General features: G+C 67.8%; 50 protein-coding genes, 2 tRNA genes, 1 other RNA gene and 1 pseudogene (1 of these 54 running past the window's edge). 29 read left to right on the forward strand and 25 right to left on the reverse strand.

What is annotated here, in order from left to right:
• A partial coding sequence (locus C1Y63_RS13270) for a transposase (protein ID WP_158256059.1) occupies nucleotides 1-194 on the reverse strand: 194 nt, incomplete at its 3' end.
• A gap of 143 nt (nucleotides 195-337) precedes the next feature.
• Nucleotides 338-425: transfer RNA gene (locus tag C1Y63_RS02045), tRNA-Ser, on the reverse strand.
• Nucleotides 426-649: 224 nt separating this feature from the next.
• On the opposite strand from C1Y63_RS02045, the gene ffs reads away from it, so the two are divergent.
• From ffs to cobF, 4 genes are all read left to right on the forward strand, one after another.
• An RNA gene (ffs, locus tag C1Y63_RS02050) (signal recognition particle sRNA small type) lies at nucleotides 650-746 on the forward strand.
• 165 nt (nucleotides 747-911) lie between these two features.
• On the forward strand, nucleotides 912-2,165 hold the full coding sequence (locus C1Y63_RS02055; RefSeq protein ID WP_106014807.1) for an aminotransferase class I/II-fold pyridoxal phosphate-dependent enzyme: 1,254 nt from the start codon (nucleotides 912-914) through the stop codon (nucleotides 2,163-2,165).
• Nucleotides 2,166-2,321: 156 nt separating this feature from the next.
• Complete coding sequence (locus C1Y63_RS02060; RefSeq protein WP_106014808.1) at nucleotides 2,322-2,936, forward strand: hypothetical protein; 615 nt, start codon at nucleotides 2,322-2,324, stop codon at nucleotides 2,934-2,936.
• Between the two features lie 8 nt (nucleotides 2,937-2,944).
• Complete coding sequence (gene cobF, locus C1Y63_RS02065; protein WP_106014809.1) at nucleotides 2,945-3,721, forward strand: precorrin-6A synthase (deacetylating); 777 nt, start codon at nucleotides 2,945-2,947, stop codon at nucleotides 3,719-3,721.
• Between the two features lie 134 nt (nucleotides 3,722-3,855).
• Here the strand turns inward: cobF and C1Y63_RS02070 are convergent, their stop codons facing one another.
• Entirely contained in the window at nucleotides 3,856-4,287 is a 432-nt protein-coding gene (locus tag C1Y63_RS02070; protein WP_106014810.1) for a hypothetical protein, read from the reverse strand.
• Nucleotides 4,284-4,589, reverse strand: a complete 306-nt coding sequence (locus C1Y63_RS02075) for a hypothetical protein (protein WP_106014811.1) — start codon at nucleotides 4,587-4,589, stop codon at nucleotides 4,284-4,286. The genes C1Y63_RS02070 and C1Y63_RS02075 overlap by 4 nt, the downstream gene beginning before the upstream one ends.
• Nucleotides 4,590-4,813: 224 nt before the next feature.
• On the opposite strand from C1Y63_RS02075, the pseudogene C1Y63_RS12950 reads away from it, so the two are divergent.
• The 3 genes and pseudogenes from C1Y63_RS12950 to C1Y63_RS02090 all read left to right on the forward strand — a co-directional run.
• Nucleotides 4,814-6,658, forward strand: a pseudogene (locus tag C1Y63_RS12950) (DNA polymerase III subunit gamma and tau); the annotation flags it as partial.
• A 2,198-nt stretch (nucleotides 6,659-8,856) separates the two neighbouring features.
• A complete protein-coding gene (locus tag C1Y63_RS02085; protein ID WP_106014812.1) occupies nucleotides 8,857-9,180 on the forward strand; it encodes a YbaB/EbfC family nucleoid-associated protein in 324 nt (107 codons plus the stop codon).
• Between the two features lie 220 nt (nucleotides 9,181-9,400).
• Nucleotides 9,401-10,057 (forward strand): recombination mediator RecR, encoded by a 657-nt coding sequence (locus C1Y63_RS02090; protein WP_106014813.1) that lies wholly within the window; start codon nucleotides 9,401-9,403, stop codon nucleotides 10,055-10,057.
• Here the strand turns inward: C1Y63_RS02090 and C1Y63_RS02095 are convergent.
• From C1Y63_RS02095 to leuA, 6 genes are all read right to left on the reverse strand, one after another.
• On the reverse strand, nucleotides 10,017-11,249 hold the full coding sequence (locus tag C1Y63_RS02095) for an MFS transporter (RefSeq protein ID WP_106014814.1): 1,233 nt from the start codon (nucleotides 11,247-11,249) through the stop codon (nucleotides 10,017-10,019). The two genes, C1Y63_RS02090 and C1Y63_RS02095, sit on opposite strands and share 41 nt — an antisense overlap.
• Nucleotides 11,250-11,447: 198 nt before the next feature.
• Entirely contained in the window at nucleotides 11,448-12,155 is a 708-nt protein-coding gene (locus C1Y63_RS02100; protein WP_106014815.1) for a type 1 glutamine amidotransferase, read from the reverse strand.
• Nucleotides 12,152-13,423 (reverse strand): MurT ligase domain-containing protein, encoded by a 1,272-nt coding sequence (locus C1Y63_RS02105; RefSeq protein ID WP_106014816.1) that lies wholly within the window; start codon nucleotides 13,421-13,423, stop codon nucleotides 12,152-12,154. Before C1Y63_RS02105 ends, C1Y63_RS02100 begins: the two co-directional genes overlap by 4 nt.
• Before the next feature lie 3 nt (nucleotides 13,424-13,426).
• Nucleotides 13,427-14,527: a DNA polymerase III subunit epsilon gene (locus C1Y63_RS02110; protein ID WP_106014817.1), complete on the reverse strand. Its 1,101-nt coding sequence runs from the start codon at nucleotides 14,525-14,527 to the stop codon at nucleotides 13,427-13,429.
• A gap of 5 nt (nucleotides 14,528-14,532) precedes the next feature.
• Complete coding sequence (locus C1Y63_RS12640) at nucleotides 14,533-15,258, reverse strand: hypothetical protein (RefSeq protein WP_158256060.1); 726 nt, start codon at nucleotides 15,256-15,258, stop codon at nucleotides 14,533-14,535.
• A 352-nt stretch (nucleotides 15,259-15,610) separates the two neighbouring features.
• Nucleotides 15,611-17,428, reverse strand: a complete 1,818-nt coding sequence (leuA, locus tag C1Y63_RS02120) for a 2-isopropylmalate synthase (protein WP_106014819.1) — start codon at nucleotides 17,426-17,428, stop codon at nucleotides 15,611-15,613.
• A 362-nt stretch (nucleotides 17,429-17,790) separates the two neighbouring features.
• On the opposite strand from leuA, the gene C1Y63_RS02125 reads away from it, so the two are divergent.
• Entirely contained in the window at nucleotides 17,791-19,044 is a 1,254-nt protein-coding gene (locus tag C1Y63_RS02125) for a hypothetical protein (protein ID WP_106014820.1), read from the forward strand.
• 184 nt (nucleotides 19,045-19,228) lie between these two features.
• On the opposite strand, the gene C1Y63_RS02130 is transcribed toward C1Y63_RS02125, so the two are convergent.
• Nucleotides 19,229-20,071 carry a DMT family transporter gene (locus C1Y63_RS02130; protein ID WP_106014821.1) on the reverse strand — a complete coding sequence of 281 codons (843 nt, stop codon included), beginning with the start codon at nucleotides 20,069-20,071 and terminating at the stop codon, nucleotides 19,229-19,231.
• A 102-nt stretch (nucleotides 20,072-20,173) separates the two neighbouring features.
• Between C1Y63_RS02130 and C1Y63_RS02135 the strand changes: the two genes are divergently transcribed.
• From C1Y63_RS02135 to C1Y63_RS02165, 7 genes are all read left to right on the forward strand, one after another.
• Complete coding sequence (locus C1Y63_RS02135) at nucleotides 20,174-21,439, forward strand: aspartate kinase (protein WP_106014822.1); 1,266 nt, start codon at nucleotides 20,174-20,176, stop codon at nucleotides 21,437-21,439.
• Nucleotides 21,440-21,719: 280 nt separating this feature from the next.
• Nucleotides 21,720-22,631 (forward strand): ABC transporter ATP-binding protein, encoded by a 912-nt coding sequence (locus C1Y63_RS02140; protein WP_233195535.1) that lies wholly within the window; start codon nucleotides 21,720-21,722, stop codon nucleotides 22,629-22,631.
• Nucleotides 22,628-23,416, forward strand: a complete 789-nt coding sequence (locus C1Y63_RS02145) for an ABC transporter permease (RefSeq protein WP_106014823.1) — start codon at nucleotides 22,628-22,630, stop codon at nucleotides 23,414-23,416. Before C1Y63_RS02140 ends, C1Y63_RS02145 begins: the two co-directional genes overlap by 4 nt.
• Nucleotides 23,413-24,585 (forward strand): sensor histidine kinase, encoded by a 1,173-nt coding sequence (locus C1Y63_RS02150; protein ID WP_106014824.1) that lies wholly within the window; start codon nucleotides 23,413-23,415, stop codon nucleotides 24,583-24,585. The genes C1Y63_RS02145 and C1Y63_RS02150 overlap by 4 nt, the downstream gene beginning before the upstream one ends.
• Nucleotides 24,582-25,193 (forward strand): response regulator transcription factor, encoded by a 612-nt coding sequence (locus C1Y63_RS02155; protein WP_106014825.1) that lies wholly within the window; start codon nucleotides 24,582-24,584, stop codon nucleotides 25,191-25,193. Before C1Y63_RS02150 ends, C1Y63_RS02155 begins: the two co-directional genes overlap by 4 nt.
• Before the next feature lie 108 nt (nucleotides 25,194-25,301).
• A complete protein-coding gene (locus C1Y63_RS02160) occupies nucleotides 25,302-26,336 on the forward strand; it encodes an aspartate-semialdehyde dehydrogenase (RefSeq protein WP_106014826.1) in 1,035 nt (344 codons plus the stop codon).
• A 971-nt stretch (nucleotides 26,337-27,307) separates the two neighbouring features.
• Nucleotides 27,308-32,752 carry a VWA domain-containing protein gene (locus tag C1Y63_RS02165; RefSeq protein ID WP_106014827.1) on the forward strand — a complete coding sequence of 1,815 codons (5,445 nt, stop codon included), beginning with the start codon at nucleotides 27,308-27,310 and terminating at the stop codon, nucleotides 32,750-32,752.
• A gap of 691 nt (nucleotides 32,753-33,443) precedes the next feature.
• Here C1Y63_RS02165 and C1Y63_RS02170 read toward each other — a convergent pair.
• Nucleotides 33,444-34,001 carry an RNA polymerase sigma factor gene (locus C1Y63_RS02170; RefSeq protein ID WP_106014828.1) on the reverse strand — a complete coding sequence of 186 codons (558 nt, stop codon included), beginning with the start codon at nucleotides 33,999-34,001 and terminating at the stop codon, nucleotides 33,444-33,446.
• Nucleotides 34,002-34,175: 174 nt separating this feature from the next.
• Here C1Y63_RS02170 and C1Y63_RS02175 point away from each other — a divergent pair, with 174 nt between their 5' ends.
• The 3 genes from C1Y63_RS02175 (at nucleotide 34,176) to C1Y63_RS02185 (ending at nucleotide 37,655) form a co-directional block, all read left to right on the forward strand.
• Nucleotides 34,176-35,663, forward strand: coding sequence for a catalase (locus C1Y63_RS02175; RefSeq protein ID WP_233195536.1), 1,488 nt, complete (start codon nucleotides 34,176-34,178; stop codon nucleotides 35,661-35,663).
• A gap of 66 nt (nucleotides 35,664-35,729) precedes the next feature.
• The gene (locus C1Y63_RS02180; protein WP_146128833.1) at nucleotides 35,730-37,226 is read left to right on the forward strand and encodes a hypothetical protein; all 1,497 of its coding nucleotides are present in this window, start codon (nucleotides 35,730-35,732) and stop codon (nucleotides 37,224-37,226) included.
• A 12-nt stretch (nucleotides 37,227-37,238) separates the two neighbouring features.
• On the forward strand, nucleotides 37,239-37,655 hold the full coding sequence (locus C1Y63_RS02185; RefSeq protein WP_106014831.1) for an Ohr family peroxiredoxin: 417 nt from the start codon (nucleotides 37,239-37,241) through the stop codon (nucleotides 37,653-37,655).
• A 145-nt stretch (nucleotides 37,656-37,800) separates the two neighbouring features.
• Here the strand turns inward: C1Y63_RS02185 and C1Y63_RS02190 are convergent, their stop codons facing one another.
• The 6 genes from C1Y63_RS02190 to C1Y63_RS02215 are packed head-to-tail and all read right to left on the reverse strand — an operon-like array spanning nucleotide 37,801 to nucleotide 43,543.
• Complete coding sequence (locus tag C1Y63_RS02190; RefSeq protein WP_106014832.1) at nucleotides 37,801-38,124, reverse strand: Na+/H+ antiporter subunit G; 324 nt, start codon at nucleotides 38,122-38,124, stop codon at nucleotides 37,801-37,803.
• A gap of 22 nt (nucleotides 38,125-38,146) precedes the next feature.
• Nucleotides 38,147-38,395: a cation:proton antiporter gene (locus C1Y63_RS02195; RefSeq protein ID WP_233195537.1), complete on the reverse strand. Its 249-nt coding sequence runs from the start codon at nucleotides 38,393-38,395 to the stop codon at nucleotides 38,147-38,149.
• Nucleotides 38,392-38,721 (reverse strand): monovalent cation/H+ antiporter subunit E, encoded by a 330-nt coding sequence (locus tag C1Y63_RS02200; RefSeq protein ID WP_233195538.1) that lies wholly within the window; start codon nucleotides 38,719-38,721, stop codon nucleotides 38,392-38,394. The genes C1Y63_RS02195 and C1Y63_RS02200 overlap by 4 nt, the downstream gene beginning before the upstream one ends.
• A 14-nt stretch (nucleotides 38,722-38,735) precedes the next feature.
• Complete coding sequence (locus C1Y63_RS02205) at nucleotides 38,736-40,208, reverse strand: monovalent cation/H+ antiporter subunit D family protein (protein WP_106014834.1); 1,473 nt, start codon at nucleotides 40,206-40,208, stop codon at nucleotides 38,736-38,738.
• On the reverse strand, nucleotides 40,208-40,618 hold the full coding sequence (locus C1Y63_RS02210) for a cation:proton antiporter subunit C (protein ID WP_106014835.1): 411 nt from the start codon (nucleotides 40,616-40,618) through the stop codon (nucleotides 40,208-40,210). Before C1Y63_RS02210 ends, C1Y63_RS02205 begins: the two co-directional genes overlap by 1 nt.
• Before the next feature lie 3 nt (nucleotides 40,619-40,621).
• Nucleotides 40,622-43,543 (reverse strand): DUF4040 family protein, encoded by a 2,922-nt coding sequence (locus tag C1Y63_RS02215; protein ID WP_106014836.1) that lies wholly within the window; start codon nucleotides 43,541-43,543, stop codon nucleotides 40,622-40,624.
• Between the two features lie 120 nt (nucleotides 43,544-43,663).
• On the opposite strand from C1Y63_RS02215, the gene C1Y63_RS02220 reads away from it, so the two are divergent.
• Nucleotides 43,664-45,058 carry a hypothetical protein gene (locus C1Y63_RS02220; RefSeq protein WP_106014837.1) on the forward strand — a complete coding sequence of 465 codons (1,395 nt, stop codon included), beginning with the start codon at nucleotides 43,664-43,666 and terminating at the stop codon, nucleotides 45,056-45,058.
• Nucleotides 45,059-45,151: 93 nt separating this feature from the next.
• Here C1Y63_RS02220 and C1Y63_RS02225 read toward each other — a convergent pair.
• Together C1Y63_RS02225 and C1Y63_RS02230 are read right to left on the reverse strand one after the other, a co-directional pair.
• A tRNA-Pro gene (locus C1Y63_RS02225) sits at nucleotides 45,152-45,228 on the reverse strand.
• Between the two features lie 49 nt (nucleotides 45,229-45,277).
• A complete protein-coding gene (locus C1Y63_RS02230) occupies nucleotides 45,278-46,174 on the reverse strand; it encodes a metallophosphoesterase (RefSeq protein WP_369831008.1) in 897 nt (298 codons plus the stop codon).
• On the opposite strand from C1Y63_RS02230, the gene C1Y63_RS02235 reads away from it, so the two are divergent.
• Nucleotides 46,173-46,631: a GatB/YqeY domain-containing protein gene (locus C1Y63_RS02235; RefSeq protein WP_106014839.1), complete on the forward strand. Its 459-nt coding sequence runs from the start codon at nucleotides 46,173-46,175 to the stop codon at nucleotides 46,629-46,631. The genes C1Y63_RS02230 and C1Y63_RS02235 overlap by 2 nt on opposite strands.
• Nucleotides 46,632-46,719: 88 nt before the next feature.
• Here the strand turns inward: C1Y63_RS02235 and C1Y63_RS02240 are convergent, their stop codons facing one another.
• Nucleotides 46,720-49,104: a transglycosylase domain-containing protein gene (locus C1Y63_RS02240; protein ID WP_233195540.1), complete on the reverse strand. Its 2,385-nt coding sequence runs from the start codon at nucleotides 49,102-49,104 to the stop codon at nucleotides 46,720-46,722.
• A 646-nt stretch (nucleotides 49,105-49,750) separates the two neighbouring features.
• On the opposite strand from C1Y63_RS02240, the gene C1Y63_RS02245 reads away from it, so the two are divergent.
• Genes C1Y63_RS02245 through C1Y63_RS02255 form a run of 4 tightly spaced genes read left to right on the forward strand, consistent with a single transcriptional unit; the run spans nucleotide 49,751 to nucleotide 51,585 of the window.
• Nucleotides 49,751-50,113, forward strand: coding sequence for a WhiB family transcriptional regulator (locus tag C1Y63_RS02245; RefSeq protein ID WP_106014840.1), 363 nt, complete (start codon nucleotides 49,751-49,753; stop codon nucleotides 50,111-50,113).
• A 15-nt stretch (nucleotides 50,114-50,128) separates the two neighbouring features.
• Nucleotides 50,129-50,284 (forward strand): DUF4177 domain-containing protein, encoded by a 156-nt coding sequence (locus C1Y63_RS12470; RefSeq protein WP_146128834.1) that lies wholly within the window; start codon nucleotides 50,129-50,131, stop codon nucleotides 50,282-50,284.
• Nucleotides 50,281-50,739, forward strand: coding sequence for a RidA family protein (locus C1Y63_RS02250; protein WP_106014841.1), 459 nt, complete (start codon nucleotides 50,281-50,283; stop codon nucleotides 50,737-50,739). Before C1Y63_RS12470 ends, C1Y63_RS02250 begins: the two co-directional genes overlap by 4 nt.
• Nucleotides 50,740-50,769: 30 nt before the next feature.
• Nucleotides 50,770-51,585 (forward strand): MBL fold metallo-hydrolase, encoded by an 816-nt coding sequence (locus tag C1Y63_RS02255; protein WP_106014842.1) that lies wholly within the window; start codon nucleotides 50,770-50,772, stop codon nucleotides 51,583-51,585.
• A 213-nt stretch (nucleotides 51,586-51,798) separates the two neighbouring features.
• Here the strand turns inward: C1Y63_RS02255 and glxR are convergent, their stop codons facing one another.
• Both glxR and C1Y63_RS13150 read right to left on the reverse strand, forming a co-directional pair.
• Nucleotides 51,799-52,482: a CRP-like cAMP-activated global transcriptional regulator GlxR gene (gene glxR / locus C1Y63_RS02260; protein WP_106014843.1), complete on the reverse strand. Its 684-nt coding sequence runs from the start codon at nucleotides 52,480-52,482 to the stop codon at nucleotides 51,799-51,801.
• A gap of 122 nt (nucleotides 52,483-52,604) precedes the next feature.
• Nucleotides 52,605-52,727, reverse strand: a complete 123-nt coding sequence (locus C1Y63_RS13150) for a hypothetical protein (protein ID WP_255414024.1) — start codon at nucleotides 52,725-52,727, stop codon at nucleotides 52,605-52,607.
• A gap of 47 nt (nucleotides 52,728-52,774) precedes the next feature.
• Here C1Y63_RS13150 and nth point away from each other — a divergent pair, with 47 nt between their 5' ends.
• From nth to C1Y63_RS02280, 4 genes are read left to right on the forward strand one after another with little or no spacing between them, the layout of a single operon-like run.
• Entirely contained in the window at nucleotides 52,775-53,404 is a 630-nt protein-coding gene (gene nth / locus C1Y63_RS02265; protein ID WP_106014844.1) for an endonuclease III, read from the forward strand.
• A complete protein-coding gene (locus tag C1Y63_RS02270) occupies nucleotides 53,397-54,008 on the forward strand; it encodes a TlpA disulfide reductase family protein (protein ID WP_106014845.1) in 612 nt (203 codons plus the stop codon). The genes nth and C1Y63_RS02270 overlap by 8 nt, the downstream gene beginning before the upstream one ends.
• Complete coding sequence (locus C1Y63_RS02275) at nucleotides 54,005-54,769, forward strand: CoA pyrophosphatase (protein ID WP_146128835.1); 765 nt, start codon at nucleotides 54,005-54,007, stop codon at nucleotides 54,767-54,769. Before C1Y63_RS02270 ends, C1Y63_RS02275 begins: the two co-directional genes overlap by 4 nt.
• Before the next feature lie 50 nt (nucleotides 54,770-54,819).
• On the forward strand, nucleotides 54,820-56,046 hold the full coding sequence (locus tag C1Y63_RS02280) for a MarP family serine protease (RefSeq protein ID WP_106014847.1): 1,227 nt from the start codon (nucleotides 54,820-54,822) through the stop codon (nucleotides 56,044-56,046).
• A 62-nt stretch (nucleotides 56,047-56,108) separates the two neighbouring features.
• Here the strand turns inward: C1Y63_RS02280 and C1Y63_RS02285 are convergent, their stop codons facing one another.
• Nucleotides 56,109-56,846 carry an alpha/beta fold hydrolase gene (locus tag C1Y63_RS02285; RefSeq protein WP_158256061.1) on the reverse strand — a complete coding sequence of 246 codons (738 nt, stop codon included), beginning with the start codon at nucleotides 56,844-56,846 and terminating at the stop codon, nucleotides 56,109-56,111.
• A 180-nt stretch (nucleotides 56,847-57,026) separates the two neighbouring features.
• Nucleotides 57,027-57,533 (reverse strand): phage holin family protein, encoded by a 507-nt coding sequence (locus tag C1Y63_RS02290; RefSeq protein ID WP_106014849.1) that lies wholly within the window; start codon nucleotides 57,531-57,533, stop codon nucleotides 57,027-57,029.
• Between the two features lie 85 nt (nucleotides 57,534-57,618).
• Between C1Y63_RS02290 and C1Y63_RS02295 the strand changes: the two genes are divergently transcribed.
• On the forward strand, nucleotides 57,619-57,671 hold the beginning of the coding sequence (locus C1Y63_RS02295) for a hypothetical protein (RefSeq protein WP_106014850.1). The gene runs 529 nt beyond the window's last position; 53 of the gene's 582 nt are visible here — the first part of the coding sequence; its start codon is at nucleotides 57,619-57,621; the stop codon falls past the right edge of the window.

The raw sequence follows: 57,671 nt of genomic DNA on the forward strand, positions 1-57,671 counted from the left end.
CAGGGGCATCCAGTGCGGGTGCGGTAGAAGATGCCGTCAACGAGGTCACGTATGGGGTGTTTTCTGGGCCTGCCTAGGTGCGAAGGTGCAGGTAGGCAGGTTTCGAGGGCTTCCCATTGGGGGTCTGTTAGGTCGTGTCGGCGGTATGCCGGTAGGGTGGTTGCTGCAGGTTTTTGTTTCTGGTTTTGTTTCACACCTCTACTTGTAAACAGAAACCTGCTTTTTGTGTCTTAGGACACGCCGGGGGACTTTCCTAACACGGCCTAGTACCCCGCGGTGGCTGCCGTCTTGGCGGCAACGAAACAACCCCCGATGGTGAACCATCGGGGGTTGTTAGTGGCGGAGGATAGGGGATTTGAACCCCTGAGGGATTGCTCCCAACACGCGTTCCAGGCGTGCGACATAGGCCGCTAGTCGAATCCTCCAAGCAAACAACAGCGCAGGGCTGCGTTCGGACTACGAGAATACACACACTGTGTGGGTGTATGCAAACGACCTGCCCGTGCGGGGTTTCTTTCCTGCCCACGGTGGGGTGTCGGGGTGGTGGGGGAGCTGGTGGTGCTTCGACCGGTGGTGGGTTCTTTGTGGGTGCTGCTGACAGCACTGTGGCGGGGACTGGTGGCGGCGGTGTGGGTGCGCTATAGTTGCCAACCAGACCCCGCGCGGCGTTTATCTTGTGAACTCCCCCAGGGCAGGAATGCAGCAAGGGTCAGCGAGCTCTGACGGGTGCGCGGGGTCCCACTATTCCTTGTTTTCTTGACTGTTCTCGTGCGGGGTGGCGCGGGGATCCCCGGCGGCTGTGGGTGGCCCGGGGAAATTTTTTTGCCGTCACCCCTGGTGTGCCTGCCCATGGTGGGACTAGAGTGGGCCTAGCACACGTCAAAGACGACCAGGTAAGGCGGAAAACCACCGTGAGTGAAGCACGCGCCCGTTTCGAGCAGCTGCAGGCCAAGTACGACGAGCTCAAGGGCAAGAACTTGAAGCTCGACCTGACTCGCGGTAAGCCGAGTTCCGCGCAGCTGGACCTGTCGAACGAACTGTTGTCCCTGCCGGGTGGGGAGTTCCTTACCGCCGATGGGGTGGATACCCGCAACTATGGTGGGCTGAGCGGCATCCGCGACATTCGCGCGATCTACGCCGACTTGCTGGGGGTGGATGAGGCGCTGGTGTACGCCGGGGACTCCTCGTCGTTGAACATTGAGTTTGACTGCATCAGCTTCGCCTACATCTTCGGCACCCAGGATTCGCCGCGCCCGTGGGCGGTGGAGGAGAACCTCAAGTGGCTGTGCCCGGTGCCCGGCTACGACCGCCACCACACGATCACTGAGCACTTCGGTTTCGAGATGATTCCGGTGCCGATGCTCGCCGACGGCCCGGACATGGATGTGGTGCGCGAGCTGGTGAAGGACCCGGCGGTCAAGGGCATGTGGAACGTGCCGGTGTTCGGCAACCCGACGGGTGTCACCTACTCGGAGAAGGTGTGCCGCGAGCTCGCGGAGATGGAGACCGCCGCCCCGGACTTCCGGATGCTGTGGGATAACGCCTACGCCGTCCACACCCTCACCGACGAGTTCCCCGTCATCCACGACGTGATCGGCATGGCGGCTGCGGCCGGCCACCCGAACCGTTTCTGGGTGTTCACCTCGACGTCGAAGATCACGTTCGCCGGTGCCGGTGTCGCGATCTTTGCGTCCTCGGCCTCCAACCTGGAGTGGTACGCCTCCCACGCTAACGTCCGTGGCATCGGGCCGAACAAGGTCAACCAGTTGGCGCACGCGAAGTTCTTCGGCGACGCCGACGGTGTGCGCGCCCACATGCGCAAGCATGCGGCGTCGTTGGCCCCGAAGTTCAGCCGCGTGCTGGAGATCCTCGATGCCCGCCTCGGTGGGGAGGATGTGGCGACCTGGACGACGCCGAAGGGTGGCTACTTCATTTCCCTCGACGTGGTGCCGGGCACGGCCCGCCGCGTGGTGGAACTCGCGAAGGAGGCGGGCATTGTGCTCACCGCCGCCGGCTCCACGTTCCCGCTCATGCAGGACCCGGAGGACCGGAACCTGCGCCTGGCGCCCTCCCTGCCGCCGATTGAGGAGCTGGAGGTCGCCATGGATGGTGTGTGCACCTGCGTGCTGCTCGCCGCCGCGGAGAAGGACCTCGCCACGGCGTAACCCCGGCACGGCGCCCACCCACCCCTGCAGGGCACCGCTGGCAGGAGACACGTGCAGGTGCGGGCGGTGCGACCGCCCGCGCTGCGCGGGCGCGTCACCTGCGCAGGGTGCGCCTGGCCGCAGGGGAGAAGAACAAGAAAAGGTGTGAAGTCTCGCGTGAACATCGCAGAAACCAGCCACTGGCTTGACCTGCTGCTGCCCGCCCCCGACTCCGAGGACGGGCTGCCGGGCGCGGTGTACCGCACCTACGGTGACCTGACGTGCCGGGTCCACAACTTAGGCGCGCAGCTCGCGTACGCCACCTGCAACTATTCCCGCGGTGGTACCGGGATGCGCACCACCGCCGCAGCGCTGGGGCTGGAGGGGGATCCGGAGCGCGAATTCGACTGCGCCGTCGAAATCATCACCGTCGCCCACACCAGCGGTGCCGATGTTCTCGACGCGGTGTGCGCCGCACTCGCCACCCCCCGGGAGGAGATGCCCCAGCCGGGCGTCGTCTACGACGACCTGGCTGACGGCCTCCACGGGCTGTTCATCATGCCCTATCTGTGGGAACAGGGCGCGCCGCGCATTGTGCAAGAAGCCGCAGAACTCGGCCGTGCGGACGGCCAGCCCGGGCTCGTGACGCTGCTTGTGCAGCTGCTGCTCCTCACCGGGGAGGAACGCGAGATTCTTTCCACGCGCGGCATGGACGCCCTTCAGGAAGAACTCCTCGCGCGCGGCACAGACCTGAATGATGTCCACCGGGAGTCCCACTCCCCCAACGCATGAGGAGAGCCTTGATGCGCATCAACGTCATCGGTATGGGTGCGGGCAGCCCCCGCCACATCACCTTGGAAGCCATCGACGCCCTCCAGGCCAGTGACGTCGTCGTCGCCCTCGACAAGGGGGACGCGAAGCACGACCTGCTGGCCGCCCGCCAGCTCCTCATCGACACCCACGCCCCCGGCACCCCCCTCATCGCCGTCGCCGACCCCGAACGCGACCGCAACCCCGCCGACTACCGCAGCGAAGTCGCCCGCTGGCACGCCGCCCGGGCAGAAGCCCTCGCGGACACCCTCCGCGCCCACGCCACCGGCGGCACCGCCGCCTTCCTCGTCTGGGGCGACCCGAGCCTCTACGACTCCACGCTGCGCATCATTGAGCGCATGCAACGCGACTGCGGCTTGGACTGCGAGGTCCACACCATCCCCGGCGTGACCGCAGTGCAGGCACTCACCGCAGCCCACAACATCCTCATCAACCGGGTGGGGGAAGCCATCCACATCACCACCGGCCGCAACCTGCCGCACACCCGCCCCGCCGACCGGCGTAACTGTGTGGTCATGCTCGACGGCGGTGCCGCCTGGATGGACGTCGCCACCGTCGACACCTACATGTACTGGGGTGCGTACCTGGGCACCGACAACGAAGTGTTGCGCGCCGGGTGGGTGACCGACATTGGCACCGATGTTGCGGCACTCAAGGCCCGCCTTCGGCAGGAGCATGGCTGGATCATGGACACGTACCTGCTGCGGGAGATGCCCGACCACCAGCCGCCGAGCACCATCGCGTAACCACGCCATCCCTCGGCCACACCTCCCGGCACGCACACAAGCGCCGCGCCCCGGAAAGGACATGCATCATCCTTCCGGGGCGCGGCTGCTGGAGTATCTCGCCGTCGCTGACGGCAACGAGGGGCGCCGAGGAGTTAGCTCACCAGCGCGCGGAGAACATACCCCGCCCAGCGCGACTCACTATTGTCCCACTTAAGGAAGAACGCGCCTTTGCTCTCGCGGGAGTGCGAGTAGGCGGTGACCAGGATTGACGGGTCGTAGTGGGCGGCTGCCAGGGCCTCATCGACGTCCGCGGCGGTGATCTCCCCATGCGGGCAGCGCCACGGGTCGGGCGTGTAGGCCACCTTGCCCTGATCGTAGAAGTTAATGCACTCCTCAGCCTGGGCGGCGGTGACTTCGCCGAACGTGAGCACTTCGACGGCGCGGGCCCGGGGCATGGTGGTCTCGGTGGGGGTGGAGCTGCCGCTGCTGAGGCTGTCGGAGCTCAGCGCCAGGGCGGGGGTGGTTGCCCCGGCCGTGAGTAGGCAGGCTGCTGCGGCTGCGGCGGTGGTGATGCGGCGGATCATTCGTAACCTCCAACAGTGGAACCAATGAGGCCGTAGATGAAAGGCACCCATTGGCCGGCGAAAAGAGTAACTGACAGGGCAACGCCCTGGTCAATGAGCTGGTTGTTGCACGTGGGAACAGAGCTGCCGCCCAGCTGCTTGCATCCGGATTGGGTCAACTCGTCGTCAGTGCCGAACATCGTCTGGCTCACTGCCCACGAGGCAAGGGTGCGCGGCCCATCCGAGGACAGTGCGTGTGCTGACGGGGCGCACAGAGCGCCGATGTCGATGGCGCTGGCAGCGATCGTGAGGTGTCGCTTCATAGTGGGGACTCCTGGGGGGAGGAAACGAGGCTGGCGGTTGGGATCGCCCCGCGCGGAGCGGCCGCTGAGATTGACATTGCTTCTTTCCGTCATGCTATCGGCAGAGACCTAGCTCATCAATAGACCTCATTGTGACATGGCACATGCTGTGGTGGTGGGGGTGGAACCCCTGGGCGCTGACCTGCGGTGAACAAAAGTCCCGCCGCTGTCGGTAGAGTTCCAGTGTGGCTCTCTATCGCAAGTACCGTCCCGCAACGTTCGCCGACGTCGTCGGCCAGGATCATGTGACGAAGCCGCTGTCGACTGCGCTCGACAGTGGGCGGATTAATCACGCGTACTTGTTCTCCGGGCCCCGGGGCTGCGGAAAAACCTCCTCGGCCCGCATCATGGCGCGGTCGTTGAATTGTGTGCACGGGCCGACGAGCACCCCCTGCGGCGAGTGCCCTTCCTGTGTGTCGCTCGCGCCGGGTGGCCCCGGCAATCTGGATGTCACTGAGCTTGATGCGGCCTCCCACAATGGTGTGGAGGATATGCGTGAGCTGAGGGACCGGGCGTTCTACGCGCCGGCGGAGTCCCGTTACCGGGTGTTCATCATCGATGAGGCCCACATGATTACGAATGCGGGCTCGAACGCGCTGCTGAAGATTGTGGAGGAGCCCCCGGAGCACCTCATCTTTATCTTCGCGACGACCGAGCCGGAAAAAGTGATCGGCACGATCCGGTCCCGTACCCACCACTATCCTTTCCGGCTGCTCACCCCGACGGACATGCGTGGCCTCCTGGAGCGCACCACCGCCGCGGAGGGCATCCCGGTGGAGGATTCGGTGTACCCGCTCGTGATCCGGGCGGGCGGCGGGTCGCCGCGTGACTCCTTGTCGATCATGGACCAACTCCTCGCCGGCGCGGGGCCCGACGGGTTGACCTACGACATGGCGGTGCCGCTGCTCGGGGTCACGGACTCCACCCTCATTGATGGGGCGATCAATGCCCTGGCGGGCGGCGACGCCGCCGGCCTGTACACCACCATCAACGGTGTCATTGAGGCCGGTCACGACCCCCGCCGCTTCACTAGCGACCTGTTGGACCGCTTGCGGGACCTCATGATCCTGCAGACGGTACCCACCGCGTTTGAGCAGGGGCTCATCGATGTGCCCGTCGACTATCAGGCGGTGCTCAGCAGCCAGGCCGAGGCGTTCCCGCCGGGCCACCTCGCGCGCCTGGCGACGCTCGTGAATGAGGGCCTGGCCGACATGCGGGGTGCGACGAGTCCCCGCCTGCTGCTGGAAATCCTCGCGGCCAAGATGCTGCTCCCGCAGCAGCCTGCCGCCGCGCTGGCGGCGGTGGCAGCGCCGCAGCCCGCGCCGACCCAGCTGAAGCCGGGCGCCTACGAGCGCCCCAGCCAGCGGGCTGCCCGGGAGGCTGCAGAAAAAGCAGCGCGCGAAGCACACCAGGCCCAGCAGGTGCAGCAGCCGGCCCCGGTGGCCCAGCCTGCACCTACCCCGACCCCACAGCAGCCCGCACAGCCCGCCACCCCGGTGGCACAGCCGACGCCCCCGCAGCAGCAGTCCCCGCAGCCGCGGCAGCAGCCTGTGGCACCCGCCGTCGAACCTGCCGCGGAACCTGCCGTACCTTCCATGCCGACGCAGGACGAACGACCGGCTCCCCACCAGCAGGTGCAGGCTCAGCCGGTGCAGCAGCCTGTTCAGCAGCCAGTGCAGGACCAGCCGGCGCCTGCTGCAGTGCACCAGCCGGCCCCCGCGCCGCAGCCCGCCCAGGCAAGCCAACCGGCACCGCAGCAATCCCAGGCTGCTCCCACCACGCCGCCGGCTGCGCAGCCGCAGCCAGCAGCGCAGCAGCAGGAGGCGCCGTCCGCAGGGGCGACGACGCCTGAGGAACTCGCTGCCATGATCCGGGGCCGATGGGCCGAAATCCGCCGCATGGTCTCCAAGAAGAACCCCGTGGCAGGAGTCATGCTCACCGAAGCACGTGTTCTTGGCGTGCGCGACAACGTCGTTGTGCTGGGGCACAACACAGGTGCGTTGGCTGCCCGCCTCAACGCGGATAACAATCACGCCACCCTGGTGGAGGTGTTCGCCCAAGTCTGTGGGCAACCCTTCGGGCAGCCCCTTGGGGTGCATTGCGAGGTGGGCCTAAACCCTAAGAAAGCGGGGTTCGCACCGGCCGCGAATCCCGCTACCTCCTCCCAGCCGGAGACCCCCGCCGCAGTCCCCACCGCCCAGGGGGGAGATGACGCTGTCGCTGATGTGCCCCCCGTGGCCGCCCAGCCGCCGGTGGTGACCGAGCATGCCTCCGGTGACGCTGGCACCGGCACCCCCGCCACCAGCCAGCCCGCCCACAACGACAGTGAAGCATCCGCAGATGGGTGTGTTCGTGGGGTCCCCTCCGCTGGCGTGGATGCTGCAGCGGTGCAGGAATCTACCCAGGATCCTGCAGCAGTAGTCGACCCCGCAGCAGCAGGCGACTCTGCGGTGGTGTCCGGGCCGGACGCGCACGCGGAGGCACTCGCACCCGCGGTTGCGCCCGCGCCGGCTGCGGTCCAGGTGAATCCCGCCGCCGAGCCTGCCCCCGAGCCTGCCGTGCAGCCCGACGCCGAGTCGGGTGTTGCTGTGGACCCCGCCCCGGAGCAGCCCGCCCCGCACGATGTCGTGGCAGGCGCCGTCGAGACCCACAGTATTCCCCCGGGTGCGGCGGCCTTCACGACGGATGAAGCGCAAGCAGTGCCGGGCTTCGTGCACGCCATGCGCACCCCGGTGGAGGTCGCCGGCACCGATGCCCCCGCTGTATCGGATGCGCTGGTACAGCAGCCAGTGGAACCAGTGGAGCCAGTGGAGCAGGCAGGCGCCCAGGAGGAGACCGCGCCTGTCCAGGCGCCTGCCGTCGCCGCCGCCGATGGCCCTGCGGACACGGTCGTCGACGCCGGTGCGGATGATCCTGCTGTGGAAGTGCTGCAGCCGCTGGGCAGTGCTGCTGACCCTGGTCCCGCTGCAGATACCGCTGCCGATACCTCTGTGGTGACACAGGTACCAGAGCAGGCCCAGGCGCACGAGGTGCCGCCGACGCCTGACCCCACAGTGGCACATCAGATGGAGACGCTTTCCGAGGAGTCGGCCCCCAGCGGTGACGCTGCCGCGGAGGACGAACCCGCCGTCGAAGTGCTGGAACCCCTTGGTGGGGAGTCTGCCACTGAGGCTGCGCCTACCCCCGGCCCCGCCGTGGAGGTCCTGCAACCGGCTGCCCCGGCAGCGCACGTGCCGCAGCAACCCACGCAGGACCTGCCCACCCCGGCGACGCCGGAGCAGCCGCAGCAGCCTGTGCAGGCACCGGCGCCTGCGCCGGCTGACCCGCAGGACGCTCAGGACGCACAGCCTGAGGCTGCGCCCGCGACCTCCGGGTGGGCGGAGCCCCGCCCCCTGGGGGCGGCTCCCCTGGCCGATGATGCGCAGCAGCCCACCAACGCCTCGCCTGGTGCTGCGACGGAATCCTCCGCGTCCTCCACGTCCTCCGGGTGGGGTGCCCCGCGCCCCCTGGGCGGCGGACAGCCCGGCCCCGCCGAGGCTAGTGCCACAGCTGCGGCGCAGGACTCTGCTGCCACCGCGGCACCTGCGGCCACTGCGGCGCCTGCTGTGGCGAGTGCGGCTGCGGTCCAGTCCTCTGGTGCTGCGGGTGGTGGCGAGTCGGATGTGCCGACGACCGCGCCCGATGGGCGGCCCTTGGCCCGCTGGGAAATCGCGGCCGCCCGCGGGCGTAAAGCACTCGCGGAACGGCCCGAATTCTCCGACGGGGTGCCGCTGCCGCCGGAACCCGACCTGCCCGACTACGACGCGCCCCCGCCCCCGCCGGAGGACGCGGCCCCCGCGCCCGTGCAGATGGAGCCCCAGCCGGCCCGGCAGCCGGACGGCATGGGGCGCGCCATGGCGGCCGCCGCGAAAGCCGGCCCGCCCGTCGTGCACGAGCAGCCCGCGCCGCGCACCCGGGAAGAGGAGGAAGAGGAAATGCTCGCCGCCGCCCGCGCGGAGCGCGGCAGCGCCGACCACCGGGACGCCACCACCGTCGCGATGGATCTCCTCGCCGAGCACCTGGGGGCCCGCCCCATTTAACGGGCGCGCCTGCCCGAGAACCGCTACAGTGGATGGGCATGCGCGCACCGCGCGGCGAGCGTGTTTCTCACGCGCGCGACGTCATTGACGACAATCAAGGTAGAAGGCACCCGGCAGATGGTGCCGCGATCGAAGAGGCAGTAGAGACTATGACTCAGCCCGATATGAACCAGATTCTGGCCCAGGCGCAGGAGATGCAGGCCAAGTTCCAGGAAGCTCAGGCCGCGATCCTCGCTGCCTCCATGGTGGGTGAGGCCGGCAACGGTCTCGTCAAGGTCACCATGCAGGGCAACGGTTCCGTGACCAACGTGGAGATCGATCCGCAGGCCGTGGATCCCTCCGACGTGGAGACCCTGCAGGACCTCATCATGGGCGCGTTTGCTGACGCCCACAAGAAGATCGGCGAGTTCGCCGAGTCCACCATGGGCCCGCTGTCCGCTGGCCTGAACGACCCGCTGGGTCAGCTGTTCTAGCAGCCACCTCCAGCAGGGTTGCCTGCCGGTGCCGTCCCCGGGTCCGACACCGGGGGCGGCATTTTTTCCGCCCCGCCCGCCCCACACCCCTCCATGGCGAGGAGACTGCCGGGGACGCGCGGGCGTGGGCTGCGGTGGCGTGTGCTTGTTTGGGGTGTGGGTGTGTTGGGCGCGGCCGCGCCACAAGTGGGGCTGCGTGTGTTGTGTGAGGGAGAGTGTTGTGTTCGAAGGGCCTGTTCAGGACCTCATTGATGAGTTTTCCCGCCTGCCGGGCGTGGGGCCGAAGTCGGCCCAGCGGATCGCTTTCCACCTGCTGCAGGTGGAGGATGATGACATTGAGCGTCTCATGGCCGCCCTGGGGGCGGTGAAGGGCGGGGTGGCGTTCTGCCGTATTTGCTGCAACATCTCCCGGGATGCGGTGTGCCGCATCTGTGCCGATGGGGGGCGCGATCGGGCGACGATCTGTGTGGTGGAGGAACCGAAAGACATCCAGGTCATTGAGCGCACCGGCGAGTACAACGGCCGCTACCACGTCCTCGGTGGGGCGCTGGACCCGCTGAATGGGGTGGGGCCGAAGAACTTGACGATCGCCACCCTCCTGCAGCGCATCGGTGGGGTGCTGCCCGACAGGGAGCTGGCGGACTCCACCGCCGAGGAGCCGCTGTTCGATACCGCCCCGGAGATCACCGAGGTGATCCTCGCGACGGATCCGAACACGGAAGGGGAGGCTACCGCCTCCTACCTGTCGCGCCTGCTCAAGGACTTCCCCGGGTTGACGGTCTCCCGCCTGGCGTCGGGGATGCCGCTGGGTGGGGACTTGGAGTTCGTTGATGAGCTCACCCTGTCGCGGGCGTTGGCGGGCCGGCTGACGCTGTAGCGCGCCGCAGTGCCCGCGCCCCTACCCCCATGGCCAGGTGCAGGGCCGCCACCCCCACGAGTGCCGCCTGGGTGCTGGTGGCGTCCGTGATGCTGGCCCACCCGTGGTAGCTGGCGGCGCCCACGGCGCCGACGACGGCGCTGAATAGGCCCATCGCTTGGGCGACGCGGTCGCCGGGGACGGCGGCGAGGAACAGGGCCTGAAAGTTCGGGGAGAGTGCCCCCTGCGCCATGCCGCGGAGTGCTGTGGCCACCACCAGCAGGGGCAGCTGGGGCCATAGGGCACTGGCCGCGAGGCACACCGCCACCACCAGGTTCGTCGCCCCCACCAGCGGGGCAAAAGACACCCATGCGCCCGCCCGCGGGGCGAGCAGCAGGCCTGCGGCGTAGCCGCCCATGAGCACCAGCCCGAGCAGCCCGAACCACGCGGCCCCGAAGCGGTCGGTGATGAACAGCACCCACACCACCGCCACGCCGCTGGCGCTCAGGGCCTCCCCGAGACCGAAGGGCAGCAGCGCCCGGTAGGCGGGCACCGCCGCCACCAGCCGCACCCCGTCGCGCCACTGCGCCCACCAGGAGGCGCTGCGGGTGTGGTGCGCCACCACAATGCGCGGCAGGCACACACTCGCCGCGAGGAAGCAGGCACCACAGCCGACAAGGACTGCCGCCCACCGGCCGCGGGCCGCGCCCACACCCGCCACGGCGGGCCCAATCATGCCGCCGATCAGGGCGGTGGTTTGCAGCCACCCCAACCAGCGCACCCGCCGCAACCCCCGGGTTGCAGCCGCGGTGCAGCTACTCGCCGCCGGCACATCGACCGCATCACACACTGCCAGCACGACCGTCAGCGCTACCACGGGCCACAGGGTGCCGCCGGCCGAGTCCTGGGGGTGGGTGAGGACCCACAGCAGGCCGCCGCAGGCCACAGCCCGGCCGAGGTACGCCACCTGCAGGGCACGCACCGGGGACGAACGGTCAATGGCCGCGCCGGCGAAGACGCCCGCGATGAGGGTGGTGACAGCACCCGCCGACAGGATCGTCGCCAACTGTGAGGCCGCCCCCGTCGTGTGGGCCACCACCCACAGGCTGATCGTGGAACGCACCAGCGCGTCACCAGTGTTTGCGAGCAGCTGGCTGCAGCCCAGCCGGGCCACCGTGCGCGTGGTGGGGTGCGCGCGTCGCGCAGCGCTCATGGGGCAACACCTCCTCGGCAGCCAAGTCAGGGGGCAGACAGTGCCCCCAAACTACCGGCACCCGGCGGGTGCGCGCAGGCGCCCGGGCTTGCCCGCCCCCGGAAAAGACCACCGCCACCGACGCGGCAGGCGACGGTGGCGGGGGAGGAGAAAGATCAGGCAGATCAGGCAGATCCGGCAGGGAAATTCTGGTGCTGCTTAGCCGCGGAGGCGTTCGCGGCGGAGGAGCTCGACTTCCTCCAGGGGCAGCGGATCCAGGGGGGTGCCCGTGGCTTTCTCCAGGAGCAGGTCCGCGAGCTGCGGGTTGCGGGCCAGCACCGGGCCGTGCATGTAGGTGGCGATGATGCTGCCCTGCACGGCGCCCTCCCCGGTGGTCTCCTCGTTGTTGCCAACGCCGCGGGTCACCGTCCCGAGGGGCCGGGCGTCCGGCCCGAGGATCGTGGAGCCCATGTGGTTTTCGAACCCCGTCAGCGGCTCGGTGAGTGCGCCCGCCCAATCCTCGGCCACCACCGGGGTGGTGGCGACTTCGCCGATGGCGCGGCGGGACAGCCCGCCGGTGGTGGCGTCGAGCAACCCCAGGCCGTCAATGGTGCGGCCGCCGGCGCGGAAGGTGTGGCCGAGGACCTGCAGGCCGGCACAGATCGCCAGGATGGGGCGGCCGGCCGCGGCGGCGCGCTGCAGGCCACCGTCGGCGCGGAGGTGGCTGGCCGCGAGGATCTGGGCGGTGTCCTCACCGCCGCCCAGGGTGTAGACGTCCAAATCGTCCGGGATGGGTTGCCCGTAGGTGATGCGGACAATCTCGGCGTCGATCCCCCGCCAGCGGGCCCGCTGCCGCAGGACGAGGGCATTGCCATCGTCGCCGTACGTGCCCAGCACGTCGGGGAGCACCAAACCGATGCGGATCACTTCTGCTTCTCCTTCGTCGCTGCCGCCAGTGCCTTCTTCAGGTCGCGGAAGGCGGTGTAGTTCGCCAACACTTCCACCCGCCCGGGCGGGCAGGCCGCAATCGCGGCGAGGGTGTCGTGTACCAGGGTGTGGTCAATGTCGGCGTAGGTGAGCCGGACGGCGAGGTCGGTGCCGCGTTCGCCGGCGGCGACGACCGCCAAGCGGTCGAAGTCTTCGAAGCGGACATCCCACAGCCAGGACAGGTCTTCACCGTCGGCGACCTGCCCGTTGACGGCGATGACGAGGCCGTCGGCGCTGCGATCCACCATCGACAGGGCTTCCTGCCAGCCGGCCGGGTTCTTCGCCAACAGCAGGTGCACGTCGCGCCCCTGGTAGGTGACGGTCGAGTAGCGGCCCGCCACCGAATCCACCTGGGACACTTCCCGCAGGGCGACGTCGGCGTCCACCCCGGCCTCCACGGCGGCGGCGACGGCCTGGGCGGCGTTGCCCATGTTCGCCCGGCCCGGCAGCTGCAACTCCAGCGGCCAGCTGCGCCCATCGGCGTGGCGGACGAGGTTCCCGCCCGTGACACTCCAGTCGGGGGTGGGGCGGCGGAAACTCCGGCCGTCCGGCAGCGGCTTTGTCGCATACCAGTCGTCGCCATCGCGGACGATGTGGCTTTCGGTGCGGGGGCAGGACGTCGAATCGCCCGTCCAGCCCGCGCCGGCGGCCACCCACACCACCCGCGGGTGGTCGAATGCCACGGAGGTCACCATGACGTCGTCGCAGTTCGCGATGACCATCATGTCGGGGCGGGCCTCCACGGCGGCGCGCAGGCGCCGCTCAATGAGGTTGATTTCGCCCACCCGGTCCAACTGGTCACGGCTCAGGTTGAGCAGCACCAGCATGTTCGCGTCGAGTTTCTCCGCCGCGTTCGGCACGTGCAGCTCATCGACCTCCAGCACCACGTGGGAGGCGCCCCGGTCGGCGAGCAGCGCACTGATGATGCCGGCGTCCATGTTGTCGCCGCCGGAGTTCGTGCACACCGAAAACTCGGCACTCACAGCGGCCGCCACCATGCGGGTGGTGGTGGACTTGCCGTTCGTGCCCGTCACGATCGTCACCGGCCGGCCGCCGGCCAGGTTCTCCATGAGGGAGGGGTCGATCGCGCCGGCCACCAGGCCGCCAATCATGCCGCCGGCACCCCGGCCGGTTTTCTGTGATGCGAAGGTAGCCACGCGGGCCGCCGCCACCGCCAGCTGGTAGCGGGCCTGAGCAAAAGTGAACATTCCTTAGAGTGTAGTGGGCGGTGCCGCCACCCCGGGGGCGACGTCACGCACCAGGCGCAGAAACTCCACATCACTGACCCGCGGGATGCCCTTGCGGGCGCCGTGCATCGCCTTGCCCTGCAGGGGGCGGGAAGGATCCGACTCGTCCTCGTTGCACACCACCACCGAGGTCGCCCGGGAGAGTTTCTCCGAGTAGGCCAGCCCGGTGCCGGCCATGGCCTCCAGGAGGTCGTTGGGGTCGGCCTGGATCTCCGGGGCGATGACCACCTCCATGCCCTGCACCAGCCGATCCTCCAGCACGCCCGGGTTGACGTACGGGCGGCGGGCGGAGGCCGCCTGCACTCGGGCCACCGTGCGCTGCAGGCCGAAACGATCCCGCGCCAACTCCTCCGGGCGGCGCACCGACAACACACCCGGTCCCGCCAGCACCGGCCGTCCGCCGTGTACTGCCACCGAGGCCGGAGTCTTCGGCACCGGCACCCACGACGGTGCCGGCACCAAGGCGGCACCCGCCGCCGGGCGGGCCGGATCAATCCCACCGAGCTCCCGCTGGTACAGCCACCACACCAACTGCGTGTCCCGGCGGGCACGCTCCGCGGCGGACAATTCGCTGCGCGCGACGCTCGCGACCGGCGACACATCCAATCCGAGAGTCCGGGCACAGCCCGCCACCCGGGTATCCGACAAATACACCCCCTGGCGCCGCAAGGACGCCAACGTGTCCACGATGGTCTCCGGCTTGAGCCGGCGCACCCCCGGCTTCTTCCGGCGGCGCTGACGGCGGGCCGCCTCCACCGCGCGGTGCGTTTCCGTGCAGAGAAAACCCCACGTGCGGGGGCCGTTGTGCACAATGAGGGTGGAGCCATCCACCAAGGGCTCCAACTTTTTCGACACGGACGCAAACCGGGGCGCGCGACCCATGTCCTCCGCGCGAAAACTATGCGCATGCACCGGGCCGATATCCTCCCCCGGGTTTACCGGGGAGAACAACTCCGCCACCTGGGTGCCGGCATCATCAAACTGCACCGCATCCACGCCGACGATGCGGCTGGTCGACGGATGGATGCCCGTCGTGAGCAAAGTCAGCACTGTATACACGGTCACTCAGCCTACTCGAGGCTCAACTGCACCGCCTGCGCGTTCGCCCGGGCGGGAAGCTCGTTGCCCGCAATCGTCACTGAGCGCGCCGGGGCGAACACCGTTGTCACTGTCACCGGGGCCGCCACGAAACCCTCTGGTGCGGGGCGACGCTCCCCGGGGGCGTTCGTCGGATGCGCCGGGTCGGCCCCCTCGACGAGGTACACCACCTCCGCGGTGTGCGGATCCTTGCGGGTCACGCTCACCACCCCGGGCAGCAGCACCGGGTGCGGGTCGTCGACCGGCACCCCACGCCGGAACCACACCACCCCCTCCCGGGTGCGGCCCTCCACGGACGCGCGAACCACCGCCCACCCCAGGGGCGCGCACTCGGTGCCATCAGCTCCAGTACCAGCACCACCAGCAGAATCAGCACCAGCAGCATCCTGGTCAGTATCGCGGGCGACGATATCAACCTCCACCGTGGAGCCAGCCAGCCGTGACGGCGCCAATACTTTGACCCGGCGGCTGTCCAGTTCCCGCGCCGCACAGTCCACGGCATCGGACTCGCCGCCGGCAGCAGAAGTGGATGCCGCAGACGATGCCGCCGCCTCCACACGCTCAGCAGAACCCGACTCAGCGCCGTGCATCGCACCAGCCTGCACCCCAGAGGAGGGTGCCTGCGAGGAATCCTCCGCGGGCTGACTACAACCAGCAAGCAGCAACACTGCTACGACCAGGGGCAACGGGCGTTTCATACTTGCCCACTCTACCGCTCACCCGCCACGAGGATGTCGTGTGCAGCGTGGGGGAGGAGTGGGGCGGCGAGTTCGCCACCGTCCGGTAGGGTGGGGCCCCATAGAGCCCCGGTCAGGCCTCTCGTCCCGCAAGGGACGACGCACAAATGACCGGGGCCATATTTTCTGGGGCGGTGCTGTCGCCGTGCGTTGTGGCGCCGCGCTCCGGGGTTGCCTCCTGACGCACGACGCCGCGCCGCCGGGAGGGGTGTTCCGGCGGCGCGGCGGGTGGGCATTGCGCGTGTGCGCAGTGTGGGCCTTGTGTGGCCCATCTGGTGCGGCCCAGGTGGTGGCTGGGCCTGTGTTGGTGTTGTTAGGACAGTGCGCGGTTGACGGCGCTCGTCACGGCCTTCAGGGAGGCGTACGTGATCGAGCCCGCGATGCCGGCACCCCAGGACTTCGTGCCGTTGACGTCCGCCAGGATGTAGGCGGCCGCCTCAGCGTCATCGCCGGCGGTGCGGGCGTGCTGGATGTACTCCTGGATTTCCACATCGATGCCCAGGGACTCCAGGGCGTTCGCGTAGGCCGCCAGGGGGCCATTGCCGCGGCCGGTGACCTGCTTTTCCTCACCGTTGACGATGAGGGTGGCGGTGACGGTGGCGGCGTCGCCCTCGGTGGCGGCGGAGTCGACGCGGATGGAGATCTGCTCCACGGGGGTGGTGCGGTTCAGGTACTCCAGGGCGAAGATGTCCCACATCTGCTTCGATTCGACCTCGCCGCCCTCGGCGTCGGTGACGGCCTGCACGACGGAGGAGAACTCCACCTGCATGGGGCGCGGCAGGTTCAGACCGTGGTCGGTCTTCATGATGTAGGCGACACCGCCCTTGCCGGACTGGGAGTTGACGCGAATGACGGCCTCGTAGGAGCGGCCCACGTCCTTCGGGTCGATCGGCAGGTAGGGCACCTCCCACTGCTCCCCGCGCAGGGCTGCCGGCGGCAGGGAGGCGTGGGTGGCTCCGGGTTCGATCTTGGCGGCCATGGCGTCCAGGCCCTTGTTGACCGCGTCCTGGTGCGACCCGGAGAACGCGGTGAACACCAGGTCGCCGCCGTAGGGGTGGCGCTCCGGGACGCGCAGCTGGTTGCAGTACTCCACCGTGCGGCGAATGTAGTCAATGTCGCTGAAGTCGATCTGGGGGTCCACGCCCTGGGTCAGCATATTCAGGCCCAAGGTCACCAGGCACACGTTGCCGGTGCGCTCACCGTTACCGAACAGGCAGCCCTCGATACGGTCCGCGCCGGCCAGGTAGCCCAGCTCCGCGGCGGCAACGCCGGTGCCCCGGTCGTTGTGGGGGTGCAGCGACAGGATGATGGAGTCCCGCCGGTTCAGGTTGCGGCTCATCCACTCAATGGAGTCGGCGTACACGTTCGGGGTGATCATCTCCACGGTGGACGGCAGGTTGATGATGATCGGGTTGTCGGGGGTGGGGTCCATGACCTCCACGACGGCGTCGCAGACTTCCTTCGCGTACTCCAGCTCGGTGCCCGTGTAGGACTCGGGCGAGTACTCCCACCGCCAGTTGGTGTCCGGGTAGTCCTTTGCGATGGACTTGATCAGCTCGGCGGCATCCGTCGCCAGCTTCTTCACCGCCTCCTTGTCCTTCCGGAACACGACCTTGCGCTGCAGGATGGAGGTCGAATTGTAGAAGTGCACGATGACGTTCTTCGCGCCCTCGCACGCTTCAAAGGTGCGGCGGATCAGGTGCTCGCGGGCCTGCACCAGCACCTGGATGGTCACATCGTCAGGGATGCGGTTTTCTTCGATGATGTGGCGGACGAAGTCGAAGTCCGTCTGCGACGCGGAGGGGAAACCCACCTCGATTTCCTTGTAGCCCATGGCGACCAGCAGGTCGAACATGCGGCGCTTCCGCTCCGGGGACATCGGATCGATCAGGGCCTGGTTGCCGTCGCGCAGGTCGACCGCGCACCACTGGGGTGCGGTGGTGATGGTCTTGTTCGGCCAGGTGCGGTCCGGCAGGGAGATCTCTTCGACCTCGGTGAAGAACGGCTGGTAGCGGTCGACCGGCATCTGGGAGTTGCGCTGCTTGTTCCAGGCGGGCTGGTGGGCGCCGCGGGGACCATCAGGGGTGGTGATGGAGGCCGGGGCGGAAAAGAACGTATCGGGAGAAGTCATGGTGGAAACAATCCTTGAATATGCTGCGAGAAAAGCGGGTGAGTGCGGCCGGCGTGACAGTGGTGAACCTCCGCGGCGGGGCCGGCACGCAAATGGTGGTTAGGCTGGGGTCCCGCCGCGGCGAAGAAGCTGCCGTCGCATGCTGTGGAGGATGTTCATGGGGTGAGAGTCTACCCCACAATGTCCACCTGGTGGAATGACCTTCCCAAAAATGGGGGTAGGTGGCGGTGCCCCCGCCGACCCCCGGCCGGCCCCGAACTGACCTCCGAACCGGCCCCCGGCAGGACCCTCGACCCGGCCGCACCACCCGGGTGTAGCACCCGGCTGGGTCCCGGATCGGCCCCGCCGATTACAGTGTCCCCATGCCCGCACCCGCCCACGAGTTCACCACCCGCAGCCTCTGGCTCTCCGCAGCGCTGCTCACCGCCGCCACGACAACCGTCACCCTCGGCGTGCTGGCCCTGCTCGGCACGCAGACAGGACACTCCCTGACCTGGGCGCTGTCCCGCTGGGACGCCCAGTACTACATGGGTATCGCCGAAGGTGGCTACTTTGACCCCACCTCACCCGTCATCGACGGCCCACCCTGGGAACGCACACTCGCCTTCTTCCCCGCACTCCCCGCCATCCTGCGGGTGTTCCACCTCGCTGGCATCAGCACCCTGGCCGCCGGCGTGGTGGTCAGCCAACTGTTCGCCGTGGTGGCCTGCGCCGGCATGATGCGCCTGGCGGACAAGCTCAACCTCAACCCGTTCCTTGCGGGCACCCTGCTGCTGGGCGCACCCCTGGCGGTCACCCTCACGATGCCCTACTCGGAGGCACTGTTTCTAGCCCTCGCGCTGTGGGCTGTGGTGTTTATCCTGGAGGACAAATTCTTCGCCGCAGGCCTGCTCTGCCTCGTCGCGGGCCTCGTACGGCTCACCGCCGTCGACCTCATCGCCGTGCTCGTCCTCGTCGTCACAACCCGGCTGCTCATCCTGCCGCGCCTGCGCGCCGGGCGGGAGATGCGTGCGACGGAGCCCGCGGCAGGGGAGAACACCCCCAGCGACGCCACCACCCCCGCCGCCGCGACGCCCGTCACCACCCGCGGGGCGCGGCTGCGGGCGTGGGCGGCCACGCCGCTCGCGAGCTGGCTGGGGGTCCTCCTCGCACCACTGGGGCTGGCCGGCTACCTGCTCTACGCCAACCGGCAGCTGGTCGATGCGGGCGGCTACTTCGGAATCCAGAAAGACGGCTGGCACTCCGCCTTCGACTTCGGGCAGGCGACTGTGCGCTTCCTCCACCGGGTCACCACCGACCCGGAGGCCGACATCGGCTACTTCCTTTCCGCAGCCATCATGATCCTCATCGTGGTCGCCGTCATCGCCTCCTGGCGGCGGCTGCCGTGGCCGGTGTGGCTGTTCGGCGCCGCCATTGCCGCCAACGTGCTGCTCTCCGACGGGATCATGCACTCCCGCCCCCGGCTACTGTTGCCGGCCTACGTGCTGCTGCTGCCGCTGGTCGGTGTCATGCAGCGCGCGACGGGGCGCACCCAGCTCGCTGTGGCCTGTGGCTACCTCGTGTGTGGGGCGTGGATCTCGGCGTACTTCCTCATGGTGTTCCCCTGGGCAATCTAGACGATCGAGCTCGACGAGCGAGACGATCGAGGGGTGCTGGGCTGACGCGAGGGGGCAGGGGGTTTCCGCGAGGGGCACGCGTTCACGAGGTCGACTGCGTGGGGGCTTGCGGTGGTGGCGTGACCTGACGGTGGAGTGACCCGGTGCCGGCGCGTGCGGGCGCTGTGTGCTGCGCGGGCGGGGACTACCCGACGCCCTTGCGGGACAGCACCACCGTCGCGACGATCATCGCCACCAGGGCTGCGCCCATCGCGAACCAGGCGGGGCCCTGCACCTGGAACTTCTCGCCCAACACCACATAGCCCAGCGCGAATGCCGTGATCGGCTCACCGATCGTCATCGCCGGCAGGCAGTTACGCAACGCCCCCGCATTGAAGGCGTACTGCTGGATGACGGTGCCGAGGATCGCACTCGCCGCGAGTGTGACCGGCTCCCAGTTCGTCACCAAACCCATCCAGCCCTGGTGCACAAACACATCCACCGTCGCCTTCGACAGGACAGCCACATAGCCCATGAGCACGCCCGTGGCGATACCCAAGTAGAGGGACTTCTCCCGGGGAATCTGGTGGCTGGCGAACTTGAGCAACGCCACGAGCACGACGACGCCGACGGCGAGGGAGGGAATCCAGCGGGCCAGGGGCGGCTGCGCCATGCCGGGGGCCGGCTTGCCGAGCATCACCAACACGCCGACGGCGACGGTGAGCACCCCCGCCCACGTCATCTCCAGGGTGGAGATCTTCCGGCCGTCCCACTTGGCGCTCATCGGCAGGGTGAGCATCAGCTTGAGCACGAGGATCGGCTGCACCACCAGCAGGGTGCCGAACCCGAGGGCGATCATCTGCAAACCGTAGGCGACCAGCGCCGTTGAGGTGCCCGCCCACCACAGGGGGCGGCGGATGGCGGCGAGGAAAGCTTGGTGCCCGTCGTCGGGTGCTTCCTCCGCGATACGGTGGCGCACCACGGTGCCCCACGCGATCGTCAGCGCGGAGGCGAAAGTGAAGAGGGCGGCCAGCAGGTTGGAGTGCACGCCGAACACCCTATAACGAACCCGCCCATCTGCAGGACAACGACCGCGCCGTCGGCTACGATGTTCCACGGCAATCGAAACGTTGTGAAAGAAGGCTTGGACGTGGCCCTAGTTGTGCAGAAATACGGTGGCTCCTCCCTGGAGAGCCCCGAACGTATTCGTCGCGTGGCAGAACGCATCGTGGCCACGAAGAAGCAGGGCCACGACGTGGTGGTGGTGTGCTCCGCGATGGGGGATACCACTGATGAGCTTCTCGACCTGGCGGCCGCCGTCAACCCGGTGCCGCCCGCCCGCGAGATGGACATGCTGCTCACCGCCGGTGAGCGGATCTCCAACGCGCTGGTCGCGATGGCGATCGAATCCTACGGCGCGAAAGCCCAGTCCTTCACCGGCTCCCAGGCCGGTGTCATCACCACCGAACGGCACGGCAATGCCCGCATCGTCGACGTCACCCCGGAGCGTGTGCGCGAAGCCCTCGACGAGGGCAAAATCTGCCTCGTCGCCGGCTTCCAGGGCGTCAACCGCGAAAGCCGCGATGTGACCACCCTGGGCCGCGGCGGCTCCGATACGACGGCGGTGGCGCTCGCCGCGGCACTCAAGGCCGATGTGTGCGAGATCTACTCCGACGTCGACGGGGTGTACACCGCCGACCCCCGCATCGTGCCCAACGCGAAGAAGCTCGAACAGCTCTGCTTCGAGGAAATGCTCGAGCTCGCCGCCGTCGGCTCCAAGATCCTGGTGCTCCGCAGCGTGGAGTACGCCCGCGCGTTCAACGTTCCGATTCGCGTCCGCTCGTCCTACAGCAACGACCCCGGCACCCTGGTTGCCGGCTCAATGGAGGAAATCCCCATGGAAGAAGCAACCCTGACCGGTGTCGCCACCGACACCTCTGAGGCCAAGGTCACCGTCCTCGGCATCCCCGACACCCCGGGCGAAGCGGCCGCCATTTTCCGCGTCCTCGCCGACAACGAAATCAACATTGACATGGTGATCCAGAACGTGTCCTCCCTCGAGGACAACCGCACCGACATCACCTTCACCTGCCCCCGGGCTGACGGCCCCCGCGCCATGGAGCAGCTCAAGCGCCTGCAGCAGCAGGGCGGCTGCGAAAACATCCTCTACGACGACCAGATCGGCAAGGTCTCCCTCGTCGGCGCCGGCATGAAGTCCCACCCTGGTGTCACCGCAGTGTTCTGTGAGGCGCTGCGCGACGCCGGCGTCAACATCGAACTCATCTCCACCTCCGAGATCCGCATCAGTGTCCTGCTGCGCGAAGCAGACGTCAAGATCGCCGCGAAGGCCATCCATGACGCCTTCGAACTCGGTGGCGAGGAAGAAGCCGTCGTCTACGCCGGTACCGGCCGCTAAACCCCAAAGCCACCCGCGTGACGCGGGTGGTGCCACAACCCCATCCGAATGCAGTTCGGGTGGGGTTTTAGCGTCTGCACGCACGGCGGATTCATGTGATGGTCGCGTCACCTCCGCGCGAAAGAATCCGACGGATGGATTTTTTCTCACGCACACCCCGCGTCGATGACATCTGTCATGCCACAGTCATGACGAACGGCCTACACACAGACCCGGAGGCCGGCGTGTACTGGGAGCCATGACACCCAGTACACGTCCACCCGCACTCCAGGTTGCGTCGGTGAGTAAAACTTTTCATCCACGCCATGGCGAATCCATCCATGCGCTGCGCGAGGTCACCTTCGACGTCGACCGCGGCACCATCGTCGGGCTCCTCGGCGCCAATGGAGCCGGCAAATCCACCATGATTGACCTCATCCTGGGGCTCACCACCCCCACCAGCGGCAGTATTCGTGTCGACGGGATGAGCCCCACCCAGGCCGTCCGGCACGGCACGATCAGTGCCGTCCTCCAGGATGGCGGGCTGCTGCCCGGTGTGCGGGTCGGGCAACTGCTGCGGCTTGTCGCCGCGGCCCATCCCTACCCCCGTGACATCGACGACGTCATGCGCGTGGCTGGCATTGAGGACATCGCGGGCCGCAAAGTCAGTACCTGCTCCGGTGGGCAACAGCAACGCCTTCGCTACGCGCTCGCGCTGCTGTCCCGCCCGGATATCCTGCTGTTGGATGAGCCGACGGTGGGGATGGATGCGCGCGCCCGCACCGAGTTTTGGGAACAGATGCGCGCCCAGGCGGCGGCCGGTACCACTATCCTGTTCGCCACCCACTACCTCAAGGAAGTTCACGACTTCGCCTCCCACATCATCGTGCTCGACAAGGGTGAGGTCCTCACCCACACCCGCACCGAGGAATTTCTCAGTGCAGCAGCCGACGCCACGGTGCGAGCCACCATGCCCCCGGACGAGGCGAAGCGCACCCCACCACAGCTCTACACGAGCATGCGCACCACGGCCGGGGCCTGCACCTTCCGCACCGGCGCCTCCGACGCGTTAGCTAGGTGGCTGTTGACCCACACGGCTGCCCACGACCTGACCATCGACACTGCCTCCATCGAGGACGCCTTCCTCGCGTGGACCGGCATGACGCAACAACAACTCCATGCTCCGGACCCATCCGAAGGACGCACCCTGTGACCACCTCTTACTCCACCACCCCGCCGACACTGCCCTACGTGCTCAGGGAGGTCGGCCGGCTCAGAAACGATGTGTCCAGCATCTTCTTCTCCATCGTGCTGCCTGTCGTCTTCTACGTACTTTTCGGGTCCCTGCAGAACTTCGCTGACGAACCCGTCGGCGACGGAAACATCAACGCCTACGTCATGATCGGCATGGCCCTCTACGCAGGCATGGTTGGGGCCGTGTCTGCTACCGCAGCACACGCCGTGGAACTGGCGTCCGGGTGGCGACGACAACTCGCCCTCACCCCGCTGAGCACCACCCAACTCCTTGTCGGGCAGATCGCCTCACTCGCCGTACGCACCGTTCTGCCCGTAGCGGCTGTGTTTATCACCGGCGCGGTCGCCGGCGCGCAGATGCCTACGCAGGCGTGGGCGGCAAGTTTCCTCATCACCACCGCCGTCGCCCTCCCCTTCGGCTTTTACGGGCTGATTGTCACCCACCTCATCACAGGCCACGCCGGCGTCACCGTGGCTGCCACATCTCTCATTGTGCTGTGCTTCGCCGCGAACATCATGGCACCCCTGACCGAGCCCCTCCTGCGCATCGCCCGCTTCACACCGGCGTACGGGGCAGCAGGGCTCGCCCGCTACCCGCTGGCTGAGGGCACCCAAGCGCTGAGCAGCGCCCCTTTCGTTGCCCACGATGAGCTGGCGGGGTTGCTGATAAACTTCAGTGCCTGGACACTCGCATTGTTGACCCTGTACTTCTTGCTTGCCCAGGGTGAAAAAGGCCGCCGATGAAACCCCACCCCCCGCGTACCCACCCAGCCGCGTCAGACACCCGACGGGGCACGCCCCCGCGCGGCAGATGGCGGGGCCACCCAGCACCAACGGATCGTTTCGACTCCGTCACCTCCGGGTGGGGATCCATCTGGCTCAGTCTCCTGGCTGTCCAGCTCGTACTGTATGCCCGCAGCGGTGCCAGCCTGCGCGACTGTCTCGTCGCCACCGTCGCGGTCGTCGTCTTCTCTGCCTGCTACTCCTACGGACTGGGTGCGGTGCGCTACTTCCCCCGCCTTCTTCCCGCCCAGTACCGGGCGCCCGCATTCGTCGGCGTGCTGCTGCTCATCACCGTCCTCACGGCATTAGTGACGGGGTCGTTTGCGCTGATCTTCGTACCTTTTCTCGTCGCGTTCGTGCTGTTCGGTTTCCCCACCACCCAGCGATCGCTTGCGCGCGTGCTGGTGGCCGGCACCGTCGTCATCTTGCTGGGCGCCTTCCTTGTCCAGGTCAACACGTTGCCCATCATCATCTCGATTCTGTTCATCATCATCTTCGGGATCATGACCAGCTACGAGCAGCGTCGCAAGAGCCTCGAGACGGAGCTGGTGCTGTCACAGGACCGGGAACTCATCGCCGCAGATATTCACGACCTGTTAGGGCACACCCTCACCGTCATTAACCTCAAGGCGGAGGTGGCGCGCCGGGCGATGAGCATCAATCCCGAGGCCGCGGCAGAGGAACTGGCAAGTATCGCGGAGCTGTCCCGGCAGGCGTTGAACGAGGTGCGCTCCACAGTGACGCGTATCGCGGCCCCCAGTTTCGCCGATACCCTCACCCAATGCCGTGCCGCGTGCGTTGCCGCCGGGGTTGCTGTCACGTTCCCCACCCCGGGCGCGGTGGCGCAACCCACCGGGGAGACCGCCACCCTGTTCGCGTGGGGGTTGAAGGAGCTCACCACGAACGCGCTGCGGCACGCCCGCGCCACCCAGATCACTGTCACCTACGACGACAGCACCTTAACGGTCGCGGACAATGGGTGTGGTGTGCCGGAGGGGGCCGCGTGTGGGGGTTTGCGGGGGCTGCGCCGCCGCGCCGAGGCCCTCGGCGGGAGCCTCACGATCATGAGCCGCGACCAGCAGGGCACCACGGTCACTCTGCAGCGACCCCGCGCGCGGGGGGACGCATGATCCGCGTCCTTATCGCCGATGACCAAGCTCTTGTCCGTGGGGCGCTTGCCGCGCTACTGCAGCTGGAGGACGATATCGACGTCGTCGCCCAGTGCGCCGACGGCCGCGACGTGGTCGACGCCATCATCGCCAACGACGTTGACGTGGCACTGTTGGATGTGGACATGCCGCACACCAACGGCATTGATGCCACTGCTCAGATTCGGGATGCCCGAGTTCGCTGCAGAGTGCTCATGGTGACGACGTTTGGTCGGCCGGGATATGTGCGCAAAGCACTCGACGCAGGCGCCCACGGCTTCGTGGTGAAAGACACCCCGCCCGATGAGCTCGCCGGCGCCATCCGGAAGCTCCATTGCGGGCTGCGATACATCGACCCCGAGCTGGCGCAAGAGGCGTGTCTGCACCCGGGGCCGCAGCTGACATCACGGGAAGAAGACATCTGCCGCCTCGTCCTCCGTGGCCACGATGCGAAAGAGATTGCCGCGCAGCTGTACTTGAGCCACGGCACCGTCCGCAACCACATCTCCGCCATCATCGCCAAGACTGGTGCGAGCAACCGTTTTGCGGCGGCCCGCATCGCCCGCGATCTCGGGTGGCTGCTCGACTAGGGCGCGTGGCGTCAGCACCCGCGGGCAGATGGGGTCGGCAAAGTGCACGGCGCCTAAAGGTTAGAATCGAAACAATCTGGACTGCTTGACTGAAAGGCACCCCACCCCATGACCACTATCGCCGTCGTTGGCGCCACCGGCCAGGTTGGCCGCGTTATGCGCGACATCCTCGAAGAGCGCAACTTTCCCGCCGACACCGTCCGTTTCTTTGCCTCTCCCCGCTCCGCGGGCACGACCTTGAGCTTCCGTGGTGAAGACATCACCGTCGAAGACGTCACCCAGCAGACCGAGGACTCCCTGCGAGGCATCGACATTGCCGTGTTCTCCGCGGGCGGTGCCGCCTCCCGCGAATACGCGCCCCTGTTCGCCGCTGCCGGTGCCACCGTCGTGGATAACTCCTCTGCGTGGCGCAAGGACGACGAGGTGCCGCTGGTGGTCAGCGAAGTCAACCCCGAGGCCCTCAACGACATTCCGAAGGGCATTGTCGCCAACCCGAACTGCACCACCATGGCCGCGATGCCGGTGCTCAAGCCGCTGCACGACGCCGCCGGGCTGGTGCGGCTCCACGTGTCCTCCTACCAGGCGGTGTCTGGCTCCGGGCTGGCGGGTGTGGAAACCCTGGCGAAGCAGATCGCCCACGTCGGCGACCGCAACGTCGAACTCGCGCACACGGGTGGCGCGCTCGACGGGGTCGACCTCGGCCCCTACGTTGCCCCCATCGCCTACAACGCCCTGCCGATGGCCGGCAGCATCGTCGACGACGGCTCCCTGGAGACTGACGAGGAGCAGAAGCTCCGCAACGAGTCCCGCAAGATCCTCGGCGTCCCGGGCCTGAAGGTCGCCGGCACCTGTGTGCGCGTGCCCGTGTTCACCGGCCACACCCTCACCATCCACGCCGAGTTTGAGCGCCCCATCACCGTCGAGCAGGCCACCGCCCTCCTCGAGGCCGCCCCCGGCGTCACCGTCGTCGACGTGCCCACCCCCCTCGACGCGGTCGGCACCGACCCGTCGCTCGTGGGCCGTATCCGTCAGGACCAGTCCATCGACGACGGCAAGGGTCTCGTGCTCGTCGTCTCCGGCGATAACCTGCGCAAGGGTGCCGCGCTCAACACCATCCAGATCGCGGAACTCCTCGTCGGCTAACCCCGACCAGCACGCACTGCGCCGCGTAGCGTGCGGCGCGCACGCCCGGCTCACCCACACCCGTGGGGGCCGGGCTTTTCGCATCCCTGGGGCGGCTGCGTGCCCCGTGGGTGGTGCCGGGGGTGCACGGGGCGGGGGCCGTCCGACAGGAATGCGGTGGGTGGGGTCGCGCAGGGGCGGTGCTGGGGGCCTCTGCTCGCCCGTGTGTGTTGCCTAAGGGGGTGGGGTGTGTGGGCGTGCGGGGTGTGGCCGGGTGCGGGGATCTGGGCCGTCCGGGCGGGGGAGGTCCCAACGGGTGAAACGCAGAAGTGCTGCACGATATGGGCCTGATGTGGGTACCCATGCGGGGGTGTGGGGCGGGAAATATACGCAGAACTGCTGGTTATTCAGCGTCTGTATATTTTCTGCATAGTATTCGGGTTCATTTCAGGGGTGACTGGGGAGTGGGGTGTGGTGTGGTTGCGGGGGCCGAAGATGTGCTTTCGCCGGGTAGCACACGTGCCGCGTGCCCGCCTGTGAGGAACCTTAAATGGTGGCTGATCTCTCAGCTTTTCTTATTGCTAGTTATTGGGTTCTAGAATGACATGCGTGTAGTTTGCGGCCCGCCGCGGTCCTGGTGCGCGCTCTCATGACGTGCGTGGATGGTGTGACCAATGGCGAACGGGCGATGTCTCCCGGCGGGTGTCGGTCCGCTGTGCGGAGCCTGTGAAAGCTGAGAGCGGCCTTTAGCTTTCGATAGGCGTCACGCCTGCTACTCACCCCCGGATGGGGGTGGTGTTTCCTGTGTCACTCTCGTGCCAGCAGGGAAAATATTGGGCTAATGAAACTGCACCTGCGTGTTGGTTGTCGGGGTGCTGCAATTCCCCTACCCTGAATAAAAGCTAGAAATCTAACCAGAGCTTTGAGGGTCTTCCACACTGTCGTGGGAGGGGAGAAACGTGAAACACACCCGTAATCGTGCGCTACGTCACGTGGCACGTGCGTCTGCCGCCGTGCTGTCTGTTGCTGCGCTCTTCGGCGCCACCGGCACCGTCGCCGCGCAGGAGGACTACACCGACGCGATCGTCGTTGTTGACGACTCTGATGCTGAGGTGTCGGCCGCGGAGGATGTGGCGGCTGAACCCGCCGCCGCGGAGGATGCCTCTATCTATGGTGGCGCGGAGGTGCTCGCACCGTCCGAGGACGACGAGGTCTTCGACGCTGCCGCCATGATGGCGGAAGAGGGCGAAGAGGACATGATGTTTGGCACCATGTCCGTCGACTCGACGCGCTCCCACCCGCTGCCGCCGATCGCCCCGAACCCGCCGCTGCCGAAGCAGTGTGGTTTGAGCATCGCGCTGGTCTTCGACCTCTCTGCCTCCTTGGACGCCAACGAGCAGCGGCAGGCCCGCACCGCGGCGAAGTCGCTCGTGTCCTCCCTGCAGGGCACCGACTCCCACGTCGGTCTGTTCGGCTTCGCCACCGACGCGGAGAAGATCACCGTCGGCGGTCGCCAGATCCTCGACGCTCCCATCGATAGCCCCGAGGGTGTCGCGGCCGTGAACAACGCCATTGAGCGTGTGCGCCGCAACTACTCCAACCAGAACTTCAAGGGCGGCACCAACTGGCAGGCCGGCATGCAGGAGATCCTCGACGCCAAGGCCAAGGGTGTGACCTACGACGTCGTCTTCTTCATCACCGACGGTCGCCCCACCGGCGTGAACCCCGAGTCCGCCGCGAACCCGCCGTACCGTTTCAACGGCCCCACCGAGTGGATGCCGGGCCGCCCGGCAAACGCCAACACTGACATCGCCGGTGGTCTGGACGCTAACTACACCGACGTGCTGCGCTCCGTGGAGGCGGCGAACGCGGTGAAGGAGACCGGCGCCCGCATCGTGCCGATCGGTGTCGGCATGCCCGCCTCCATCGAGCTGCTGGAGGACGGCTACGGCACCGCGCTGCAGCTGCCCGAAGGTCGCTACTACAAGTACTCCAACTGGTCCGCCACCCGTCTCGTGGGTCGCGCGACCGCGGTCTACGACACCGTCAGCGCCCGCGACACCCTGGAGTCCATCTCCTCCTATGACGCGCCGCTGACCATTAACAACTACCAGGAGCTGGAAAAGGCCCTGGTGGAGGCAGCCTCCGAGACCTGTAACCCCTCGATCTCTGTCCGTAAGCTCATCGTCGACCCCACCGGCAAGACCCTCTCCCGCGGTGAGGGCTGGACCTTCACCCCCTCCGGCCCCGGCGTCGTCGCGACCGACAGTGACGCCAAGGTCACCCCGGAGTCCGGCATCGTCGCCTGGACCACCGAGAAGGGCCGCTCCATCACCTTCACCGAGACCCTGAAGGATGGCTTCTCCATCTACCAGCGCTCCGGGAAGAACGCCGAGTGTACCCAGAACGTCACCGACGCCTACGGCCACGTGACCCAGCGCGCCATCCCGGTGCGCAACACGCCCAACGGCTTTGAGCTCACCACCGCCGCGGAAGACGACGGCGCGATCTCCTGTGTGATCCGCAACTACGAGGCCCCCTCGGGGACCTTCTCTGTCACGAAGCGCGTCACCGGTACCGGTAAAGACCTGCCCGACGTCGCCGCCCTCGAGTACCAGATGCAGTACGCCTGCTGGGATGAGGGCCACACCCCCGGTGTGGATGATCCCGACTACCAGGGTGGCATGCCCGGCTACCGCGACGGCGTGACCAAGCAGCCCGACGCCCAGATCCCCGTCGGCTCCCTGTGCTGGGTGTACGAGAACCAGGGCGACATCGATCGCCTGGACGTGCCCAACGTGGAGCACTCCGTCACCTACACCGGCACCGGTGTGCGTGAGCGCGCCCTGACCTCCCCGATCAACGGCGTCCGCAAGGTTGCCGAGTTCACCGTGCCCGCCGAGGGTGAGCAGAAGGTCAACGTCGAGGTCGTCAACAACTTCGAGGCCGGCACCTTCTACGTGCAGAAGTTCGCCTACGAGGATCCCGAGAAGGCTGTCGACGAGGGCGTGAGCAACCCCCACGTCGGCCCGGAGCAGACCATCAACCCCGATGGAACCGTCAACGTGACGTATTACGTCCGCGTGCGTAACCGCTCCTCCCAGCCCGGTACGACCGGTGCATTGAGCGATACCTTCAAGGTTCCCGCCGGTCTCGTGTGGAACGGCTCCGAGAAGGCCACCATTGAGGCCCTCCCCGGCGCCAACACCCCGCGCCCCGCCGACATCAAGAACTTGAAGAACACCGCCACCGAGGCGGAGCTCGCCGCTGGGCTCACCATCACCCCCGGCATCGAGAACTTCCCCGGCCGTGGTGAGCAGGTCTTCAAGATCACCATCCCGCTGAAGATCGACCAGGCGAAGAACCCCCGCGGCGAGGGCACCAAGTTCGATGCCGCCCGCGATTCCCTGGCCGTCTGTGACGAGTCCACCTGGAACGGTAAGCCCTACACCCACCTCCGCCGCGGCGTGTACAACGTCACCGCCCTGGTCAACGAGGATGAAACCTCCACCGTGTACCCCATCCGCGACAACCGCGCCTGTGTGCCGGTGAAGGTCACCGAGGACTGGGAGATCGCCAAGCAGGCCCGCAAGGGCACCGACCAGTGGGCCGACTACGGCACCACCGGTAGCGCCGTCACCGTGGGCGCCGACGGTACTGTCACCGCCGACTACCGCATCAAGGTGACCAACAAGTCCCTGGTGGGCGCGCCGAACATCACCTTCCTCGAGGAGTTCGCGCTGCCGAAGGGCTTCACCCTGACCAAGGCTGGCCTGTACTTCACCGACAAGGACAACGAGAACCCCGCCGATGGCGAGTTCTACAACGTCAACCTTGAGCGCTACGGCACGAAGGACGGCGACGTCACCACGGGCCTGAAGATGCGCATCGCCGACAACCAGGACGAGTGCCGCAACCTCTCCCGCGCCGCGTCTGACGCGCCGGTGTGGTGCCGCTACTCCTGGGAGGACGACATCACCCCCGCCGGTGAGAGCTTCTACTACCACCTGCGGATCGAAGCGCACACCACCCCCAGCCTGAGCGACGAGGACAAGGTCCGCGCCGGCGAGTGCAAGACCGACGGTGACGGCACCGCGGGCTACGGCCTGTTCAACAACGTCCGCCTGCCGGAGTACCCGAAGGACCCGACCGAGGACAACGACGCCTGTGTGCCGGTGGAGTTCCCCAAGTGGGAGGTCTCCAAGTCCTCGAAGACGGCCGCTGGTTTCAGCGAGCCCGGCCAGGCCGGCGATGCTGTGACCCCGGACAAGGACGGCAACGTCACCGCCATCTACCGCATCGACATCCACAACGAGGGCACCAGCGCCCAGGCGCGCCCCACCATTGAGGATGTCCCGAGCGTTCCCGAAGGCTTCGACATCGTTTCCGTCAAGGTCATGGACCAGGCGGATGCTGCACCCGCACCGGACGTGGCAGCCGACGGCACCGAGGTCGCCCTCGTGGACGGCACGCTTGTCATCCAGTCCGCTGAGGACTGCGGTGCCACCGGCTACTGCCCGACCGGCGGCGACACCATCGACGCCGACGGCCACCACTACATCTTCGTGGCGGTGACCGCCCACGCCGATCCCGCGGAGCACACCGTGTGGAACAAGCTCGGCGAGTGTGAGAAGACCGGCACCACCTTCACCGGCTCCCGCGCCTTCGTCAACAAGGTCCGCATCCCCAGCTTCCCCGGCGAACCCGTCGAGGACAACGAGACCTGCGTGCCTGTTGAGCACCCCTCCTGGGAAGTGAAGAAGTCCGCCGAGGCCGCTGAGAAGGGCACCTTCGCAGCACCCGGCCAGCCCGGCGCCCCGGTCGTCGCCGACGAGAACGGCAACTTCACCACCCTGTACCGCATCGAGATCCTCAACACCGGTAAGGCCGCCGGCTACACCCCGGCGATCACCGACACGGTGAGCCTGCCGGACCCGGCCTTCACCGTCGAGTCCGTGGAGATCGTCGCCGGTGGGGAGTCCCTCCCGACCGAGGGCTGGAAGAACCTCAACCTCGCCGACGGCGGTACCTTCACCATCGGTGCCGGTGCCACCTGCGAGGACGCCGAGGGTGTGTTCTGCCCGCCGAACCGCGCGGTCGACCCCGAGGGCAGCGTGTACGTCTACGTCCGCGTCGTCTCCCGCGGCCCCGTCGACCCGAGCGATGAGGCCTGGACGAAGATCGGCGTGTGCGAGTCCGCTTCCGGCGGCGGTGCGGGCAAGGGTATGCACAACACCGTGGTCATGCCGGGTAACCCCGACGAGCCGACCACTGATAACGAGGTGTGCATCCCGGTGACGAAGCCGGGCTGGAACATCCAGAAGCTGCCCGCCACCACCGACACCGACACCTACCCGGAGGGCTACGGCCCCGCCGGCGGCACCGGCACGGAGGTCAACCCCGCGGAGGACGGCACCATCACCGTCGCCTACCGCATCGACCTGACCAACACCGGTGAGCAGGAGCAGGCACGCCCGAAGTTCACGGACACCTTCACCCTGCCCGAGGGCTTCACCGCCACGAAGATCACCATGGCGGTGAGCGACACCGGCACCACCCCCGCCGACAGCGCCTTCGTGGCCGTCACCCCGAAGGACGGTGTGGTCACCATCGCGGAATCCGACGCCGAGTGCGGCGCCGCGAAGACCAGTGACGTGTTCTGCGCCGGCCGTGAGCTCGCGGCGAAGACGCTCGCACCGGGTGCCGTCCAGTACTACTTCTTCCGCGTGATCGCCGTCGCCAACGACGACATCACCGAAGAGCAGTGGGCGAACGTCGGCGAGTGTGAAACCACCGGTGTGGGCACCCCCGGCAAGGGCTTCTTCAACTTCGTTGACCTGCCCGGCGAGAACGGCTCCCGCGAAGACAACGACGCGTGTATCCCGGTCCGCCCCGGCACCGGCATCATCGACGTGATCAAGTTCAACCAGGACGGCACCCTGCAGCTGCCCGGCGCTGAATTCACCATCTACCACGATGACAACGGCGCCCCGGACCGCTCCACCGCGATGGTGCTCGCACCGAAGCGGGTGGACGGCACCACCGTCACCGACGACGCCGTCAAGGCGGACGAGGCCCGCGGCTTCAAGTCCGGCAAGCTCGAGTTCAACAAGGTGTACTGGCTCGCGGAAACCCGCGCCCCCTACGCCGTCGATAACTACGAGCTGCTGCCCGAACCGATGAAGTTCCGGCTCACCGCCACCGGCATTGAGGTGTGGGACGGCAAGCAGTTCCTGCCCGCAGGCGAAGACGAGAAGAACGTGCTCGGCGCATCCTTCCGCATCCAGAACGCCTCCGTCAGCGTCTTCGACAACCGCCTCGGTGAACTGCCGAAGGCCGGCGGCATCGGCCACTGGACGCTCGCCGCTGGTGCAGGCCTGCTCATCATGGTCAGCCTGCTCATGGCGTACCGCACCCCGGTCCGCCGCCGCGCCTAACGCGCACACGACGAATGCCCGCGGGGGTATCACACCCCCGCGGGATTCCACCCCCTAAAGTGGGGGAGGAGGGCACACTGGACTGTGTGCTTTCAGGTGTGCTGCTTTCCTCTGTGAAGTGCAGCGCGCTAACCTTTCACATGCTTCACTGGGTAGCCAACTCACCCGGTGATGAACACGCGGTGTCCCACCCTGAAATCCCGTGCAGGGTGGGTCACCGCTTTTTTCATGCCTCGACACCGCCCACCGGTGTTCCAGGGGCCCGCAGCAACCCGCAGTGACGCTCAAAGCAGGGGGAGGGGGCCTGCGCAGCCCCTCCGCGGTGCGTGCGTGTGTAGAGCGTGCGTGTGTCGTGCGGGGCGTGACAGGGGAGGGGATCCGAGAGTCACCCCGGGTCCAGTGCCGTCCGAGGTGGTGCGCACGCGCCGCTGCGTGCCCCAGTGGGGCGCCGTGCGCCGCTGTGCGCCATGCTGTGCGCCCGCGGGGTGTGTCGTGGGGGATGGGTGTGCCACGGGCCTCTGTGAGGCGCTGCTGTATGAGTCCCAGTAGGACTGCGGGCGGGCGTGTGGGGCCCCGTGGTGTGCGCCGGGGAGGGGTAGGCGGGAACGCGCGGTGCGCGACTGTGGGCGGCGCTGTGGGGCGCGTGGGTGCCTGCGGCGGGCGTGGGTGCCGCGCTGTGTGGCCGCGGGCCTTAGGCCTGGCGGGAGCTGCGCTCGGGGTTCTGCGCGCCGAGGAGATCCTTGCGGGCGCGAGCCACGCGGGAACGGATCGTGCCGACGCGCACGCCAGCGATCTTTGCCGCCTCGTCGTAGGTGTAGCCCAACACCTGGGTGAGGATGAGGGCCTCCCGGCGATCGGGGTCCAGGTCCCGCAGCAGCAGCTGGGCGTCCACCCAGTCGGTGAAATTGCCGGGGGTAGAGGAGTGGAGGTCATCCAGCTCGGTTCCGGACTTCTTCGGGCGGGCCATGTCGTGGCGGATGTTATCCACCCACACTCGCCGCGCGAGCGACAGGATCCAGGTGCGTGCCGAGGAGCGGGCCGCGAAGCGGGGTAGTGCGCTCATGACGCGCAGGTAGGTTTCCTGCGTGAGGTCGTCGGCGATGTCCGTGCCCCCGAGGTGCGCCAGCAGCCGCCACACGTCGGCCTGGGTGGCGCGGATGAATTCGGTGAGAGCCTCCCGGTCGCCGCGACCTGCGGCGAGGGCGAGAGCGGTGACGCGGGCGTCGTGCTCTTCGGAATGGTGGCTCATGGCCTCACAGTGTAGCAGCGCCCAAGTGGTCGCCCGTGGTGGCGGGCGGGGCGGGGTGGTGTGTCCTTGGCATGCCTTACATAGGTAGTTGCTGTGCAATGGCGGGCGATTATTGCGCCCGTGGCTATCATGGTCTAGGCTATGAATCACCCAACCGACGATAAGGAAAATCTGATGACTTCTCAGTGTCCCGCCACTGGCCTCAACGGCGCACCCATCGCCAGCGAAAACCACTCCATCACCACCGGCACCCAGGGCAGCGTCGCCCTCCACGACTTCCACCTCATCGAGAAGCTCGCCCACTTCAACCGCGAGCGCGTCCCGGAGCGCGTCGTCCACGCCAAGGGCGCGGGCGCCTTCGGTGAACTCACCGTCACCGAAGACATGAGCCCCTACACCGTCGCCGCCCTCTTCCAGAAGGACACCGTCACCCCGATGCTCGCGCGGTTCTCCACCGTCGCCGGCGAACAGGGCTCCCCCGACTCCTGGCGCGACGTCCGCGGCTTCAGCCTGAAGTTCTACACCACGGAAGGCAACTACGACATCGTCGGCAACAACACCCCGGTGTTCTTCATCCGCGACGGCATCAAGTTCCCCGACTTCATCCACTCCCAGAAGCGCATGCCCGGCTCCGGGCTGCGGGACGCCAACATGCAGTGGGACTTCTGGACCCGCACCCCCGAATCCGCCCACCAGGTCACCTACCTCATGGGCGACCGCGGTATCCCCGCCACCTTCCGCCACATGGACGGCTTCGGCTCCCACACCTACCAGTGGATGAACGCCGACGGCGAACGCTTCTGGGTGAAGTACCACTTCAAGACCCGCCAGGGCTGGAAGACCCTCACCGACGCTGAGGCAGCAGAGCTCGCCGGCCAGGACGCCGACTCCTCCCGCAGCGACCTCTACAACGCCATTGCTCGCGGCGACTTCCCCACCTGGGACGTCAAGGTGCAGATCATGCCCGCCGCTGAGGCCGAAGGCTACCGCTGGAACCCCTTCGACCTGACCAAGACCTGGTCGCAGAAGGACTACCCCCTCATCCACGTCGGCCACTTCACCCTCAACCGCAACCCGGAGAACTTCTTCGCCCAGATCGAGCAGGCCGCCTTCGCGCCCTCGAACCTGGTGCGTGGCATCGGGTTCTCCCCCGACAAGATGCTCATCGCCCGCGGCTTCGCCTACGCCGACGCCCACCGCTACCGCGTCGGCGCCAACGCCGACCAGCTGCCCGTCAACAAGCCCGTCTGCCCGGTGAACTCCTACGCCCAGGACGGTGCGATGACTTTTGACTTCGCGGCACCCGAGCAGCCCGTCTACTCGCCCAACGGCTATGGCCGCAGCGCTGGTTACCTCGACGACGGGGAAACCTCCGGCAGCGGGGTCACCCTCGGCGTGGCAGGCGACCTCGGCCTGTGGGACACCCACGGCGGCGACTTCACCCGCGGCGCCTACGTGCAGCACCCGGACGACGACGACTTCATGCAGGCCGGCATCCTCGTCCGCGAGGTCATGGACGCCGACGAGCGTGAGCGCCTCGCCGGCAACATCGCCCGCGCCATGGCCGGCGTCACCCCGGAGGTCGAGGCCCGCGTCTACGAGTACTGGGCCAAGGTTGATGCCGACCTGTCCGCACGCATCAAGGAATTGTTCACCGCCTAAGTGCGTCACACCTGCTAACCTAAAAACTCACTGAGAAAAAACACTCACAGTTGGTAGGAGACGCAGGTGCGAAACATAGCCACCCTCATGCTGGTGGCCTGCGCACTTCTCCTCGCGCACCCCGCCGCCGCAGCCGCAGAGACCGTGGCGGCACCGCGAGTCATCAGCGCTGACGCCGCCGGGCACCCCATGCCCGGCGGCTCCTATGCGCTCTACGACACCCCGCCCGGGCCGGGGGTGGAACCCATCGCCCGCTATGAGGGCGTGCCGGACAAAAACAACCCCCGCGTCCACCCCATTGAAGCGTTCACCGAATACGCCACCGACACCCCCGTCGAGGTCGGCGCTACGTACTGGCTGGAAGAAACCAGCCGCAACCTGATCGCCCAACCGCTTGAATTCCGCGTCGACGGCGACGCCGAATTCATCCCGCTCGTCGACGGCGAGGAGGTGTACACCTCCTGCGACCCGCGCACAGCGGACACCTGCGATGCGACGCTCGCGATCAAGGAAACCCCCGACGGCTTCTTCACCGTCCAGGGCTCCTACATCACCGTCCACGACCCCCGCGAAGCGATCATCCCCCGCGCCGGCGGTATCGGCCGCTGGACCGTCGCGGGCGGTGCCGCCCTCCTCATCATGGTGGGCCTGGGCGCCGCCTACCGCACCAGCCCCGCCGCCGCCCGCGTGCAACCCCTGCACACCCCGGTGGCCCCGCGTGCCGCCGCACCCCGTGACCCAGGGCCCACGTCCACGCCCACGCAGACTGCTGCACCCGCCGCCCCCGCCGAGGGCGCGCCGAAGCCCACCCGCGGCACGTCCGTGCCGACGCCGGCACGTGGGCCACAGCCCCCGGCAGCCGCTAAAGAGAACGCTGCTACGCAGCCTGCCGCTGTAGCAGCACCACTGACCCAGCAGGCGGCACACCCTGCGCCGAAGCCCGCGGCTCCCGCAGTGCCCGTGGCCGCGGATTCGGCACGCCCCGTGGAGGCAGGCACAGCGGTCGAGGCTGCGGAGGCACCTGCCGCCGCAGCGGATGCCGGTGCGAAGGTCGTCGCGCCTTCCGCAGCACCCCAGCACCCCGAGACGGTACAGGGGGCCCCGGGGACGCCCGTGCTGTCTACGCCGTCGGTTCCGCGCGCGCAGGCCACTGCCCGGGCCGCGGCTGCGGCTGTACCTGCACCTGCAGCGCAACGCACGCACGCGCAGGCGCAGGCGCCCGCCGTCGGCGTGGCCTCGGTGGTTGTGCCACCGGCTGCAGCAGCGGCGTCTCCCGCAGAGGTCACCGCACCGATCCCGGTGCTCGACTTCGACGAGGTGTTCACCATCGACGGGATGTCCACCGGTGGGCCCCTGCCGGAGACCTTCATCTTCACCGGGCCGACGCTCGCCCCCGCTGCGGCTGATGCCGCGGTGGCCGCGGGCGATGTTGCAGAGTCCGGGGTGTCTGCGCCTGCGGGGGCGGCGGCTGACGCGCCGGCCACCCCCTGGGTGGATGAACCCCTCGACGTCGAATCCCTGTTTAGCGCTACACTCGAGGACCCAGATACCCCCACCTCCTAAGGAGCCCCTCCCGTGGCTGATGCCCTGTACACCGCAACTGTGACCTCGACTGGCGCGGGCCGTGACGGCCGCGTCGAATCCCCCGCCGGCGACCTCGCACTCGACGTGCGTCCCCCGAAGGCCCTCGGGGGCGCAGGTGAAGCCGCCAACCCCGAGCTGCTCTTCGCCGCCGCCTGGTCCTCCTGCTTCAACGGTGCCCTGCACCTCGTCATGAAGAACGAGGGCGTGAAGGCTACCCCGACCGTCACCGCTGAAGTCTCCCTCGAGAAGGACCCCTCCGACGGCGGCTACCGCCTGTCCGGCACCATCCTCGTCTCCTTCGCCGAGGACGTCCCGAACGCCGCTGAGCTCGTCGCCAAGGCACACGAGGTGTGCCCCTACTCCAAGGCTGTGCGCGGCGACTTCACCGCAGACGCCCGCCTCGCCTAAGCGGACCCCACACACGCGGCACCGGTCGCGTGGTCCCCGCGGCGGTGCCGCCTCATGATTCCGCCCGCAACGACGAAGGCCTCCCCGGCTGGGGAGGCCTTCTTTGTTGTCTTCGTCGGCGTGGTTGTCTGCGCTGGTTGCGCTGTTAGCGCTTGTCGCGGGCGGCGATGCGGGCGTCCTCCACGGACACGCCGTAGATGGAACGGCCCATCGTGAACGAGGCGACACTCACCACCACGAGCAGGCCCGTGATGGCCAGGCAGGCGCGGAGGAAATCACCGAACACGAACCCGTGGTCAATCCAGTCGTGGGCCAACTTCGCCATGATGAGCAGCGGCAGGGCAACGCCCGGGATGATCGACATGACGTTGCTGCGGGACAGCGCGTCGGGGGCGCGCCACACCGCCACCGCGGTGAACACGAACGCGAACACCCCGAGGGTGGCGGGCAGGAGGGGGAGGTACTGCATGAGCGTGTGTGCTTCCTTCCACTTAGCGGCGGCCGTTGGACAGCACCCGCGCCAGCGACACCGTCGACAGGCAGCCTAAGGTGCCGAGGAACATGATCTCGTAGGCGATCTGGGTGTCGTGCCCCAGGGTCCACAGAATGTAGAACCCCAGCATGCCGAAAAACACCATGTCGGACAGGACCGCGCGGGACCCGGAGTCCTTCACCCGGAGCATCAGCACAATGGCGGACAGCATGCACAGCCCGATGAGTACTTGGCCGGCGATAATCACTGCAGTTGTCCTTTCGCGAGGCGGTTTTCCATGTCGCGCAGGCCGGCGATGACTTCATCCGGGTCGGCGCCAAACACCGCGTGCACGAGGAGTACCGTCGGCACCCCGTCGGCATCGGGTGCGCGCAGCCCAATGCTCATCGTGCCGGGCGTCATCGTGATCGAGGTCGACAGGGCGGCAATGAGCCGGGGGCTGCGTACCCGCAGCGGGTACTCCACCACGATGGGGCAGTAGCCCATATCGCGGCGCACGGTGCGCTTGAGGATGTCCCACGCGCCGACGTACACCTGGCCAAAAAGCCACAGTCCGTAGCCCACAGTGTTCACAATCGTGTTGCCTTTCATCGGCCCAGCACCGCCGTCACATAGCCGGGGGTATCCAGCAGGCCGGCGGCGGCCGCCATGGTGGCGTCCACCATCATGCCCGCGAGGAAGAACATCGCCACACTCACCAGGATCATCACAGCCCCGGGGAGCAACAAGCCCATGCGCACCACCAGGGTCTCGGGGAACTCTTTGGCGTCCATGTCTTTACCCCAGAACACTTCCCGCCACAGGCGCATCATCGACAGCAGCGCGCCGAAGCTGGCGATCGCGATGACCGCAATGACGAGCCCTGCTTGCCAGTTCGCGCCGCGGGCGACCTCGAAAACGATGAAGAGTTTGCCCCACACGCCCGAAAACGGCGGCAAGCCCACAATGGAGAACGCGCCCATCGCGAACACGGTCGCCACCAGCGGGTCGCGGCGGCTCAAGCCCGACAGGCGGGTGAATTTGCCCGTGCCGTAGGTTTCCTCAATCGCCCCGGAGGTCAACACCAGGGAACCCACGGTCACCATGTGGTGCACCATGTAGAAAATGCCGGCGGCCAACGCCCGGCGGGCATCGCCCGAGGTAAACGCCACGACGACGAGGATGAACGGCATGCCGTTGACCATCTGGTAGCCGATGACCTGCCGGATGGTGTGCTCCCCGAGGCCGGCGAACGCGCCCACCAGCATCGACGCCACACACACCGCAATGACCAGCCCGTGGAAGCGGGGGTCGAGGTCGAAAATGACGACGAAGATGCGGAACAGGGCGTACACCGCCACCTTCGTGTGCAAGCCAGAGAACAACGCCATGACAGCGGGGGAGGTGCCCGGGTAGGTCCGCGGCAGCCACGTGTGCACCGGGAACAGGCCCGCCTTAATCGACAACGCGATGACGACGAGCCCCAGCGCCACCGTCACCGGCCCGCCGAGCGCACCCTGGCCGGCCAGGGCAGCAATGTTCGCGGTGCCGGCCGTGGCGTACACAAACACCACACCCACCAGCAGAATCGTCGACGTCAACAGGTTGACGAGGACGAACATGCGGCCGCCCGCCAAGCGGCTGAAGGAACCCGTCATCGTGATGAGCCCGTAGCTGGGCAGCAGCATGACCTCAATGAACACGAAGAGGTTAAACAGGTCGCCGGTGAGCAAGGCGCCACACACACCCGCCGAGAGCATCAACGCCAACGCCGGATAAAACCGCGCCCGGGTCTCCCCGGCGACGATCGCGAACCAGTTCGCGGCGAACGCCACCACACCCGTCGCCACGAGCATGATGGCGGTGAAACGGTCGGCGACGAAAGGAATCGCCACCCCACCGTCATACAAGCCCACATTGTGGGCGACGGGCTCCGCGGCGTACGCAAAGAGCACCGCGCCACCGGCCGCAATACCGGCGGGCGCGAGCAGCGCCAGCGCGTCCCGCACCAGCCGCCACGGGGCCACCACCGCGACCGCGGCACACAGCAGGGGAGCCGCCATAAACAAGGGGAGCAACATTAGTGGCCTTCCTTCCGGGACGCCAGGCGCGCCCGAAACGACGCGGGATCCAACAACTGGGAGGTACGCCCACGGGTCTCCAGGGGGGACTCCGACTCCGGGTCCTCCACACTGCGGGTATCGTCACTGCGGCCCAACGCCGCCAACGCCAACATGAACGCCGTCGTCGCCATCGTGATCACAATGGCCGTGAGCACAAACGCCTGCGGCAGCGGGTCCGCAGCCTCATCCAGCGGGGTGCGGGAGGCAAAGGGCTCGCCCCGCCACGCGCCCACCCCGGCGGCCAAAATAATGAGATTTGCGGCGTGGGACAACAAGCCCATGCCGAACACGATGCGCACCATGCCGCGCTGCAGCACGAGGAACACACCGCCGGCGACGAGGATGCCGATGGTGATCGGAAGAAACATGCGTCAGGACCTTTCGTGCTGGGTGCGAACCACGCCACCGTTGATGCGGGCGGCAGCATCCTCGCCGGCCCAGTCGGCGTAGCCGTGGGGGCGGAACTCCTCCCCCGGGTGGGCGGGCAGCGGATTACGGCCGTCGCGGGCGAAGGGCAACAGCTCCTGCGTGGAACCGGGGCGCTCCGCGCCGCCGAGGGCGTTGACCCCGAGGGCCAGCATGCCGATGACGGACATGAACACGCCCACATCGAACACCATCGACGAGGACACATGCTCCGGGCCGATATGGCCGTGGATGGCGTAGAGGAACGAGCCCTTGACCACCAGGCCCACCAGGCCCGTGCCCAGCGCGGTGAGGATACCGAAGCCCGTCAGCCACAGCGGCCAGCGCTGCCCCAGCACCGGCCCATCGGCCGGGCGGGCCAAGTAGCCCAACATCAGGGCCGCGCCCGCCACCAGGGCGGCAATGAAGCCACCACCCGGGGCGTTGTGGCCCCGCATGAAAATCGCGAAGGACGCCACCAACAGCACCGGCACGAGGGGGCGGATGAGCTGGGTCATGGGGATCGAGTTGATCCCCGCCAGGCCCCACTTCGGGGGATTCGTGCCCCGGGCAAAGGGGTGGCGGGGGATCGAGCCCACCACCGCGGCAATGACAACGCCCGCCATGCCCAGCACGCTGAGCTCGCCCATGGTATCCAGGGCGCGGAACTCCACCAGGATCGTGTTGACAATGTTGTCGCCCCCGGAGATCTCCGGGGCGTTGTTCAGGTACCACATCGCCAGTTCGGGGCGCTCGTTGCGGCCCATCATCGTCCACACCGCCAACCCGGCGGCCACACCCATGCCGCAGGCCAGTGCCGCGGCCACCAGGGTGTGGCGGCGGCCCGCCGGCTTGAAGTTCGCCGGCTGGAAGCGCACCACCAGCATGATGATGACGACGACGAGGAGCTCCACCATGAACTGGGTGAGCGCCACATCCGGCGCCCCCAACAGCAGAATCTGCAAGGTCACGCCCACCCCGGCGACGCCGAGGAGAATCGCGGCAAACATGCGGTTTTTCGTCCGCACCAAGCCCAGCGTCGCGAGCGCCACAATGAGCAGCGCGACTCCGTCGCCCCACTGGGTGGAGTTCGGGATGCGGGGCGCCATGGGCACCCCATCGATGCCCGGGTTGATGGCCACCCACGTCGCCAACGCCAGCACCACCAGCAGCGGATAGGTCATGTGACGCACCGGGGAGAAGGAGTTCGCCATCTGGGCGCACACCCGACCCCAGCGGCTCAGCAGCTTCAGGCCCGCCTGGAGCAGGGAATTGCCGGAGAACGGCAAAAACTCGTGCCCATCGACCAGGGAGTAAATCCCCCGGCGGATGGCGATGCCGACGCAGCCCAGCACGATGACCGCGGTGGAAATCATCAGCGGGGTCGTCACCCCGTGCCACAGCGCCAAGTGCATGTGCGGCCGGGAGATCACCGTGCCGACGAGCGCATCGATCGGCTCATCGTAGGCGCCGAGGAACGCCACCGCCGGCAAGCTGAGCACACCCGGCAGGGCCGCCGGCAGCCACAACGACACCGGGGCCTCACGGACCTCGCTCATGTCGCGCGGCCCATCCACAAAGGCGCCCAGCACCAGGCGGGCCGAATACGTGAACGTGAGCAGCGCGCCCACACCCGCGGCGACGAGGAGCACCACGATGCCGGCGTGCGCGATCGGGGCCTGCTCAAAGGCCTCGAGCATGCCCTCCTTCGACACGAAACCCAACAGCGGGGGCACTGCCGCCATCGACAACGCGCCAAAGATCACGGAGACAAAGGTGAACGGCATCTGCTTGTACAGCTTGCCGAGGCGGCGCACGTCACGGCTGCCCGCCTGGTGGTCAATGACACCAATGAGCATGAACAGGGAGGACTTGAACAACGCGTGGGCGGCCGTGTGCACCACCGCCGCACCCAGGGCGAACGGGGTGCCCACACCAATGGTGGTGACAATCCAGCCGAGGTGCGACACCGTCGAATACGCCGTCAACTTCTTCAGGTCGGTCTTCTGCACCGCGAACAGCGACGCCATGACCGCCGTCGTCATACCCGTGGCGATGAGCAACACATTCCACACGTGGTTGTCGTGGAACACCGTACTCATCCGCAGCAGCAGGTACACGCCCGCCTTCACCACGGCCGCGGCGTGCAGGAACGCACTGACCGGCGTGGCCGCAGCCATGGCCTCCGGAAGCCAGAAATGGAACGGCAGCTGGGCAGCCTTCGTGAAGCCTGCCAGCGCGAACAGCACTGCCAGCGTCGTGGTGAGCGCCGGGCGCTGCACCCAAAACTGCGAGTCCAAGATTCCCTGCAGGCTCGTCGTGCCGGCCGCCGTCGCAGAGATCGCCAACGCGATGAGCAGCAACAGCCCGCCCGTGAACGTGAGGATGAGGGTGCGGTACGACCCGGCCTCACCGCCGGAACCCGCGCGCGCGATGAGCAGGAAGGAACCGATCGACACCAGCTCCCACGCAATGAACAGCAAGGTGACATCGTTGGCCAGCACCAGCAGCAGCACGCCCAGCATGAAGCCCGACATGATGACATAAAAACTGCCGTTGCCGTGGCCGCGATGCAGGTAGGCTGCCGAATAGACGAACACCACCGCGCCGATCGTGAGCGCCAGCAGGGCGAAGAATGCGCCCAACGCGTCCGCCCTTAACGCAAACGAGGCATCCATCCCGGAGGCGACGAAACTCGGCACCCACACCCGGGAGAACTCCAGGGCGTTGCCCCGCAGAATGCCAGGCATCTGGGAACCCAAGGCCACCGCAGCCGCCGCATAGATAGCGGCCAGCGGATACCCGGCCCGCCGATCGAACAACGCCACCGCTAGCGGGGACAGCACAAAAGCCACCCCCGCCAACACAATCGGCGTCACAGCACTCATGACGACATCACACCTGAAGACAACAGTCGGGAAAAAGACATACTTAACCCCACGTTACCGGCGCGCCCCACGGTGTGCCTACTTAACCCCACCCGCCGGACACAAGTAAGTTTTGCAGACATGAGCCCCGATGTTGCCACCCCCACCCGCACCGCCGCCCTCACCCGCAGGGCGGGCCTCGGGCTGCTCGTCCTCGGCCCCACCCTCGCCGGTGCGGTCCTCATGAGCGGCGTGTCTATGCACACCGCCTGGGCGCCCGAGGAAGCCGCCGCCCCCGCCCCCGCAGGTGACGCCGCCGCCTGGGTCGATGCCCGCCGCGCCGCCGGCCAAGCCTCCACCCAGGCAGGCTTCCTCATCACCGGCTCCGCGGAGCTCGCGAGCGGGGCCGCCGAGCTCAACGCCCGCGCCGAAGAACTCCAGCCCGGCATCACCCAACTCGCCGACGGGGCGAAACAACTCAACCAGGGCTTGGTCGAACTCCAGGCAGGCACCGGGCAGCTCGGGGACGGTGCGGTGAAAGTCGCCGACGGTGTTGACGGTGCGGTGGAAAAAGTCCAAGGCTTAGTCGCCGTCCAGATGCAAGTCATCAGCGCCGTCGACAACATCGACAAACAGCTGGAGAAATCCACCGACCCCCGCGCACCCCAGTGGCGCAAACAACTCGCCGACCTCAGGGCGGAAGCCGCCAAACTTGGCATCAACGGCGACATGGTCGACCAGCTCGCCGAACTGCGCAGCGGCACCCGCGAACTCGCCAACCAGCTCGCCGTCCCCGGCTACGCCTACCACGACGGCATCTACCAAGCCGCCGAAGGCACCAAGCAGCTTGTGGCCGGCACCACCCAACTCGACGAGGGAACGGCCGCCGCCCTGGAGGGCATCGCCCAACTCGCCGAGGGGGCGGCGAAGGTCGACCAGATGGCTCAGCGCACCCGCGACGACGCTGCGGCCGTCACCCGGGCCATGCCCGCCGTCACCACCGCCGAAGAACCCGACACCCCCACCCGCAGCCTCGCGCCGCTCATCGCCTTCCTCCTCGCCGCCGCCGTGTGTGTCGGCGCGGCCGCCCGCTTCGGCTGGGGCACCCTCGGCGTGGCCGCCATCGGCATCGCCGCACTCTTCGCCATCGGCAGCGGACTCGACTCCACGGGGCTGGCGTTGGCCGCCATCGTCATCGTGCTCACCACCGTGACCGCAGGCCTCGTCGGCCGCGTCCTCGGCCGCGGCGCCATGTACGCCAGCCTGCTGGTCCAAACGGCGATCACCGGGCACGTGTGGGCGGCCGCCGCCGGCGCCGACGTGGCCGGCTGGAAACACACCCTCGCCACCCTCATGCCGTTGAACTACGCCGTCGACGCGCTCGTTGCCGTCGGCAACTCCGGCTCCACCCAACACATCGCGATCAGCTGTGGCGTGCTGGCCGCCACCGCGGTCCTCGCGCTCATCGCCGGTAGGTTCGTCACCACCAGGGACGAGAGCGCCAGCGACACGACCGCGGTGGCGTCGGCTTCTTAACCGGGCGGGAATTGCCCCGGGGTGCCCCAGGCCCGCGGGGTGGGGGAGAAAAGCAAAAATCGGGCTGGTAGAAACTACCAGCCCGATTTCTCTTGGTCGGGATAACAGGATTTGAACCTGCGACCTCTTCGTCCCGAACGAAGCGCGCTACCAAGCTGCGCCATATCCCGGCTACCCGGAAAAATATAGCGTGCCCGCCACGACTATGCAAAACCCCAGCTAGCGTGCCGTGAGTGTGAGCAGCGTTGCGGTCGGCGGGCAGAACGTCCGCACCGGCGCATAGCGGGAGGTGCCCAACCCGCTGGAGACGTGCAGATACATGTCCCCGTGGCGGTGCAGCCCCTGGGCGCGGGCCGGATCCAACCCGCAGTTCGTCACGATCGCCCGCCCGCCGGGCAGACACAGCTGCCCGCCGTGCGTGTGGCCTGAGAGCACCAGGTCGTAGCCGTCGGCGGCGAAACGATCCAACACCCGCGGCTCCGGGGCGTGGCTCAACCCGATCGCCACATCGGCGTCCGGGTTCGGCGGCCCCGCAATCGTGTCGTAGTCGTCGAGATCGTGGTGGGCGTCATCCACGCCCGCCAGCGCCAGGCGCACCCCGCCCGTGGCGAACTCGACGCGGCGGTGGGTGGCGTCCTCCCAGCCGCGCTCCTTGAACGCGGCCCGCATCCCCTCCCAGGGGAGCTTTTCTTCCGATACGGGGCGCTTCCGGCCCAGCAGGTAGCCCACCGGGTTGACGGGGCGGGGGCCGAAGTAGTCGTTCGAGCCGAACACAAACACCCCGGGGAACTGGAACAGCGGGTCGAGGGCGCGCAGCACCCCCGGCACCGCATCCGCCGCGCCCAAGTTATCGCCCGTGTTGACCACCAGGTCGGGCTCCAGGCGGGCCAGGTCCGCCACCCACTGCTGCTTGGCCTTCTGCTCGTCCAGCATGTGCAGGTCACTGATGTGCAGCACCCGCAACTGTCCGGACGCAAGCACCGGGGCGGTGGCCTCGAGGAGGCGGAAGTGTCCTGTCGCCCGGTAGCCGGTGTACACGGCGGCGGCGAGGGCACTGGCGGCGGCAAGAATCGGGGCCTTCATTCCCCCCATGCTAGCGGGTAGGGTGGCACACATGAGTGAGATTCGCGACGGCCTCCGCGCCGACCTGGCAGCCGCCATGAAGGCGGGCGACAAGACCCGCACCGGCACCATCCGCATGCTGCTGTCCGCCATCATGGTGGAAGAAACCCAGGGTGCGGCCCACGACATCACCGCCGAGGAATTCCTCAAGGTGGTCGCCCGGGAAGCGAAGAAGCGCCGCGAGTCTGCGGTGATCTACACCGAGGCTGGCCGCGAGGAGCTCGCCGCCCAGGAGACCGCCGAGGCGGAGGTGCTGGAAACCTACCTGCCCGCCCAGATGAGCGACGCGGAGGTCGACGCCATGGTCGCCGCCATCGTTGCCGAGGTGGCCGGCGACGAGGCCCCGTCGATGGCGATGATGGGGCAGGTCATGAAGGTCGCTCAGGCGAAGGCCGCGGGCGCTGTCGATGGCAAGCGCCTGTCGACGGCGGTGCGCGCCGCACTGTCCTAACGCCCTCACGCACGACCCCTGACACCAACGACGACCCCGCACGGACACGCATGCCGTGCGGGGTCGGCGTGCGCCGTGGGGTGCGGGGCTACTGGCGCAGAATCTGGTTGACTGCCTCGTCGACGGCGCTCGCGAGCTCATCCATCGTGTTCTGCACCGGGGCCGGTGCGGGCGCCGGCGCCGGGGTGGGGGCCTGACGGGTCGGTGCCGGCGGCTTCGTGCCGTCCGACAGCTGCAGCACAACCTCCTGCCCCTTGAGCGTCACACCCGCCGTATTGACGCCCACGGCACGGCCCTTCGGCATGCCGTTGCCGGCGACGAACTCGGTGCGCACCCGGTAGCCGGCGCGCTCCAGGCGCTTGCGGGCATCCGCCTCCGCCAGGCCGGTGACGCGGGGAATGTCCTGGGTTGCGGTGCCCGTGTTGTACACCGGATCGTAGGGCGGGATCGCGCCCTCAGCGGGCCAGCCCAAGGTCTGCGCCAGCCCAATCCAGGTGCGGGTGGGCTCCATGCCGCCGTACAGGGTGCCCTCCGGGCACTGCCGCAGCGGGCTCGTGCACAGCGGGGCGACAGTGGTGCCGTCGTTGTAGATGTAGGGCACCGCCGCGAAGTTCGTATTGAAGCCCATGAACGCCGCCGACTGGTGGGTTTCCGTCGTGCCGGTCTTGCCCGCCGTCGGCGCCGTCCAGCCCATGGCCTGTGCGGCCTCGCTGGCGGTGCCGTTGACGGTGTCCGCCGACAGGGCATTCGCCAGGGCGCCCGCCACACCCTCGTCGATGGCCTGCTCACAGGCGGGGGTGTCGATGGGGACTTCCGCCCCATCCTTGTCGAGCACCTTCTCAATGGGGGTCGGCTCACACCAGGTGCCCCCGGATGCGAGGGTGGCGGCCACGTTCGACAACTCCAAGGGGTTCACCGCCGTCGGCCCCAGGGTGAAGGAACCGAGGTTGTGCTCCACCATGTACTCGGCGATCGAGGAGGAGCCATCGAAAGAGCCGGGCTCCTCGTAGTCCCGCAGGCCCAGGCGCACCGCCATGTCGACCACGGCCGGCACCCCGACCTGCTGGATGAGCTGCACGAACGTGGTGTTCGGCGACTGCGCGAGCGCGTCGCGCAGCGACATCGACGGCCGGTAGACGCCGGCGTTTTCCACACAGTAGTAGCCGGCCGGGCAGCCTGCGGCGCCACCCTCACCCATGCCGAGGGCGTTGTAGCGCTGCGGGACATTCACCAGATTGTCGATACCCATGCCGCGCTCAATGGCGGTCGCGGCGGTAAACACCTTGAACACCGAGCCCGCGCCCGCGCCGACGCGCGTAAACGGCTGCGGCAGCACCGTCTCCCCGGCCTCCAAGTTGAGGCCATAATCGCGCGAGGAGGTCATCGCCAGCACCCGGCGGGAATCCTTCCCCGGCTGTACCACGTTGAGCACCTCCGCGACCCCGGGCGTCGTCGACGCCACCTGCGCGGTCACAGCCGCGTGGGTCGCATCCTGGATGTTCGGATCCAAGGTGGTGTGGATCGTGTACGACCCCGCCAAAATCTTGTCCCGGTCCAGCTGCTTCTTGCCCAAATAGTCGAGCACATAGTCGCAGAAAAACCCCCGATTGCCGGCGGTAATACAGCCATTCGGCAGCCCGATGGGCTGCTCCACGGTGCCGAGCGGCTCCAGCTTGAGCGCCTCGGCCTCCTCGGCGGGAAGGATGCCGGTATCCACCATCGTGTCGAGCACCGTGTTGCGGCGCTCCACCACACCCTCCGGGTTCGTCCACGGATTCAACGCCGAGGACGACTGCACAATGCCCGCCAGGGTGGCGGCCTGGAGGGGGGTGAGCTCGGCGGCGTGGGTGTCGAAATAGGTGCGTGCGGCGGCCTCAATACCGAACGCCCCATTGCCGAAGGGCACGATGTTGAGATAGCGGGTGAGGATCTCATCCTTCGACAAGCGCTTATCCAAATCGGAGGCCATGCGCATCTCCCGCAGCTTGCGGGGAATCGACTGTTCCGTCGCGGCGAGCTGCTCCGCCTCGTCCTCTGCGTCGACGAGCAGCAAGTAGTTCTTCACGTACTGCTGGTCGAGCGTCGACGCGCCCTCCTGCACGGAGCCGGAAAAAATGTTCTTCACCATGGCGCGGGCCGTGCCCTGCCAGTCCACGCCCGGGTGCTCGTAGAAACGGCGATCCTCCACCGAGACGATCGCCTGCTTCATGATCGGCGCGATCTGCTCGCTGGGCACCTCGAAACGGCGCTGCTTATACAGCCATGCGATCGGCTGATCGTGGGCATCAAGAATGGTAGTCACCCCGGGGGCAGTGCCGTCGGTGAGATCGGCCAAGCCCTGGGCCATCGTCTCCTGGGTGCGGGTGATGCCGACGCCTGCGAGGGCGGCCGCAGGCGCCAGGCCGACAGCGCCGACGATGCCGGCGGCGGCGATGGTGCCCGTGATGATGCTGAGGCGGCGAAGAAAACTCACGCCACCACCCTAACCGACGGCACCTGCGGCGGGCGTAGAAGATCACACGCATGGTCCACCGAATTCCCTGTGGGGACACTGTCTGCTCAGGCACACTAGAGAAAGCGCACGGGCGCACGGCGCTGGGCACCACGGACCACGGCCGGGCGCGCCGGGGCGCGGGAAGCGCGCCGGGGCGCGGGAAGCGCGCACGGGACGCGGGAAGCGCGCACGGGACGCGCATGTGCTGCAGGCGGGCGCGGACCACGCGATACAGAGGCCCACAGAGCCCCACGGAGAAACACAGAGACCCACAGAGACCCACAGAGACACAAAAAAGAGCTGTGGAATCGATGCTCGCGCAGGTATTTTTCCGCTGGCGTTTTTTGATCTGTGGCGGGAGTTCTTGCGGAGTGGTGTGAGGGAGTCGGCGAGGGGTGGGGGTGCCCGGCGGGCTTCTGGGCGGAAAATCAAAGAAAAATGAATAGGTAGCACGAGAACGGGTGCGTCCGCGGGCATGCATTTGGCAAGGTTATTGCCCTTTCCGCAGGTCGGGGGTAGTTGTTGGGACACCCGGAAAGGTGTGACCTATTCGACACATGTGCGCGGCTGCGAATACACTCACAGGTGTTTTCCGTGAACTTCCCGCCACGTTAGGAGAGAAGCAATGACCGCTTCGCTCATGAACCGGAAGAAAAACAACCCCTATGTGGGAACGGTCGCGCCGCGCCCCAGCGACCCCCACAGCCGTGTCGAATGGGTCACCCGGGCCAAGTGCCGCGACGGCGACCCCGACGCTCTCTTCGTCAAGGGCGCCGCCCAGCGCCGCGCCGCACAAATCTGCCGCAGCTGCCCGGTGCTCAGCCAGTGCCGCGCTGATGCCCTCGACAACCGCGTCGAGTTCGGCGTGTGGGGCGGCATGACGGAACGCCAGCGCCGCGCCCTGCTGCGCCGCCACCCTGAGGTCACCGACTGGGCCCAATGGTTCATCGACAGTGAAGAAGAGGTCGACGCCGCCGTCATGGCGTAGCTAAGATTTGGGCTTATGACTACTTGGGAATACGCGACCGTGCCGCTGCTGTCGCACGCGACGAAACAAATCCTCGACACCTGGGGCGAGGACGGCTGGGAACTCGTGGCCGTCACCCCCGGCCCCAACCCGGAGAACTCCATCGCCTACATGAAGAGGCCGAAGCAGTGACCACCAGCGAACGCCTCAGCGCCCTCGGCATCACCCTTCCCAGCGTCGCCGCCCCCGTCGCCGCCTACGTGCCCGCCGTCCAGGTCGGCAACCAGGTGTGGACCTCCGGGCAGCTGCCCTTCGTCGACGGCGCCCTGCCCGCCACCGGCCACGTCGGCCGTGAGATCGGCGAAGACGAAGCCAAAGGCTACGCCCGCACCGCGGCGCTCAACGCCCTGGCCGCCGTCGACGCCCTCGTCGGCATCGACCGCGTGACCCGGGTGCTCAAAGTCACCGGCTTCGTGAACTCCACCCCCGACTTCGTCGCCCAGCCCGCCGTCATCAACGGCGCCAGCGAACTCATGCAGGAAATCTTCGGCACCGCCGGCGCCCACGCCCGCAGCGCCGTCGGCGTGGCCGCTCTGCCGCTCGGCTCCCCGGTTGAGGTCGAAATCATCGTGGAAATCTCCAACTAGTCGGTCCGGAAAGCAACTAGACTAAGCACCATGGAGCATCCCGCTTACAGTCAACTCCGCCCGGTCACCCCGTCCGCCGGCGTCGTCCTTTGCCCCAACCCCGGCTACGCCACCCTCGAAGGCACCAACGCCTGGGTGATCCGCGCCGACGGCGACGCACAATCCATCGTCATCGACCCGGGCCCGGAGGATGAGGGCCACCTCAATGTCCTCAACAACAAGTCCGAGCAGTGCGCACTGATCCTGCTCACCCACCGCCACCACGACCACGCCGATGGCGCGGTCCGGTTCCGCCAACTCACCGGTGCACCGATCGCCGCCCTCGACGCCTCCTACTGCCACGGCGCCGAACCGCTACGCGACGGCCAGATCATCGCCGTCCCCGGTGTGACCCCCCAGATTGAAGTCGTCGCCGCCCCCGGCCACACCAAAGACTCCGTCTGCTTCTACATTTGGTCCGGTGTGCCCCACGAGTCCACTCTCGAGGGCATCGTCACCGGCGACACCATCGCCGGCCGTCACACCACCATGATTAGCGAAACCGACGGCGACCTCGGCCTCTACCTGGATACTCTTGCCCAGCTGGAGGAGCGCGGTAAGGACGTGCCGCTGCTGCCGGGCCACGGGCCCGACCACCCCGACACCAGCGCCCTGGCGCGCAAGTACCTGGATCGCCGCGCCCAGCGCCTCGAGCAGGTCAAAGCCGCCCGCGCGGAACTCGGTGCCGACGCCTCCCTCAAGCAGATCGTCGACTACATCTACACCGATGTCGACCCGGTGCTGCGCGACGCCGCTGAGCAGTCCACCCGCGTCACGATGCGCTACCTCGACGCCCAGGGCGCCTAAACCACGCCCCGCGTCGCGACACGCACGCACAACGAACCCCGGCCACGGATGTCCCTGGCCGGGGTTCTGTGTTCACGCACTCCACGCGTTGGGTGGCTCTAGGCCCGGCGCCGTGATGGCTGCGGGTACAGATACGCCCGGGGGTCGGGGAGGAAAGCCCCTACCGCCCGGGCGGTGGTCTGAGTGCGGCGCTGGGCGCGCGTTGGCGGATGCTTACCGGGCGCGGCGGGCCAGGTGCTCAGTGTCAGAGATGAGCACCGACTTGCCCTCCAGGCGGATCCAGCCACGCTGCGCGAAGGTTGCCAGCGCCTTGTTCACGGTCTCGCGGGACGCGCCCACCAGCTGGGCGATTTCCTCCTGCGTGAGATCGTGGTTGACGCGCAGTGCAGCGCCCTCCTGGGAACCGAAACGGTTCGCCAGCTGCAGCAGAGTCTTCGCGACACGGCCCGGAACGTCCGTGAAGATGAGGTCCGCGAGGGACGCGTTCGTGCGGCGCAGGCGGCGCGCCAGGACGCGGAGCAGCTGCTCAGAGATCTCCGGGTGCTGGGCAATCCACTTGTGCAGCATGTCGGAGTTCATGGTGGCGGCGTGGACATCGGTCACGCACACCGCGGAGGAGGTGCGGGGGCCCGGGTCGAAGATGGACAGCTCGCCGAACATGTCCGACGGGCCCATCACGGTGAGCAGGTTCTCGCGACCATCGGGGGCGTGGCGGGCGAGCTTCACCTTGCCGGCGGTCAAAATGTAGAGGCGATCGCCCGGCTCACCCTCCTCAAAGATGACGGCGCCACGCGGGAAGCGGACGGTCTCCAGCTCCGAGATCAGCGTGCTCACCGCCGCAGGATCGACACCCTGAAAAATTCCGGCGCGCGACAGGATTTCCTGAACGGCTTCCACAAAGACTCCTTAAACAGACAACACTGGGCAGTGTTGGGAAACAACGATGCTGACCAACACTCTACTATGTTCTAGGTCACGAGGAAACAAAAACCTGGTCTACAACACGCACAATGGTGCGACTAATCGGCTGTGATGTCGCTCGTGGGCTGCCCACTGCGCGTCACCACGGTCTCAAAATGCTCCATACGCAGGGCAAACACAGCCAACACCAGGGGAGTAGCAAGACACACAGCGGCAATCATGTGTCTCATCCTACCCACCCCCGTTTCCCGCCCCGGAAAGGACAACCATGACCCGCACCGAGGCAGTGCTTGCCACCCTCGCGGAGCTCTACCCCGACGCCACCTGCGCCTTACACTTCCGCAGCGCCTGGGAACTCCTCGTCGCCACGGTGCTCTCGGCGCAAACCACTGACGTGCGCGTCAATCAGGTGACCCCGGGCCTGTTCGCCCGCTACCCCCTTCCGGAGGACCTCGCCACTGCCGACGTCGACGACGTCGCCGCCGACATCCGGCCGCTGGGCATGCAGAATGCCAAAGCCCGTAACTTGGTCGCCCTCGCCGGCAGTGTTGTCGACACCTTCGGCGGGGAGGTGCCCGCCACCATGGAGGATCTCGTGCGCCTGGCCGGCGTCGGCCGCAAGACTGCCAGCGTCGTGCTCGGCACCTACTTCCACATTCCCGCCCTCCCCGTCGACACCCACGTCCAACGCGTCACCCGCCGCCTGGGGCTCGCCACCGCCAGCGGGGCGGTAGCCATCGAGAAACAACTGTGTGCCCGTATCCCCCGGGTGCAGTGGGTGGACTTTTCCCACCGGGTGATCCTCCACGGCCGGCAGGTGTGCCACGCCCGCCGCCCCGACTGCGGGGCGTGTGGGCTGGCATCCCTGTGCCCTGCCTACACTGGTGCGGGTGAATAAGACGTGGAAGGCATCCCTGGTCGGCGCGCTCGCCATTCTGGGCGCGGTCGGCCTCTTAGCGACAGCGCTGCAGCCCGCCCTGCACAGCACCCCGCCCGCCAGCCCGGCCGCTGAGGGGGCCGCCGCGGGTGCGGGGGGCGATGCCTCAGCTGCAGCTGCCCGTGACGCCGGCACGGTCGCCGTCGGGGTGACCCGGCCGGACTGCCCCACCGCCACCGTCGCCGGTGTGGCCCTGCCCTGCCTCGGCGGGCAGCCCGGCACGGCCGCGCCCGCGCCCACCGTGGTGACGGTGTGGGCGTGGTGGTGCGGGCCCTGCCGCGAGGAACTGCCCCTGTTCGCGCAGCTTCAGGCCGCGCACCCCGAGTGGCACGTCGTCGGCGTCCACGCGGACGACAACGCCGGGGCCGGCGCCGCCCTCCTCGAGGAACTCGGCGTGGACCTGCCCAGCTACGAAGACGCCACCGGCGTGTTCGCGGCGACCCATACCCTGCCCAACGTCGTCCCCATCACCCTGTTCGTCCACCCCACCGGGGCGGTTACCACCCACGCGAAGCCGTACACCACGCTCGACGAGCTCGAAGCCGACGCGGCGGCGGCCCTGTGACCGGGCCCGGTGCGCACCTGGGGCGGGCGGCCGGGGCGCAGTCGCGCCCGGTGGGTGACGGTGGTCTAAACGCGGGTGCGTCGGTGCCGGCGTGGCTGCGCCCCCTTGAGCACGCCGCCGCCACCGGGGGTATTACGGTCCACCTCGGGGAACGCAACACCCACGACACCCCCGACCGCAGCCGGCGGGCCGCCGTCATGGTGCTGCTTGCCGGCGACCCGCAGGCCACCAGTCTGCCCAGCGATGCGAGCGTGCTGCTTACCCACCGCACCCCCCACATGCGCAGCCACTCCGGGCAGATCGCCTTCCCCGGCGGCCGCGTCGACGCCACCGACCCCACCCTCATCGCCGCCGCGTTGCGGGAAACCCGGGAGGAAACCGGGGTGGAGGCCTCCACCATCACCCCGCTGCGGGCGGGGGAGGAGATCTTCATCCGCGCTACCGGCTACCCCGTGCACCCCGTGTGGGGTTACTGGCACACCCCCGGCGGGGCGCACCCCGCCTCCCCGGAGGAAACCGACGACGTGTTCCAGGCTTCCCTCGAGGAGCTCATCGACCCCGCCAACCGGCTGTTGGTGAGCCACGGCGACTATGTGGGGCCCGCGTTTTCCTACGACGGCTACCTCGTGTGGGGTTTCACCGCGGCCGTCATGGACGCCATGGTGGCGGCCTGCGGGTGGGAGCGCCCCTGGCGGGAGCGGCCGCCGCGGCCACTGATGGCGGAATTGGCGGCGTCGCGTAACGGGGAACGTCAGTGGTAACCCGGTAGGGTTTTCTCGCAGAACACTCATCACCCCACGAGGAGGGCCCTGTGCTGACAGGCACCCACATCGACATCTTCGTCGCAGCGACCGTGCTGTTCGCCGCCATCGTCGGCTGGCGGCAGGGCGTCATCGCGGCCGCCCTGTCGACGTGCGGCGTCCTCGCCGGCCTGTGGGCCGGCCTGGTGGGCTCCGCGTGGCTCGCCGGCACCACCGACAACGCCGGCCTGCGGATCCTGCTCGTCCTCGGGGCCTATATCCTCCTCATCGCGATCGGCCATATGATTGGCGGCGGGGTGGGGGCCGCCCTGCGGGACTCCATGCGCTTTAAGTCCTCCCAGCGCATCGACTCCGCCATGGGTGCCGTCTTCCAGGCGATCACCACCGTGCTCGTGGTGTGGCTCATCGCCAACCCGCTGGCCGCGTCCTCCATCACCGCCCTCAACACGGCGGTGGGATCCTCCCGGGTGCTGCGCACCGTCGACGAGCACATGCCGCCGGTCGTCGCCCAACTGCCCAATAAGCTCGCCGCCACCCTCAGCGACTCCGGCCTGCCGCCCCTGATCAGCCCCTTCACCAACCACGGCGGCACCCAGGTTGAAGCCCCCGCCATCATGGTCGAGGACGTCGAACTCGTCGACCGGCTCCGGCCCGCCGTCGTCCACGTCCTCGGGGACGCCTCCCAGTGCTCCCGGCGCCTGTCGGGCAGCGGCTTCGCCGTGGATAATTCCCACATCATCACCAACGCCCACGTCGTCGCCGGCACCAACACCGTCCGCGTCGACACTGTCCTCGGGGTGAAAACCGCTGACGTCGTCTACTACAACCCCACCGAAGACATCGCCGTCCTCCACAGCCCGCAGTTGGGGCTGCCCGCCCTGCAGTGGGCCCCCATCCCCGCCGTCAGCGGCGACGACATCATCGTCATGGGCTTCCCCGAATCCGGCCCCTTCGAAGCGGCCCCCGGGCGCGTGAAAGACCAACTCACCGTCAACGGCCCCGACATCTACGCCACCACCCGCACCAACCGGGAGGCCTACACCGTTCGCGGCAGCATCCGCCAGGGCAACTCCGGCGGCCCCATGGTCGACCTTGAGGGGCGGGTCCTCGGCGTCGTCTTCGGCGCCGCCCTCGACAAAACTGACACCGGGTTCGTGCTCACCGCCGACGAAGTCCGCGGCGCCATCGGCGACGTGGCGGGCCTGAGCGAACCGGTCGATACCGGCGAGTGTGTCAACGGCCCCAGTGCCGCCTCCGCGACGCTGGAACGCAACTAGCTCACACGTCCCGCACGGAGCTCCGCTGGAGCACCCCGGGTGGGCGGCGCGTCGCCTGCGGCTTACGTGAGTGTCGCGACCGTGCGGGCAAACGCCTCCGGATCCTCCACGAACGGCAGGCGTGAGGTGCCCTCCTCCACCCGCAGCCGCGGGGCCAGGGTGGCCGCCTGGCGGGCGAGACGCTGCCAGCGGGGAGAACCATCCGTGAACAACACCACCGGCTGCCCGACAGGCGGCTTCGCCCACCGGGTCGGCACCCCCGAGGACACCACCCGCGCCCACTGAGCCATCTTCTCCACCACGGGCACCACCCGCGCATGGCGGGCCCGCCACTCCGCCAACTGGGACACCCGCTGTACCGCCACACCATCGGCGGAGCTACTGCGACGCGTCATCGCGTGCGCCCACTGAGTGGGGTGCCGGCGAATCGCGCGCGGCCACACCAGCTGGCGGCGCTGCAGGCCCGGCCACGTGCCGCACACCGCCACCACGCCGCGCACCACCTCCGGGTAGCGGGCTGCTGCCGCCCACGCCACCGCAGCCCCCGACCCGCTGCCCACCACGAGGGCATCCTCGTAGCCCAACGCCCGAATCGCGGCGACGACATCGCCCGCGGCGAAACGCACGTCGTAGCCCGCCGGCGGCTTATCGGATAGGCCTACGCCCCGGAAATCCAGCGCCGCAGCATGAAACCCGGCTGCGGCCAGGGGCTCGATCGCCCAAAAGTAGTCAAACCAGGCGCCCGGCCAATCGTGCAACAACACCACGAGCGGGGCGTGGGCATCCCCGCTGTGCGCCACGTGCAGCCGCACCCCCCGCACATGCACATGGTCGTGCCGAAATGGCCCCTGGGGGGCAACTTCGCCGGGGCGCAGCGGCGTGGGGCGGGACACGACAACCTCCAGAACACAGACGAAAAACCGCCCATCGCGCGCGGGCGCGCGACGACAGGCGGTCAACAACCACGGGGCGGGCGCAGCCTAGGTGTACAGACCCGAATCGCCCTCCAGGGCGGCCTGCGCCTTGCCCGGCACCAGCTTCGTCAGCTCCTTCGCAGAGGAGATCGTCTTCTCCGGGGCGGAGATCGTCTTCACCTTCCGGAAACCGATGAGTGCCAGCAGGCCCGCGATGAGCAGCATCGCGACGAACACGATGAGGTAGCACACCCACTTCTGGTCAATCCACACGTTGAGCAGCTCAGCGAGCATAAAGAAGAAGAAGAACGAGGAGTACAGGGCAATGACGCCCGCAGCACCGAACAGGCCGCCGCCCAACGCGCCCTTCTTCGCCTCAGCGGCCAACTCCGTCTTCGCCAACTCCACCTCGGCGCGGAACAGGGACGACATCTGGGCGGTGGCGTCACTGACCAAATCGCCGACGGAACCCCGGCCGGAAGCGCGCGTATCCACGTCGGCCAAAGGGATCTCATTGACCTTCGGGGAAAAAGCACCGGAACCATCGGTATACAGGCCCTGGGGGTTGCTCACGTCAAACGCTCCTGACAAAACGGGGACAAATAATGTACAAGCCTAGCCCACAGCCGCCCATGTCGCGACGATTAGGGTGACAAGGGTGAACATTGCAGCCGCCGAAGACGCCATGAACCGGGCCATGCGGGCACCGAA

The sequence above is a fragment of the Corynebacterium sp. 13CS0277 genome, from assembly GCF_002994655.1.
Lineage (GTDB): Bacteria > Actinomycetota > Actinomycetes > Mycobacteriales > Mycobacteriaceae > Corynebacterium.

Bases quoted from the DNA above. Each gene is read 5' to 3' on its own strand.
- C1Y63_RS02230 (WP_369831008.1), bottom strand. From the start codon at position 46,174: ATGTGTGCCACCCTACCCGCTAGCATGGGGGGAATGAAGGCCCCGATT.
- C1Y63_RS12640 (WP_158256060.1), bottom strand. From the start codon at position 15,258: ATGAAACGCCCGTTGCCCCTGGTCGTAGCAGTGTTGCTGCTTGCTGGT.
- C1Y63_RS02150 (WP_106014824.1), top strand. From the start codon at position 23,413: ATGAAACCCCACCCCCCGCGTACCCACCCAGCCGCGTCAGACACCCGA.
- C1Y63_RS02155 (WP_106014825.1), top strand. From the start codon at position 24,582: ATGATCCGCGTCCTTATCGCCGATGACCAAGCTCTTGTCCGTGGGGCG.
- C1Y63_RS02070 (WP_106014810.1), bottom strand. From the start codon at position 4,287: ATGATCCGCCGCATCACCACCGCCGCAGCCGCAGCAGCCTGCCTACTC.
- C1Y63_RS02205 (WP_106014834.1), bottom strand. From the start codon at position 40,208: ATGTTGCTCCCCTTGTTTATGGCGGCTCCCCTGCTGTGTGCCGCGGTC.
- C1Y63_RS02210 (WP_106014835.1), bottom strand. From the start codon at position 40,618: ATGTTTCTTCCGATCACCATCGGCATCCTCGTCGCCGGCGGTGTGTTC.
- C1Y63_RS02105 (WP_106014816.1), bottom strand. From the start codon at position 13,423: ATGTTCACTTTTGCTCAGGCCCGCTACCAGCTGGCGGTGGCGGCGGCC.
- C1Y63_RS02075 (WP_106014811.1), bottom strand. From the start codon at position 4,589: ATGAAGCGACACCTCACGATCGCTGCCAGCGCCATCGACATCGGCGCT.
- C1Y63_RS02235 (WP_106014839.1), top strand. From the start codon at position 46,173: ATGAGTGAGATTCGCGACGGCCTCCGCGCCGACCTGGCAGCCGCCATG.
- C1Y63_RS02190 (WP_106014832.1), bottom strand. From the start codon at position 38,124: ATGCAGTACCTCCCCCTCCTGCCCGCCACCCTCGGGGTGTTCGCGTTC.
- C1Y63_RS02220 (WP_106014837.1), top strand. From the start codon at position 43,664: ATGAGCCCCGATGTTGCCACCCCCACCCGCACCGCCGCCCTCACCCGC.
- leuA (WP_106014819.1), bottom strand. From the start codon at position 17,428: ATGACTTCTCCCGATACGTTCTTTTCCGCCCCGGCCTCCATCACCACC.
- C1Y63_RS12470 (WP_146128834.1), top strand. From the start codon at position 50,129: ATGACTACTTGGGAATACGCGACCGTGCCGCTGCTGTCGCACGCGACG.
- C1Y63_RS02170 (WP_106014828.1), bottom strand. From the start codon at position 34,001: ATGAGCCACCATTCCGAAGAGCACGACGCCCGCGTCACCGCTCTCGCC.
- C1Y63_RS02095 (WP_106014814.1), bottom strand. From the start codon at position 11,249: ATGAGCGCTGCGCGACGCGCGCACCCCACCACGCGCACGGTGGCCCGG.
- nth (WP_106014844.1), top strand. From the start codon at position 52,775: ATGACCCGCACCGAGGCAGTGCTTGCCACCCTCGCGGAGCTCTACCCC.
- C1Y63_RS02215 (WP_106014836.1), bottom strand. From the start codon at position 43,543: ATGAGTGCTGTGACGCCGATTGTGTTGGCGGGGGTGGCTTTTGTGCTG.
- C1Y63_RS13150 (WP_255414024.1), bottom strand. From the start codon at position 52,727: ATGATTGCCGCTGTGTGTCTTGCTACTCCCCTGGTGTTGGCTGTGTTT.
- C1Y63_RS02245 (WP_106014840.1), top strand. From the start codon at position 49,751: ATGACCGCTTCGCTCATGAACCGGAAGAAAAACAACCCCTATGTGGGA.
- C1Y63_RS02175 (WP_233195536.1), top strand. From the start codon at position 34,176: ATGACTTCTCAGTGTCCCGCCACTGGCCTCAACGGCGCACCCATCGCC.
- C1Y63_RS02160 (WP_106014826.1), top strand. From the start codon at position 25,302: ATGACCACTATCGCCGTCGTTGGCGCCACCGGCCAGGTTGGCCGCGTT.
- C1Y63_RS02255 (WP_106014842.1), top strand. From the start codon at position 50,770: ATGGAGCATCCCGCTTACAGTCAACTCCGCCCGGTCACCCCGTCCGCC.
- C1Y63_RS02125 (WP_106014820.1), top strand. From the start codon at position 17,791: ATGCCCGCACCCGCCCACGAGTTCACCACCCGCAGCCTCTGGCTCTCC.
- C1Y63_RS02085 (WP_106014812.1), top strand. From the start codon at position 8,857: ATGACTCAGCCCGATATGAACCAGATTCTGGCCCAGGCGCAGGAGATG.